The organism is Nocardioides sp., from assembly GCF_044226305.1.
GTDB lineage: Bacteria > Actinomycetota > Actinomycetes > Propionibacteriales > Nocardioidaceae > Nocardioides.
Map to the genome: position 1 here is coordinate 56352 of NZ_JBGAHF010000012.1, position 56158 is coordinate 112509.

53 protein-coding genes (2 of these 53 only partly in view) are annotated in these 56158 nt (G+C 73.4%); 34 read left to right on the top strand and 19 right to left on the bottom strand.

Going from position 1 to position 56158, the window contains the following annotated elements; translation table 11 throughout:
- On the top strand, window positions 1-930 hold the 3' portion of the coding sequence (ctlX, locus tag ACILQ5_RS13845) for a citrulline utilization hydrolase CtlX (RefSeq protein WP_395658595.1). It extends 108 nt beyond the left edge of the window; 930 of the gene's 1038 nt are visible here — the last part of the coding sequence; its start codon lies off the left edge, out of view; the stop codon is at window positions 928-930.
- A gap of 44 nt (window positions 931-974) precedes the next feature.
- Window positions 975-1508, top strand: coding sequence for a hypothetical protein (locus ACILQ5_RS13850; protein ID WP_395658596.1), 534 nt, complete (start codon window positions 975-977; stop codon window positions 1506-1508).
- Window positions 1509-1519: 11 nt separating this feature from the next.
- On the opposite strand, the gene ACILQ5_RS13855 is transcribed toward ACILQ5_RS13850, so the two are convergent.
- From ACILQ5_RS13855 to ACILQ5_RS13870, 4 genes are all read right to left on the bottom strand, one after another.
- Complete coding sequence (locus ACILQ5_RS13855; RefSeq protein WP_395658597.1) at window positions 1520-1837, bottom strand: hypothetical protein; 318 nt, start codon at window positions 1835-1837, stop codon at window positions 1520-1522.
- 45 nt (window positions 1838-1882) lie between these two features.
- Window positions 1883-2785 (bottom strand): GNAT family N-acetyltransferase, encoded by a 903-nt coding sequence (locus ACILQ5_RS13860; protein ID WP_395658598.1) that lies wholly within the window; start codon window positions 2783-2785, stop codon window positions 1883-1885.
- Window positions 2786-2867: 82 nt separating this feature from the next.
- The gene (locus ACILQ5_RS13865; protein WP_395658599.1) at window positions 2868-3446 is read right to left on the bottom strand and encodes a YceI family protein; all 579 of its coding nucleotides are present in this window, start codon (window positions 3444-3446) and stop codon (window positions 2868-2870) included.
- A gap of 146 nt (window positions 3447-3592) precedes the next feature.
- Window positions 3593-3730 carry a hypothetical protein gene (locus ACILQ5_RS13870; RefSeq protein WP_395658600.1) on the bottom strand — a complete coding sequence of 46 codons (138 nt, stop codon included), beginning with the start codon at window positions 3728-3730 and terminating at the stop codon, window positions 3593-3595.
- Between the two features lie 280 nt (window positions 3731-4010).
- Between ACILQ5_RS13870 and ACILQ5_RS13875 the strand changes: the two genes are divergently transcribed.
- The 4 genes from ACILQ5_RS13875 to ACILQ5_RS13890 all read left to right on the top strand — a co-directional run bounded on the left by ACILQ5_RS13875 (window position 4011) and on the right by ACILQ5_RS13890 (window position 9944).
- Entirely contained in the window at window positions 4011-4280 is a 270-nt protein-coding gene (locus ACILQ5_RS13875) for a hypothetical protein (RefSeq protein ID WP_395658601.1), read from the top strand.
- 107 nt (window positions 4281-4387) lie between these two features.
- Window positions 4388-6217 (top strand): glutamine--fructose-6-phosphate transaminase (isomerizing), encoded by a 1830-nt coding sequence (gene glmS / locus ACILQ5_RS13880; protein ID WP_395658602.1) that lies wholly within the window; start codon window positions 4388-4390, stop codon window positions 6215-6217.
- Window positions 6218-6292: 75 nt separating this feature from the next.
- Window positions 6293-8008 (top strand): DEAD/DEAH box helicase, encoded by a 1716-nt coding sequence (locus tag ACILQ5_RS13885; RefSeq protein WP_395658603.1) that lies wholly within the window; start codon window positions 6293-6295, stop codon window positions 8006-8008.
- 52 nt (window positions 8009-8060) lie between these two features.
- Window positions 8061-9944 (top strand): penicillin-binding transpeptidase domain-containing protein, encoded by a 1884-nt coding sequence (locus tag ACILQ5_RS13890; protein WP_395658604.1) that lies wholly within the window; start codon window positions 8061-8063, stop codon window positions 9942-9944.
- Between the two features lie 14 nt (window positions 9945-9958).
- Here ACILQ5_RS13890 and ACILQ5_RS13895 read toward each other — a convergent pair whose 3' ends face one another.
- Window positions 9959-12070, bottom strand: coding sequence for an elongation factor G-like protein EF-G2 (locus ACILQ5_RS13895; protein WP_395658605.1), 2112 nt, complete (start codon window positions 12068-12070; stop codon window positions 9959-9961).
- A gap of 278 nt (window positions 12071-12348) precedes the next feature.
- Between ACILQ5_RS13895 and ACILQ5_RS13900 the strand changes: the two genes are divergently transcribed.
- Window positions 12349-13806, top strand: coding sequence for an NAD-dependent succinate-semialdehyde dehydrogenase (locus ACILQ5_RS13900; protein WP_395658606.1), 1458 nt, complete (start codon window positions 12349-12351; stop codon window positions 13804-13806).
- 26 nt (window positions 13807-13832) lie between these two features.
- On the opposite strand, the gene ACILQ5_RS13905 is transcribed toward ACILQ5_RS13900, so the two are convergent.
- Window positions 13833-14792 carry a hypothetical protein gene (locus ACILQ5_RS13905; protein ID WP_395658607.1) on the bottom strand — a complete coding sequence of 320 codons (960 nt, stop codon included), beginning with the start codon at window positions 14790-14792 and terminating at the stop codon, window positions 13833-13835.
- Window positions 14793-14848: 56 nt separating this feature from the next.
- Between ACILQ5_RS13905 and ACILQ5_RS13910 the strand changes: the two genes are divergently transcribed.
- Window positions 14849-15826: a DUF2332 domain-containing protein gene (locus ACILQ5_RS13910; RefSeq protein WP_395658608.1), complete on the top strand. Its 978-nt coding sequence runs from the start codon at window positions 14849-14851 to the stop codon at window positions 15824-15826.
- A gap of 25 nt (window positions 15827-15851) precedes the next feature.
- Here ACILQ5_RS13910 and ACILQ5_RS13915 read toward each other — a convergent pair whose 3' ends face one another.
- From ACILQ5_RS13915 to ACILQ5_RS13935, 5 genes are all read right to left on the bottom strand, one after another.
- Window positions 15852-16856: a LuxR C-terminal-related transcriptional regulator gene (locus ACILQ5_RS13915; protein WP_395658609.1), complete on the bottom strand. Its 1005-nt coding sequence runs from the start codon at window positions 16854-16856 to the stop codon at window positions 15852-15854.
- 116 nt (window positions 16857-16972) lie between these two features.
- A complete protein-coding gene (locus tag ACILQ5_RS13920; RefSeq protein ID WP_395658610.1) occupies window positions 16973-17536 on the bottom strand; it encodes a TIGR03086 family metal-binding protein in 564 nt (187 codons plus the stop codon).
- A complete protein-coding gene (locus ACILQ5_RS13925) occupies window positions 17533-18525 on the bottom strand; it encodes a sigma-70 family RNA polymerase sigma factor (RefSeq protein WP_395658611.1) in 993 nt (330 codons plus the stop codon). Before ACILQ5_RS13925 ends, ACILQ5_RS13920 begins: the two co-directional genes overlap by 4 nt.
- A 42-nt stretch (window positions 18526-18567) precedes the next feature.
- Entirely contained in the window at window positions 18568-20163 is a 1596-nt protein-coding gene (locus ACILQ5_RS13930) for a glycerol-3-phosphate dehydrogenase/oxidase (protein ID WP_395658612.1), read from the bottom strand.
- A complete protein-coding gene (locus ACILQ5_RS13935) occupies window positions 20160-20774 on the bottom strand; it encodes a TetR/AcrR family transcriptional regulator (RefSeq protein ID WP_395658613.1) in 615 nt (204 codons plus the stop codon). The genes ACILQ5_RS13930 and ACILQ5_RS13935 overlap by 4 nt, the downstream gene beginning before the upstream one ends.
- Window positions 20775-20791: 17 nt before the next feature.
- On the opposite strand from ACILQ5_RS13935, the gene ACILQ5_RS13940 reads away from it, so the two are divergent.
- Together ACILQ5_RS13940 and ACILQ5_RS13945 are read left to right on the top strand one after the other, a co-directional pair.
- A complete protein-coding gene (locus tag ACILQ5_RS13940) occupies window positions 20792-22369 on the top strand; it encodes an FAD-binding oxidoreductase (RefSeq protein WP_395658614.1) in 1578 nt (525 codons plus the stop codon).
- Window positions 22366-23277, top strand: coding sequence for a diacylglycerol/lipid kinase family protein (locus ACILQ5_RS13945; protein WP_395658615.1), 912 nt, complete (start codon window positions 22366-22368; stop codon window positions 23275-23277). Before ACILQ5_RS13940 ends, ACILQ5_RS13945 begins: the two co-directional genes overlap by 4 nt.
- A gap of 32 nt (window positions 23278-23309) precedes the next feature.
- Here the strand turns inward: ACILQ5_RS13945 and ACILQ5_RS13950 are convergent, their stop codons facing one another.
- Entirely contained in the window at window positions 23310-23993 is a 684-nt protein-coding gene (locus tag ACILQ5_RS13950) for a pirin family protein (protein WP_395658616.1), read from the bottom strand.
- Between the two features lie 16 nt (window positions 23994-24009).
- Between ACILQ5_RS13950 and ACILQ5_RS13955 the strand changes: the two genes are divergently transcribed.
- A complete protein-coding gene (locus ACILQ5_RS13955; protein WP_395658617.1) occupies window positions 24010-25350 on the top strand; it encodes a GH1 family beta-glucosidase in 1341 nt (446 codons plus the stop codon).
- Between the two features lie 19 nt (window positions 25351-25369).
- Here ACILQ5_RS13955 and ACILQ5_RS13960 read toward each other — a convergent pair whose 3' ends face one another.
- On the bottom strand, window positions 25370-26023 hold the full coding sequence (locus ACILQ5_RS13960) for a sulfotransferase (protein ID WP_395658618.1): 654 nt from the start codon (window positions 26021-26023) through the stop codon (window positions 25370-25372).
- A 57-nt stretch (window positions 26024-26080) separates the two neighbouring features.
- Here ACILQ5_RS13960 and ACILQ5_RS13965 point away from each other — a divergent pair, with 57 nt between their 5' ends.
- From ACILQ5_RS13965 to ACILQ5_RS13990, 6 genes are read left to right on the top strand one after another with little or no spacing between them, the layout of a single operon-like run.
- Window positions 26081-27010: a class I SAM-dependent methyltransferase gene (locus ACILQ5_RS13965; protein ID WP_395658619.1), complete on the top strand. Its 930-nt coding sequence runs from the start codon at window positions 26081-26083 to the stop codon at window positions 27008-27010.
- 6 nt (window positions 27011-27016) lie between these two features.
- Complete coding sequence (locus ACILQ5_RS13970) at window positions 27017-28612, top strand: glycosyltransferase (protein WP_395658620.1); 1596 nt, start codon at window positions 27017-27019, stop codon at window positions 28610-28612.
- A complete protein-coding gene (locus tag ACILQ5_RS13975) occupies window positions 28609-30216 on the top strand; it encodes a glycosyltransferase (RefSeq protein WP_395658621.1) in 1608 nt (535 codons plus the stop codon). Before ACILQ5_RS13970 ends, ACILQ5_RS13975 begins: the two co-directional genes overlap by 4 nt.
- A gap of 10 nt (window positions 30217-30226) precedes the next feature.
- Window positions 30227-31303, top strand: a complete 1077-nt coding sequence (locus ACILQ5_RS13980; protein ID WP_395658622.1) for a sulfotransferase family protein — start codon at window positions 30227-30229, stop codon at window positions 31301-31303.
- A gap of 4 nt (window positions 31304-31307) precedes the next feature.
- Window positions 31308-32231: a hypothetical protein gene (locus tag ACILQ5_RS13985; RefSeq protein ID WP_395658623.1), complete on the top strand. Its 924-nt coding sequence runs from the start codon at window positions 31308-31310 to the stop codon at window positions 32229-32231.
- 55 nt (window positions 32232-32286) lie between these two features.
- Window positions 32287-33540 carry a hypothetical protein gene (locus ACILQ5_RS13990; protein WP_395658624.1) on the top strand — a complete coding sequence of 418 codons (1254 nt, stop codon included), beginning with the start codon at window positions 32287-32289 and terminating at the stop codon, window positions 33538-33540.
- On the opposite strand, the gene ACILQ5_RS13995 is transcribed toward ACILQ5_RS13990, so the two are convergent.
- Entirely contained in the window at window positions 33537-34847 is a 1311-nt protein-coding gene (locus ACILQ5_RS13995; protein WP_395658625.1) for a UDP-glucose dehydrogenase family protein, read from the bottom strand. The two genes, ACILQ5_RS13990 and ACILQ5_RS13995, sit on opposite strands and share 4 nt — an antisense overlap.
- Before the next feature lie 10 nt (window positions 34848-34857).
- Window positions 34858-35988, bottom strand: a complete 1131-nt coding sequence (locus ACILQ5_RS14000) for a MalY/PatB family protein (protein WP_395658626.1) — start codon at window positions 35986-35988, stop codon at window positions 34858-34860.
- A 73-nt stretch (window positions 35989-36061) separates the two neighbouring features.
- On the opposite strand from ACILQ5_RS14000, the gene ACILQ5_RS14005 reads away from it, so the two are divergent.
- Genes ACILQ5_RS14005 through ACILQ5_RS14015 form a run of 3 tightly spaced genes read left to right on the top strand, consistent with a single transcriptional unit; the run spans window position 36062 to window position 38539 of the window.
- Complete coding sequence (locus ACILQ5_RS14005) at window positions 36062-36940, top strand: ABC transporter substrate-binding protein (RefSeq protein WP_395658627.1); 879 nt, start codon at window positions 36062-36064, stop codon at window positions 36938-36940.
- A gap of 7 nt (window positions 36941-36947) precedes the next feature.
- Window positions 36948-37811, top strand: coding sequence for an amino acid ABC transporter permease (locus ACILQ5_RS14010; protein WP_395658628.1), 864 nt, complete (start codon window positions 36948-36950; stop codon window positions 37809-37811).
- Window positions 37808-38539, top strand: a complete 732-nt coding sequence (locus ACILQ5_RS14015) for an amino acid ABC transporter ATP-binding protein (RefSeq protein WP_395658629.1) — start codon at window positions 37808-37810, stop codon at window positions 38537-38539. Before ACILQ5_RS14010 ends, ACILQ5_RS14015 begins: the two co-directional genes overlap by 4 nt.
- A gap of 126 nt (window positions 38540-38665) precedes the next feature.
- On the opposite strand, the gene ACILQ5_RS14020 is transcribed toward ACILQ5_RS14015, so the two are convergent.
- Entirely contained in the window at window positions 38666-39517 is an 852-nt protein-coding gene (locus ACILQ5_RS14020) for a hypothetical protein (protein WP_395658630.1), read from the bottom strand.
- A gap of 308 nt (window positions 39518-39825) precedes the next feature.
- Between ACILQ5_RS14020 and ACILQ5_RS14025 the strand changes: the two genes are divergently transcribed.
- The 7 genes from ACILQ5_RS14025 to ACILQ5_RS14055 all read left to right on the top strand — a co-directional run bounded on the left by ACILQ5_RS14025 (window position 39826) and on the right by ACILQ5_RS14055 (window position 46164).
- Entirely contained in the window at window positions 39826-40983 is a 1158-nt protein-coding gene (locus ACILQ5_RS14025) for a CaiB/BaiF CoA transferase family protein (protein ID WP_395658631.1), read from the top strand.
- Between the two features lie 7 nt (window positions 40984-40990).
- Entirely contained in the window at window positions 40991-41725 is a 735-nt protein-coding gene (locus ACILQ5_RS14030; protein WP_395658632.1) for a glutamine amidotransferase, read from the top strand.
- Window positions 41722-42240, top strand: coding sequence for a hypothetical protein (locus ACILQ5_RS14035; protein ID WP_395658633.1), 519 nt, complete (start codon window positions 41722-41724; stop codon window positions 42238-42240). The genes ACILQ5_RS14030 and ACILQ5_RS14035 overlap by 4 nt, the downstream gene beginning before the upstream one ends.
- A 40-nt stretch (window positions 42241-42280) precedes the next feature.
- Window positions 42281-43744: a flavin-containing monooxygenase gene (locus ACILQ5_RS14040; RefSeq protein ID WP_395658634.1), complete on the top strand. Its 1464-nt coding sequence runs from the start codon at window positions 42281-42283 to the stop codon at window positions 43742-43744.
- Between the two features lie 25 nt (window positions 43745-43769).
- Window positions 43770-43964 carry a CsbD family protein gene (locus tag ACILQ5_RS14045; protein ID WP_395658635.1) on the top strand — a complete coding sequence of 65 codons (195 nt, stop codon included), beginning with the start codon at window positions 43770-43772 and terminating at the stop codon, window positions 43962-43964.
- A 147-nt stretch (window positions 43965-44111) separates the two neighbouring features.
- Window positions 44112-45476 carry a DEAD/DEAH box helicase gene (locus ACILQ5_RS14050; RefSeq protein ID WP_395658636.1) on the top strand — a complete coding sequence of 455 codons (1365 nt, stop codon included), beginning with the start codon at window positions 44112-44114 and terminating at the stop codon, window positions 45474-45476.
- Between the two features lie 4 nt (window positions 45477-45480).
- The gene (locus tag ACILQ5_RS14055) at window positions 45481-46164 is read left to right on the top strand and encodes a type II CAAX prenyl endopeptidase Rce1 family protein (protein WP_395658637.1); all 684 of its coding nucleotides are present in this window, start codon (window positions 45481-45483) and stop codon (window positions 46162-46164) included.
- A gap of 7 nt (window positions 46165-46171) precedes the next feature.
- On the opposite strand, the gene ACILQ5_RS14060 is transcribed toward ACILQ5_RS14055, so the two are convergent.
- Together ACILQ5_RS14060 and ACILQ5_RS14065 are read right to left on the bottom strand one after the other, a co-directional pair.
- Window positions 46172-47077 carry an NAD(P)H-binding protein gene (locus ACILQ5_RS14060; RefSeq protein WP_395658638.1) on the bottom strand — a complete coding sequence of 302 codons (906 nt, stop codon included), beginning with the start codon at window positions 47075-47077 and terminating at the stop codon, window positions 46172-46174.
- 144 nt (window positions 47078-47221) lie between these two features.
- Window positions 47222-47959: a MerR family transcriptional regulator gene (locus tag ACILQ5_RS14065; RefSeq protein ID WP_395658639.1), complete on the bottom strand. Its 738-nt coding sequence runs from the start codon at window positions 47957-47959 to the stop codon at window positions 47222-47224.
- A 45-nt stretch (window positions 47960-48004) separates the two neighbouring features.
- On the opposite strand from ACILQ5_RS14065, the gene ACILQ5_RS14070 reads away from it, so the two are divergent.
- Complete coding sequence (locus ACILQ5_RS14070) at window positions 48005-49216, top strand: acetyl-CoA C-acetyltransferase (protein ID WP_395658640.1); 1212 nt, start codon at window positions 48005-48007, stop codon at window positions 49214-49216.
- Between the two features lie 95 nt (window positions 49217-49311).
- Entirely contained in the window at window positions 49312-51510 is a 2199-nt protein-coding gene (locus ACILQ5_RS14075) for a 3-hydroxyacyl-CoA dehydrogenase NAD-binding domain-containing protein (protein WP_395658641.1), read from the top strand.
- Between the two features lie 9 nt (window positions 51511-51519).
- Here the strand turns inward: ACILQ5_RS14075 and ACILQ5_RS14080 are convergent, their stop codons facing one another.
- On the bottom strand, window positions 51520-52113 hold the full coding sequence (locus tag ACILQ5_RS14080) for a hypothetical protein (protein WP_395658642.1): 594 nt from the start codon (window positions 52111-52113) through the stop codon (window positions 51520-51522).
- Between the two features lie 70 nt (window positions 52114-52183).
- On the opposite strand from ACILQ5_RS14080, the gene ACILQ5_RS14085 reads away from it, so the two are divergent.
- The 5 genes in view from ACILQ5_RS14085 to ACILQ5_RS14105 are tightly spaced (at most 59 nt apart) and all read left to right on the top strand, a layout consistent with a single transcriptional unit that may run on beyond the window.
- Entirely contained in the window at window positions 52184-52852 is a 669-nt protein-coding gene (locus ACILQ5_RS14085) for a histidine phosphatase family protein (protein WP_395658643.1), read from the top strand.
- Between the two features lie 26 nt (window positions 52853-52878).
- Window positions 52879-53469 (top strand): DUF6529 family protein, encoded by a 591-nt coding sequence (locus tag ACILQ5_RS14090; protein WP_395658644.1) that lies wholly within the window; start codon window positions 52879-52881, stop codon window positions 53467-53469.
- 59 nt (window positions 53470-53528) lie between these two features.
- The gene (locus ACILQ5_RS14095; protein ID WP_395658645.1) at window positions 53529-54158 is read left to right on the top strand and encodes a TetR/AcrR family transcriptional regulator; all 630 of its coding nucleotides are present in this window, start codon (window positions 53529-53531) and stop codon (window positions 54156-54158) included.
- Window positions 54155-54967, top strand: coding sequence for a TIGR03084 family metal-binding protein (locus ACILQ5_RS14100; protein ID WP_395658646.1), 813 nt, complete (start codon window positions 54155-54157; stop codon window positions 54965-54967). The genes ACILQ5_RS14095 and ACILQ5_RS14100 overlap by 4 nt, the downstream gene beginning before the upstream one ends.
- Window positions 54960-56158: the 5' portion of an acyclic terpene utilization AtuA family protein gene (locus ACILQ5_RS14105; protein ID WP_395658647.1), read on the top strand. The gene runs 508 nt beyond the window's last position; the window shows 1199 of its 1707 coding nt (coding positions 1-1199); the start codon lies at window positions 54960-54962; its stop codon lies off the right edge, out of view. The genes ACILQ5_RS14100 and ACILQ5_RS14105 overlap by 8 nt, the downstream gene beginning before the upstream one ends.

The following is a 56158-nucleotide window of genomic DNA, read 5'->3' on the forward strand; positions in this document are numbered from 1 at the left end:
CAGACCGACGACGAGACGGCCCAGAAGGCGCTGGCCGAGATGGACGCCGTCGCCGACGCCCTGCGTGCGGCCGGCGTGCGCGTGCACGTCTTCTCCGACGAGGACCACACCCGCCCCGACAGCGTGTTCCCGAACAACTGGCTCTCGACCCACGCGGGCGGCCAGGTCGCGGTCTACCCCATGTACGCCTCCAACCGGCGCCACGAGCGTCGCGCCGACGTGCTCGAGATGCTCAAGTCGGAGTACCGGGTGCAGACGATCGTCGACTACTCCGGCCTCGAGCCGGACGGCATCTTCCTCGAGGGCACCGGTGCGATGGTCCTCGACCACGTGTCCCGGGTCGCCTACGCCGCCCGCAGCCACCGCGCCGACACCCACGTCCTCGAGCGGTTCTGCACCGACTTCGGCTACGAGCCGATGGCCTTCGACGCAGTGGACCGCAAGGGCGTGCCGGTCTACCACACGAACGTGATCGGCTGCGTGGGCACCGACGTCGCGCTGTTCGCGCTCGAGATGATCCCCGACGAGCACCGCCGCGCCCAGGTGCGGGAACGGCTCACCGTCAACGGCCGCACGGTCGTGGAGATCACCGAGGAGCAGGTCCGGCACTTCGCGGGGAACGCCGTCGAGCTCTGCGGCCGGACCCCCGACGGCCGGCGTCACTACATCATGGCCATGTCGGAGAGCGCCCGTCGCAGCCTGCGGCCCGACCAGGTCGCGGAGATCGAGAAGTCCTGCTCGATCGTCTCGGTCGACATCCCCACCATCGAGCTCGCGGGCGGCTCGGTGCGGTGCATGATCGCGGGCGTCCACCTCGACCGGCGCCGCCCCACCGAGGAGCCCGAGCTCACCGAGGCCGTCGAGGCGATCGACGAGAACCCGCTGACCGCCGACGGCCGCGACGTGGCCGAGGAGGTGCTCGCCCGCTGAGCACCTTCCGCGGAGCCATCGCCGGGGTCGGCACGACCTCCGGCGTGCGCGTTGTCGTCGGCCGCTGGGACACCTCGCCGTACGGCGCGTTCGCGGACGCGATGGTCGAGACCGCCGCCGGACACCGGGTGCTGGTGGCGCCGAGCCAGGAGGTCGCGGACTTCGTGGCGGCGACCTACTCCTTCGACGAGGTGCGCATCGAGCCGGTGACGATCGACGGCTGGCGCTTCACCTCGCCGTCGTTGGCCGTCGAGGTCGAGACCGGCGCTCGCACGGCGCTGGGCAGGGCGCTGCGGCTGGTGCCCGCCCGCGTCGCGGAGAGCCCGGCGTGGTGCACCCTGACCGACCCGGTCGCCCGCGTCGTCATGCGCGGCGTCCGGACCCGTGGCTCGGCCGGCGGCGGGCGGCGGGAGTACTACGGGGCGACGGACAACCACGCCCTCGTCGCCGCGCGCGGCTCCTTCGACGGCGTCGACCTCGGTGCGCTCGCGCCGGTGGACCCGCCCCCCCGGTTCGGGTTCTCCTCGACCCCACGTCGGCCGTCGGTGACCACGGTCGTGACCACGGTGCGCGGCTGACCGTCAGGTCGTCAGTCGTGGTGCGGCGGGTTGCGGTACGCGACCCCGAGGTGCTGGTGCTCGTCGGGCTGCGAGCAGCCCCAGACCCAGACGCGGCCGTGCACGTGCTCGTGCCGACACGTCCAGTCCGAGGGGTGGCCGTGGTGCAGGAGGAGCGCCACCGTGAGCTCCTTGGCGAAGTGGCAGCTGATCCCGTGGTGGCTGAAGGAGAGGATCTCGATGTCGCCGAGATGAGGAGGCTCGCAGGAGCGGGCGGCGGCCGGCGAGGCGGGCCCGAGGGCGGTGACGAACCCGGCGCACGCCGTGGCCAGGGCGAGAGCGGTGCGCATGATGCGGATGCTAGTGGCCGCGAGCGCCGGGCGGGTGGACTCGGCTCAGACGTCGGTGCCGCGCATCAGCCAGGTGGAGGTGACCCGCATCCCGACCTTCTCGTAGAGCCCGAGCGCGCCGGTCCGTGAGTCGGTGGACAGTCCGGACCGGGTCGCCCCGTGGGCGCGGGCCTCGGTGAACGCGTCCACGAGGAGCGCCTGGGCGATGCCCTGCCCGCGGCGGTCGGCCCGCGTCGCGACCTTGTTCACGTAGCCCTCGTCGCCGCCGAACATCACGACGTTGACCGCACCCACGAGCTCGCCGGCCGGGTCGGTGACGACCCGCAGGTGCCACGGCTCGAAGCCGGGTCGGCCGACCACGGTGGCGAGGAAGTCGGCGTAGGGCTGCCGGTCCCGGTCGGCCCACTCGAGGAAGGCGTCCTCGAAGAGGGTCCAGCAGGCCGGGTGGTCGGCCGGCGTCGCCTCGCGCAGGACGTGTCCGGGCGGCAGCGCACGCTCCGGGATCGTCGCGCCCTCCGGCAGGAACAGCTCCCACGTCTCCCACCAGACCGTGAAGCCCAGCGACGCGAGCAGCTGGTCCCCGGGCGACCCGGGCGGCGCCGGGATCCGGAACCGTGCCAGCCCCTGCTCCCGGGCGCGCTGCCGGAGCCACCCGACGAGCGCAGTGCCGATGCCCCGGCCGCGGTACGCCGGGTGGACGGCCGCGTCGGCGCGGGAGCCGCCCATCAGCTCGGCGTACGCGACGAGCCGGTCGCCGTCGAAGACCCCGTGGGTGCTGGCGGAGGCGTCGAAGGACGGCCGGGCCCAGTCGGCGACGATGTCGGCCGGCTCGATCGAGACCACGCCGAGGTCCGCCAGCTCCTGGGCGGCCATCACCTCGTAGACGGCGTGCGCGTCCGCCTGGACGAGGGGGCGGCCGGTGAGGCCTGCGGGGAGGTCCACGATCACCGGTCGATCATGGACGCACGAGGGCCCGGTCATCCAGCGGATAACCGGGCCCTCGTCGGTCGGCCGGGGCCGACGGCGGTGATCAGGCGTTGCGGATCGCCGAGACGTCGAACTCGAGCTTGATCTTGTCGGAGACCAGCACGCCGCCGGTCTCGAGCGCCGCGTTCCAGGTGACGCCCCACTCCTTGCGGCTGATGGCGGTGCCGCCCTCGAAGCCGATGCGGACGTTGCCGAAGGGGTCCTTGGCGGAGCCGGTGAGCTCGAAGGGCACCGAGACCGGCTTGGTGATGCCGTTGATGGTCAGGTCGCCGGTGATGACCCAGTCGTCGCCGTCGCGGGTGACCTGCGTGGAGACGAAGGTGATCTCCTTGTTCTCGTCGGCGTTGAAGAAGTCCGCCGAGCGCAGGTGGGCGTCACGGTCGGCCACGCCGGTGTCGATGCTCGAGGTCTGGATGGTCAGGCTCACCTGGGAGGCGGCCGGGTTCGCGGCGTCCACGTGCGCGGTGCCGGAGAACTCCGTGAACTGGCCGCGGACGGTGGTGACCATCGCGTGCCGGGTGCTGAAGCCGATCCGGGTGTGGGTCGGGTCGATGGTGTAGTCGCCGGAGATGTCCTCGACGGCGGAGGTGGGGGCGTCGAACTGCTGGTCGAAGGTGGTCATCGTGTCTCCTGGATGCGGGTGGAAGTCATTGAACCTTTGACTACCATAATCGGACCTTGGTCCGTTTCATTCCCCGATCTCGGATCGTGGTCCAGACATGCGTCGACCCGCCCACGTCGTGGGCGGGTCGGACGGGCTGGTCGGGGTCAGGCTGCGTGCACGACGTGCGCCGCCGGAGCGGAGGGGGGAGCTGCCTCGAGCCACCGGGACTCCAGGTAGGTCCGGCCGCCGTCGACGACGGGCACCCAGGTCTGCACCAGGCCGTTCGCCTTCGAGTCCTTCATGAGACACCTCCCGTTCACCTGCTGTTCACCTAGAGTACCGCACATCCACCGGGAGGGCCAGCGGGCCCCGGATCCGGGTCGGACCCTCCACCTGAGGGGGTCCGGGGCGGCGCGTCGCGACCGTCCCGCTCCACCTCGTCGGAACCGGGGTGTCGCGCGGGGGCCGACAGCACGACGGTCGGCCCGCCCCAACGGTCCGCAGCAGGTCGATTGACCCCAATCTGCCCGAATCCGGGCAGGAACTTGCCAGATCGGCGAGCACTCCCGCATCCTCGTCGTCGTGCCCACCGCGCCGGACCCCGTTCTCGTCGAGCGGATCGCCGCCACCACCGGCCTCTCGCCGGCCGAGGCGGCCCGGGTGGTCGAGGACGTCGTGGCCTTCCACGCGGAGCCGGTGGAGGAGTACGTCCGGCGGCGGCACGCCCGGCTGAAGACCTACGGGGCGAGGAACGACGAGATCTTCGCCCGGATCGCCGAGGAGCTGGACGGCCGCGTCGTGGCCGCCCCGCCCCTCACCGAGCGCCAGCTGCGCCGGATCATCTACGGGTGAGGGACGCGTGAGCGGACCTCACGTCGGTGGTCGAGCAAGCCGCGCGGCTGAGGGACGAAGTCGCGACCGGCGTGTCGAGACCCAGTGAGCAGGAAGGAAACCTGGATATGTGCGGGATCGTCGGGTACATCGGGAGCCAGCAGGCGGTGCCGATCCTCGTGGAGGGGCTCACGCGCCTCGAGCACCGTGGCTACGACTCGGCGGGGCTGGCCGTGCTCGGCACGACCGGCCTCAAGGTCGCCAAGCGGGCCGGCCGGGTGCGGGACCTCTCCGACGGGCTGCCGAAGCGGTTCGCGGGACGGGTCGGCGTCGGCCACACCCGCTGGGCCACCCACGGGCCGGCCAACGACGTCAACGCCCACCCGCACACCGACGCCAAGGGCCTGGTCGCGGTCGTGCACAACGGCATCATCGACAACGCGTCCGCCCTGCGGCGGCGCCTGGCCGACGAGGGCGTCGAGCTCGCCAGCGACACCGACACCGAGGTGCTGGCGCACCTCGTGGCCCGGTCGGAGGCCGACACCCTCGAGGGCAAGGTCAGCGACGCGCTCGGCGCGATCGAGGGGACCTACGGGCTAGCCGTGCTGCACGCGGACTTCCCCGACCGGCTGGTCGTGGCCCGCAACGGCAGCCCGCTCATCGTCGGCGTCGGCGAGCGCGAGATGTACGTCGCCTCGGACCTCGCCGCGATCGTGCGCCACACGACGACCGTCGCCCACCTCGACGACGGGGAGATCGCCACGGTGACGGCCCAGGGCTTCACCACCTACCGGCTGGACCTCACCCGCACCGCGCACGATACGACGACCCTCGACGTCGACCCCTCGGCGTACGACGCCGGCGAGCACGAGTCCTTCATGCACAAGGAGATGACCGAGCAGCCGGCCGCCGCGTTCCGCGTGCTGCGTGGCCGTCTCGACGAGCGGTTCGGCACGGCCCACCTCGGCGGGCTGGAGATGGACGCCCGCGAGACGCGGGCGGTGCGCCGCGTGAAGATCCTCGGCTGCGGCTCGGCGTACTACGTCGGGCAGATGGGTGCGGCGCTCGTGGAGGAGCTGGCGCGGATCCCCGCCGACGCCGAGGCCGCCAGCGAGTTCCGCTACCGCAACCCGATCATCGAGCCGGACACCCTGTACGTCGCGGTCTCGCAGTCCGGGGAGACCATCGACACCCTGCTGGCCGTCCAGGAGGTCCGGCGCAAGGGCGGGCGGGTCATCGGCCTGGTCAACGTGGTGGGCAGCGCGATCGCCCGCGAGTGCGACGGCGGCATCTACCTGCACGCCGGCCCGGAGGTCGCGGTCGCGTCGACCAAGGCGCTCACCAACATGTTCCTCGGCTTCGCGCTGCTCGCGCTGCAGCTGGGCCGGGTGCGCGACCTGTCGATCGCCGACGGGCGCCGCCTGATCGCGGGCCTGCAGCGGCTGCCCGGCCAGATCGAGGAGGTGCTCGCCCAGGAGGACGCGCTCGCCGCGCTCGCCGGCCGGCTGGCCACGGCCGAGAGCCTCTTCTTCGTGGGCCGGGTGCGCGGCTTCCCCGTCGCGCGCGAGGGCGCGCAGAAGTTCAAGGAGATCTCCTACCGGCACGCCGAGGCCTACCAGACCTCCGAGCTCAAGCACGGCCCGCTCGCGCTGATCTCGCCGGAGGTGCCGACGATCGCGATCGTGCCCCAGGACGAGCTCACCGACCGCAACGTCGGGGCGCTGCACGAGATCGCGGCCCGACGTGGCCCGCTCGTCGTGGTGACCCACGAGGACGTCGACCTCGGCGACCTCGAGGAGGGTGCGGTCGAGCGGATCGTGGTGCCGCGCAACGAGCGCGAGCTCGACCCGATCCTCCTCACCGTGCCGCTCCAGCTGCTGGCCTACCACGCCGCGCTCGCCCTGGGTCACGACATCGACAAGCCGCGCAACCTCGCGAAGTCGGTGACGGTGGAGTGAGCGGCCGGCGGGAGTGAGCCAGCCCACCGCGCCGCGGAAGGTGGCGTGGGTGCGCCGAGCCACTACCGTTGCCGGGTGAGCAACGAGGACCAGGCCGACCCCACCACCCCCGAGGTGACGTTCGCGGACCTCGGCCTGAGCGAGCCGGTGCTCAAGGCGCTGGCCGACGTCGGCTACGAGACGCCGTCGCCGATCCAGGCCGCGACGATCCCGCCGCTGCTCGCCGGACGCGACGTCGTCGGGCTGGCGCAGACCGGCACCGGCAAGACCGCCGCGTTCGCGCTGCCGATCCTGTCCCGGCTCGACCTGTCGCAGAAGGCGCCGCAGGCGCTCGTGCTGGCGCCGACCCGAGAGCTCGCGCTCCAGGTCTGCGAGGCCTTCGAGCGCTACGCCGCACGGATCAAGGGCGTGCACGTGCTGCCCGTGTACGGCGGCCAGGCGTACGGCGTCCAGCTGAGCGCGCTGCGCCGCGGCGTGCACGTCGTGGTCGGCACCCCGGGCCGGATCATGGACCACCTCGAGAAGGGCACGCTGGACCTCACCGAGCTGCGGTTCCTCGTCCTCGACGAGGCCGACGAGATGCTGAACATGGGCTTCGCCGACGACGTCGAGACGATCCTCGCCGACACCCCCGCGGACAAGAACGTCGCGCTCTTCTCCGCGACGATGCCCTCCCAGATCCGCCGGATCTCCAAGCAGTACCTCAACGACCCCGAAGAGATCACGGTCAAGAGGACCACCGCGACGGCGCCCAACATCACCCAGCGCTACCTGATGGTGTCCTACCCGCAGAAGGTCGACGCCCTCACCCGGATCCTCGAGGTCGAGAACTTCGAGGGCATGATCGTCTTCGTCCGCACCAAGAACGAGACCGAGACGCTCGCCGAGAAGCTCCGGGCGCGGGGGTTCTCCGCGATGGCGATCAACGGCGACGTCGCCCAGGCGCAGCGCGAGCGCACGGTCAACCAGCTGAAGTCCGGCAAGCTCGACATCCTGGTCGCCACCGACGTCGCCGCCCGCGGCCTCGACGTCGAGCGGATCAGCCACGTCGTCAACTACGACATCCCCACCGACACCGAGTCCTACGTGCACCGGATCGGGCGCACCGGCCGCGCGGGCCGCAGCGGCGACGCGATCTCGTTCGTCACCCCGCGCGAGCGCTACCTCCTCAAGCACATCGAGAAGGCGACCCGGCAGCCGCTGACCCACATGCAGCTGCCGACGGCCGAGGACGTCAACGCCACCCGCCTGTCCCGCTTCGACGACGCCATCACCGAGGCGCTGCAGCAGACCACGCGGATCGAGCGGTTCCGCGACATCGTCCAGCACTACGTGCGGGAGCACGACGTGCCGGAGGCCGACGTCGCCGCCGCGCTGGCCGTCGTGGCGCAGGGGGAGACCCCGCTGCTGCTCGACCCCGCCGACGAGGTCCGACCGGCGCGCGACGAGCGACCCGACCGCGGGCCCCGCCGCGACCGGGAGCCCCGTGAGCGCCGGCCGCGCGGCCGCAGCGACGTCCCGATGGCGACGTACCGCATCGCCGTCGGCAAGCGCCACAAGGTCGAGCCCCGCCAGATCGTCGGCGCGATCGCCAACGAGGGCGGCCTCTCGCGCCAGGACTTCGGGCACATCGACATCCGCGCGGACCACTCGCTGGTTGAGCTCCCGGCCGACCTGCCCGCCGGCGCGTGGGACAAGCTGCGCGGCACCCGCATCTCCGGCAAGCTCATCGAGCTCCAGCCGGACGCCGGCGGCCCGCCGGCGCGCAAGCCCCGCCACAAGAAGGCCTAGGGCCGGCACGCGGGATCGGGGGCGGTCCGGGCCGCCTGGTAGAACCGATGACATGCGCAGTCTCGCGGCGGTCGTCGTCCTGGTCCTCGGCACGGCGGCGCTGACCGCCTGCGACCCGGCCGAGAAGGTCAGCGGCCCGGACCCCGACGACGCCGCGACCGCGCTGGCCGCCGCGCTGACGTCCGGTGACTTCTCCGACGTCGCCGTCGCGGGCGCCACCCCCGAGGCGGTCACGAAGGACTACGCGCAGGTCGTCGACGGCATGGGCGACGTCGCACCGACCGTGACGTCCGAGGGTGCCGACGAGACGGGCGGCTCCGCGACCGCGACCCTGACCTGGAGCTGGCCGCTCGCGGGCGAGGAGTGGACCTACACGACCGAGGCCGACCTGACCGAGGGCGACGACGCCTGGGAGGCGACCTGGAGCCGCGCCGTGGTCGAGCCCTCCCTGCAGCGCGCGAGCGTGCTCGACGCGACGCCGATCGGCGCGACGCGCGGTGAGATCCTCGGGGCGGGCGGGCAGAAGCTGGTGCTGGACCGGCCGGTGCTGCGCTTCGGGATCGACAAGACGCTGGTGGCGAAGGCGCAGGCCGGCGATTCCGCCCGCCGGCTCGCGCAGCTGGTCGACATCGACCCGGCGGCGTACGTCAAGGCGGTCGAGGCCGCGGGCGACGCCGCGTTCGTCGAGGCGGTCGTGTACCGGCGCGAGGACGTGCCGCCGGCCGCTGAGTCGGGCTACCAGGCGATCAAGGGCGCGCGGGCGATCCCCGACGAGATCCCGCTCGCGCCGACCCGCGAGTTCGCCGCACCGATCCTCGGGACCGTCGGCGAGGTCACCGCCGAGATGATCGAGAAGGACCCGGACGCCTACCAGGTCGGCGACCAGGCCGGCCTCTCCGGCCTGCAGGCGCGGTACGACGAGCAGCTGCAGGGCACCGACGGCGTGGTCGTGCACGCCGTCGGTGGCAACGGGCGCGAGCACGAGCTCTTCCGGGTCGAGCCGACCACCGGGAAGCCGTTGCGCACCACGCTGGACGAGCGGCTGCAGACGATCGCCGAGACCCAGCTCGCCGGCGTCGGCCCGGCCAGCGCCCTGGTCGCGGTCCGGCCCTCGACCGGCGCGATCGTCGCCGCGGCGAACGGGCCCGGCACCGACGGCTACAACATGGCGACCTACGGCCGCTTCGCGCCGGGCTCGACGTTCAAGAGCGTGAGCAGCCTGGCGCTGCTCCGGGCCGGGCTGACCCCGTCCTCGACGGTGCCGTGCACCACCGCGATCGTCGTGGACGGCAAGCGGTTCGAGAACTACGACGACTACCCCAGCAGCGCCCTGGGGCAGGTCCCGCTGCGGACGGCGATCGCCAACTCCTGCAACACCGCGGTGATCTCCCAGCGCGGCAAGGTGCACGGCGACGCCCTCGCCGGGGCAGCCGCGACGCTGGGCCTCGGCGTCGACCACGACCTCGGGTTCCCGGCGTACTTCGGCAGCGTCGAGCCGCCGGCCTCGGAGACCGAGGCGGCCGCCGACCTGATCGGCCAGGGGACCGTGCTCGCCTCACCGATGGCGATGGCGACCGTCATCGCCTCGGTCCAGGCCGGGCACACCGTCGTCCCCCGGCTCCTCGGCTCCGTCGACGTGTCGGTGCCCGACGACGTCGACCCGCTGACGAAGCAGGAGGCCGGCCAGCTCCGCGAGCTGCTCCGGGCGGTGGTCACCTCCGGCAGCGGCGTCGGGCTGCTCGACGTCCCCGGCCCGCCGGTGATCGCGAAGACCGGCACCGCCGAGTTCGACCAGGACGGCAAGGTCCTCACCCACGCCTGGATGATCGCCGCCCAGGGCGACCTGGCCGTCGCGGTGTTCGTCGACGTCGGTGACTCCGGCTCGGGCACGGCCGGGCCGATCCTCGAGGCGTTCCTGCGGGCGGCGCGGGCCTGAACCGCCCGACCGGCTCACTCCCGCGCCGGCACGGTCCGCGCGACCTCCTCGGGCATCGGCTCGAAGTGCGCGAAGGTCCGGGTGTAGACGCCGGAGCCGTGGGTGGCCGAGCGCAGGTCGACGGAGTAGCGGACCAGCTCGGTCTGCGGCACCTCGGCGAGCACCTGCGTGCGGTCGTCGCCGACCTTGTCGGTGCCCAGCAGCCGGGCCCGGCGCGCGGACAGGTCGCTCATCACGGTGCCGACCAGGTCGTCGGGGACGACCACGCTCACGGTGTCGAACGGCTCGAGCATCGTCACGGTGGTGGCGGCGGCGGCCTCGCGCAGCGCCAGCGCGCCGGCGGTCTGGAAGGCCATGTCCGAGGAGTCCACGGCGTGCGCCTTGCCGTCGAGGAGGGTCACCCGCAGGTCGACCATCGGGTGGCCGAGCCGGCAGCCCCTCTCCATCTGCGCGCGCACGCCCTTCTCGACGCTCGGGATGAACTGGCGCGGCACGGCGCCGCCGACGACCTTGTCCACGAACTCGAAGCCCGCGCCCTCGGGCAGCGGCTCGACCTCGATCTGGCACACGGCGTACTGCCCGTGCCCGCCGGACTGCTTCACGTGCCGGCCCAGCCCACGCGCCGGACCCGCGAAGGTCTCGCGCATCGACACGACGAACGGCTCCTGGTCGACGTGGACGCCGTACCGCTCCTCGAGGCGCTCCAGCGTGATCTCCGCGTGCGACTCGCCCATCGTCCAGAGCACCAGCTGGTGGGTCTCGGCGTTGTTCTCGACCCGCAGCGACGGGTCCTCGGCGGCGATCCGGCTGAGGGCCTGCGAGAGCTTGTCGTCGTCGGCCTTGCTGCGGGCCACGATGGCCACGGGGAGCAGCGGCTCGGGCATCGACCACGGCCGCAGGACGCGGGGGTCGCCGACGCTGGAGAGCGTGTCGCCGGTCTCGGCCCGGGTCAGCCGTCCGATCGCGCACAGGTCGCCCGCCACCACGCGCTCGGCCGGGTTCTGCTGGCGGCCGAACGGGTAGGACAGGGCGCCCACCTTCTCGTCCTCGTCGTGGTCGGCGTGCCCGACGGACTCGCCGAAGAACGACGTGAAGTGGCCCGAGACGTGCACCGGCTGGTCCGCGGTGAGGGTGCCGGAGAAGACGCGCACCAGGCTGAGCCGGCCCACGTAGGGGTCGCTGGTGGTCTTGACGACCTCGGCGACCAGCAGCCCGTCGGGCTCGCACGCGATCGGGTCGGCGCTCGCGCCGGAGGGCAGGTACACCTCGGGCGAGGGGTGCTCGGCCGGGGACGGGAAGCCCCGCACCGCCAGGTCGAGCAGCTCGGCGCAGCCGACGCCGGTCACCGAGCACACCGGTACGACGGGGTGGAAGCTGCCGCGTGCGACCGCCATCTCGAGGTCGGCGACCAGCACGTCCTCGGCGATCGCCTCACCGCCGAGGTAGCGGTCCATCAGGGTCTCGTCCTCGGACTCCTCGATGACGGCCTCGATCAGGCCGCCCCGCAGCCCGGTCTCGTCGGCCTCGGGCGTGGGCGCGAGCAGCCCGGTCAGGCCGGTGACCTCGCCGCCGGAGCGGACCGGGACGTAGAGCGGCACGACCTTGCCACCCTCGCCCTCGCCGAACGCCACCTGCGCCTGGCGGAGCACCCCGTCGTAGTCGGCCCGGGCCTGGTCGAGCTTGGTGATCACCACGACGCGCGGCATGCCGACCGCGGCGCACTCGCGCCACAGCGTCCGGGTGGCGTCGTCGACACCCTCGTTGGCGGCGATGACGAACAGCGCGCAGTCGGCGGCGCGCAGCCCCGCGCGCAGCTCACCGACGAAGTCGGCGTACCCGGGGGTGTCGATGAGGTTGATCTTGGTGTCGGCGTGCACGACCGGCGCGACCGCGAGGGAGACGGTGCGGCCGTGGACGTGCTCGGACTCCTCGAAGTCGGTGACGGTCGTGCCGTCGCGCACGGAGCCGGCGCGGGGGATCGCGCCCGAAGCGGCGAGCAGGGTCTCGGCCAAGGTGGTCTTCCCGGACCCGGCGGGTCCTACCAGCACCACATTTCGGATCCGGTCCGGGCTGCTCGCCCCCAGATCTTGGCCCGCTGCTCTCCGGTTCCCACCCTTGTCCGCCATGACCGTTCCTCCTGCACGAGCCGCGCCTCTACGGCTCCCGAACCCCGAGACAACTCCTGATCCGCGAGGCGCGCAAGGGGCTGTTGGTCCCGTGTTGGTGCGGGCCGGGCCGGAGCCTCGCTGCCGGTGCCGGAAAGGGAGAACCCCTCGCTGCATGGGGTCAGCAAGGGGTTCGTGCCGACATCAAGGTGCTCCCTCCGAAGTCGACGGATCCAGGGTGTCACGGGGGTGGTAGACCTGTCAGGTGTTTGGGGCAAGGCCGGGTGCAAGATGTCCCCATGAACGGACTCGATCTCCTCTCCCCTGAGCAGCGGGGACTCTTCATCGGCGGCGCGTGGCGCGAGGCCGAGGGCGACAAGCGCCTGGACGTGCTCGACCCTGCCGACGGGTCGGTGCTGACCGACGTCGCCGACGGCTCGGTCGCCGACGCCGTCGAGGCGCTCGACGCGGCCGTCGAGGCACAGGCGTCGTGGGCCGCGACCCCGCCGCGGGAGCGGGGCGAGATCCTGCGCCGCGCCTTCGAGCTGGTCACCGAGCGCGCCGACCGGTTCGCGCACCTGATGAGCCTGGAGATGGGCAAGACCGTCGCCGAGGCCAAGGGCGAGGTCACCTACGGCGCCGAGTTCTTCCGGTGGTACGCCGAGGAGGCGGTGCGCATCCACGGGCGGTGGATGCAGGCGCCCGCCGGTGGCAGCCGGCTGCTGACCATCAAGAAGCCGGTCGGCCCCTGCCTGTTCATCACGCCGTGGAACTTCCCGCTCGCGATGGGCACCCGCAAGATCGGTCCGGCGATCGCCGCCGGCTGCACGATGGTCGTCAAGCCCGCGCAGCAGACCCCGCTGACGATGCTCGCGCTCGCCGCGACCCTCGCCGAGGCCGGGCTGCCCGGCGGCGTGCTCAACGTCGTCACCACGAGCCACACCAGCGAGCTCAGCCAGGCGCTCCAGGGCGACGACCGGTTGCGGAAGCTGAGCTTCACCGGCTCGACCGGCGTCGGCAAGATCCTGGTGCGGCAGTCGGCCGACCAGCTCCAGCGGCTCAGCATGGAGCTCGGGGGCAACGCGCCGTTCATCGTCTTCGAGGACGCCGACGTCGACGCCGCCGTCGACGGCGCGATGATCGCGAAGATGCGCAACATGGGCGAGGCCTGCACGGCGGCCAACCGGTTCCTCGTGCACCGCTCCGTCGCCGAGGAGTTCGCCGAGAAGCTCGGGCGGCGGATGGGGGCGCTCACCGTCGGGCGCGGCCAGTCCGACGGCGTCGACGTCGGCCCGCTCATCGACGAGAAGGCGGTCGAGAGCGTCAGCCAGCTGGTCACCGACGCGATCCACGGCGGCGCGCGCGTGGTCACCGGCGGCTCCGCCCCCGACGGGCCCGGCTACTTCTACACGCCGACCGTGCTCCTCGACGTGCCCGTCGACGCCGAGATCACCGTGCAGGAGATCTTCGGGCCGGTCGCCCCGATCACGACCTTCGAGACCGAGGAGGAGGCCCTGGCCCGGGCCAACGACACCGAGTACGGCCTCGCGTCGTACGTCTACACGCGCGACCTGGCCCGCACGATCCGGGTCGCCGAGGCGCTCGAGTTCGGGATGGTCGGCATCAACTCCGGACTGATCTCGAACCCGGCGGCACCCTTCGGCGGCGTCAAGCAGAGCGGCTTCGGGCGCGAGGGCGGCTTCGAGGGCATCGAGGAGTACCTGGAGACGACGTACGTCGCCCTGCCCGCCGGCTGAGGGCGGCTCCACGCCGGCGGGGCGGGTCAGCCGGACAGGTTCTCCAGCCACAGGTCCCACCCGCGGGTGAGCGGGTCCCGCCCGCGCACCGGCCGCTGGTCGGACACCCAGTAGCCGAAGACGTCGTCGGCCTGGTCGGTCGGGTTGACCAGCCGGATGGTGACGGGCAGGGAGGCGGGATCGGTGGCGGCCATGGCGGCCGTCGCGAGCGGCTCGACCTGCTCGCCGTAGCGGGCGACGGTGAGCCGTTCGGGCGGCACCGGCGCGTCCGGCAGGTCGACGACCAGGTCGAGCAGCACCTGGCGCTCGCGGCGCTCGAGGCGCCAGGACGACGCGGGCGCCGGCAGGACCTCCGAGGACACGGTCCGCTGGACGTCCTGGAAGAGCGTGACGTCGGTCGGCGTGACCCGTCCGGACACGACGAACGAGTCGTCGCCGTCCCGGAAGGTCCACTCGGTGGTGGCGAAGCCGTAGCCGAGCCGGCTGGTCTCGCCGACGTCGTGCAGGATCGCGGGCCCGGACACGACCTCGATCGACTCGACACCCGACTCGAAGCGGTAGTGCACGTCACCGAGCAGCACCGTCGTCGTCGCGAGCCAGTTGTCCAGGACCGGCTCCTCGGCGTCGCTGCCGATGAACGCCTGGTCGACGGTGAGGCGGTCGGTGTCGTCGGTCGCCGGGACCAGGTCGAGCCGGTACGGCGGGTAGTCCTCGCCCGCGGCGACCGCGTCGAGCTGCTTGAGGAGCCGGCTCAGCTCCCGCGTGCTCGGGTCGTCCTCGTAGACGACCTCGATGACGGCGCCGGTCGAGCCCGACGGGGTGCTGACCTGCGCGTCGGCGACCTCGTCGATCCGGTTCAGCTTGGTCTGGACGCTGTGCGCCTGGTCGATCGCGCCGGCGCACCCGACCAGCAGGGTGCCGGGGAGGACGACGGCGGCGAGGGCGGAGGCGCACGCCACCGCCCTTCGCCCCCCGAAGGTCCTCATGTCGAGCATGGTGACCCATCGGAGCGGGTCCGCGGGGCGGATTCGACAATGGCGCGATGGACCTCACGGCCGACACCGCTCAGCAGTACCGCGACTTCGCCCTCGACGCCCGCGGCTACTCGCCCTGCTTCGACGACTGGGCGACCCGCGTGGCCGACGACGCCGAGGTGCTCGCCTGGCTCGAGCGGCTGCCGCTCGCCAAGCGCCAGCCGAACCTCGTGCTCGCCGCCGCGCGGTGGCACGGGGTCGCCGCACCCGGGCCGTACGCCGCCCTCCGCGACGCCCTGCTGGGCGACGACGGCACCATCGAGGCGACGATCCTCGCGCGGTCGACGCAGACCAACGAGGTCGGCCGGCTCGCGACCCTGGTCCCGGCGTTCGCGCTGGTCGCCGGCGACGAGCCGCTGGCCCTGGTCGAGGCGGGGGCGAGCGCCGGCCTGGTCCTCTACCCCGACCGGTGGTCCTACGCGTGGGAGACGCCCGCCGGCGTACGACGGGCCGGTGCCGGCCCCGACCTGGGCGCCACGGTCACCGGCGCCGCGCCGCTGCCCGCCAGCGTGCCGGAGGTCGCCTGGCGGGGCGGGATCGACCTGGCGCCGATCGACGTCACCGACGACGACCGGGTGCGCTGGCTGTCGTTCCTCGTATGGCCGGAGCACGAGGAGCGCCGGGCCCGGCTCGCCCGCGCCGTCGAGGTCGCCCGCGCCGACCCGCCGGAGCTGGTGCGGGGGGACCTGCTCGAGGGGCTGCCGGCGCTCGTGGAGGAGGCGGGGCGGCACGGCAGGGTGGTGGTCTTCCACAGTGCGGTGGCGGCCTACCTGTCGCCGGAGGACCGCACCCGCCTGCACGAGTTGATGACCGGCCTGGTCGCCGCCGGCCGCTGCCACTGGATCAGCAACGAGGCGCCGCAGGTGCTGCCCGAGGTCACCGCCGCGGCCCCGGTGCCCGCCGACGCCCGGGGCTTCGTGCTCGGGGTCGACGGCCGCCCCGTCGCCCTCGCGCACGGCCACGGGCAGTGGCTGCGCTGGCTGTGACCGACCCGCGCCGGCCGGGGAGCCCTCAGGCGAGGCCGAGGCTGCCGGCGAGCCCGGAGCGGGACCGGATGCCGAGCTTGCGGTAGACGCGGGAGAGGTGCCACTCGACGGCCTTGACGGTCACCACGAGCTGCATCGCGATCTCGCGGTTGGTCAGCCCACCCGCGGCGAGGGTCGCCACCCGGGCCTCGGACGCGGTCAGCGCCGCCAGCGCCTCGGCGAGCATCGGGCGGGCCGGCTCGCCGAGCCGCTCGAGCAACCGCCGGATCCGGCTCTGCAGCGGGTAGAGCTGCTCGCGGCCCGCGTACTCCTCGGCCCCGCGCAGCAGCGCCAGCGCCTCGACCGATCCCTCGGTCCCGCGCGCCAGCAGCAGCACGCCGGCGAGGTCGGTGTCGAGCTGGGCGGCGAGCCGCGCGGCCGGGGTGGTGACCAGGACGGTGCGCGCGTCGCGCAGGGTCCGGTCCTGGTCGGTGTGCATGTCCACGGTGGCCAGGGTGCGCAGGCCGAGCGCGGTGGAGTACGCCGACCCGGCGGCCCGGGCGAGCACGAGGTGCTCGCGGGCCAGCTCCAGCGCCTGGGTGCGCCGCCCGAGCCGGACCGCCGACAGCGCGGCCGCGGCCCGCCAGGGCAGCAGGTGCGGGTCGTCGGCGCCGGCCAGCAGCCGACCGCTGCGCAGGTGGTGGTCGGCGGCGAGCTCGGCGTCCCCGAGCGCCGCCGCGAGCTCGCCGCGTGCGTAGTGGGCGCAGGCGCCGGCCAGGTTGGCCCGGTCCAGCAGCGGCTCGAGCGCCTCGCCGTCGTCCATCGCCGGGCCCAGCTCGCCGCGGGCCAGCCGGCAGTCGATGGCGGTGGCCAGCAGCGCGGAGCGGTGCAGGTCGTCGAGGGCGCCCCAGTCCCCGCGGGCCGCGTCGAGGTCGACCAGGGCCAGGGTCACCTCGCCGGCGCGGGCGCGCGAGCCGGCCCGGGCCACGAGGGCGCGGGGGGCGCGGAGGTCGTCCCAGAGCGGGGCGAGTTCCGCGGGCGACGACGGCATGGCCGCAGCCTAGGAAGGCCGGGAGGTCCGGCGGCCCGGAACGCCGGTATCGGGGGCAGCGGTCCAGAGCGGTCCAGAGCGGTCCGGACCGCCCCGACGGCGGGGGACGACCCGGGTCAGCCGCGACCGAGGAACGCCAGCAGCCGGACGTCGTCGGGCGTGTCCGCGGCGACCGCACGGGCGGCGGCGAACCGGGTGCCCCGGTCGCCCGGACCCACGACGGTCCGCGCCACCGGCAGCAGGTCGCGGGCCAGGGCGACGGGCACCGGCGCCGGGTCCCCGGTCGCCCGGCCGACGTCCCAGCCGTGGACGGTGATCTCGAGCGACGCGGTGGCGACCAGGAGGCTGGTGACCAGGTCCGACCGGCCGAGCCGGGTGGTGAGGACGACGTCGCCGGGCGCCGGGGCGCCCCACGCGCCGAGCAGTCCGCACGCCTTGACCTGGAGCGCCTCGACCCGGCCGGCGGAGCGGGTCCCGCCGCGGACCTCGACGGTGCCGCCGGCGGCCTCGGTGAAGGCGTCGAGCGCGTCCTCCATGTGGGCGAGCAGGTCCGCGAGCGTCCACCCCTCGCACGGGGTACGACGGTCCAGCAGGTCGTCGCGGACGCCGGCGAGCCGGGCGCGGGTGTAGGCGAGCGCCCGCTCCAGGAGCTCGACGGACCCGCCGAGCGCGGTGGTCACCGAGCGGCCGGCGCCGGGGTGTGGTCGGCAGGCAGCCGCGGCGGGAGCCCGAAGGTCTCGAAGAGCCGCGGGTCGAAGAACGCCGTGACGTGCCGCACCCGGTCGCCCTCGAGCTCGAGGACCTGCAGCTGGAACGGGACGAATTCGCCGCCCGGGGTGCGCATGTAGAGCCCGTACGCCGGCTGGCCGTTCGCCTGGGTGGCCAGCATCGGCATGTCGTGGGGCCCGCCAGGGCACTCGTTGCCGATCAGCCAGCCGATGTTCTCGCGGCCCTTGAACCAGCTCGTGAACGGCGGCATGTCCCAGGTCGCCTCGGCGGTCAGCAGGCCGACGATCGAGTCGACGTCCTTGCGCCAGAACGCGTCGACGTACCGCTCCAGGAGGCGCTGCTGCTCGGGGGTCAGGTCGGGCTCGACGGTGTCCTCGGTGAGCCCGCGGTCGGCGAGCTGGGCGTGCGCCCGCTGGAGCGCGGAGTTGACGGCGGCCGTGGTGGTGTCGAGCGCCGTCGCGACCTCCGCGGCCGACCAGCGCAACACGTCGCGCAGGATCAGCACCGCGCGCTGGCGGGCCGGCAGGTGCTGGAGCGCCGCCACGAACGCCAGCCGGATCGAGTCGCGCTCGGCGACCACGACGGACGCGTCGGGGACCGGCTCCAGCCAGGCGATCTCGTGGTTCTCCTCGAGCGCGTCGCCGGCCATCGCGTCCGGCGTGCCGAGCCCCGCGGGGAGCGGCCGCCGGGGCCGGCCCTCGAGGTTGGTGAGGCACACGTTGGTCGCGATCCGGTAGAGCCAGGTGCGCACCGAGGACCGGCCCTCGAAGTCGGCGGAGGCCTTCCAGGCGCGCAGGAAGGTCTCCTGCACGAGGTCCTCGGCCTCGTGGACCGAGCCGGACATCCGGTAGCAGTGCGCGAGCAGCTCGCGCTGGTAGCGCTGGGTCAGGGTCGGGAAGTCGTCGAGCTCGCTCCCGAGCGCAGGGTTCGTCGTCGTCATGGGTCCTCCAGTCTGCCTCTCCTACCGACCGGAGTCGACGGGCTAACTCATCGCTGTCGCGAGGGCTCGTTCCGCAGCGGGGACGGCGAGCGCCCGGTCGGCCGGCACCAGCCCGACCCGGGTGCGCCGGTCGAGGAGGTCGTCGACGTCGGCAGCGCCCTCGTGGGTCACGCCGAAGATCAGCTCGGCGAGCGTCGCCGGGACGCCGTCGGCGATCGGCGCCAGCAGCTCCTCCTCGGACAGTCCGCTGGCGGCGCGGGCGGACTCGAGGACGAGGGCGGCCTCGGTGCCGTAGCGGCGCACCAGCCGCGGGGGCAGCTCGAGCCCGGCCAGCTCCGCGCGGCTCGCGGCGCCGAGCAGGGGCAGGGTGCGGGTGCGGCACGGCCCGGCGTCCAGGTGGGCGTGCTCGACGACGGCGTCGACGGCGTCCTCGGCCATCTGGCGGTACGTCGTCAGCTTCCCGCCCACGACCGTGACGACACCGTCGGGGCTGGTGAGCACCGCGTGCCGGCGCGACAGGTCCGCCGTCGAGCCGTCGGCGGTGTCGAGCAGCGGGCGCAGGCCGGCGAACGCGCCGACGACGTCGCTGCGGTGCAGCTGGTGGGAGAAGGCGGCGGAGACCACGTCGAGGAGGAAGCCGATCTCGGGCTCGGACGGCTCCGGGACGTCGGGCACCTCGCCCTCGACGGGCTCGTCGGTGAGGCCGGCGTAGACCGTGCCGTCGGGTTGGGGCAGCACCATGACGAACCGGTTGGTCTCGCCCGGGACCGGGCAGAACACCGACATCGTCAGCCCGGGCAGCGACTCCTGGCGCAGCACGAGGTGCGTGCCGCGGCTGGGCCGCAGGGTGATCCCGTCGACCAGGCCGGCGGCCCAGACCCCGGTCGCGTTGACGACGGTGCGGGCGGTGACCCGCCGGGTCGCGCCGGTGAGCTCGTCGCGCAGCTCCACCGCCGTCCCGGTCGCCTCGAGCACCCGGGCGTGGGTCCGGACGTGCGCGCCCAGCGACGCGGCGGTGCGGGCGACCGTGACGACCAGGCGGGCGTCGTCCTCGAGCTGGCCGTCCCAGGCCAGCATCGCGCCCCGCAGGCCGGCGGACCGCAGCGCCGGGACCAGCTGGACGGTCTCGGTCACCGTGAGGTGGCGGGGCTTGGGCAGCGTCTCGGCATCCGTGCGGGCGCCGCGGCGCAGGAGGTCCCCGGCCCACAGCCCGCCCCGGGTGACGGCGGTCTGGAGCCGGCTCACGCTCGAGGTCAGCGGCACCAGCATCGGCATCGGGTGCACCAGGTGGGGCGCGGTGACCTCCATCAGGATGCCGCGCTCGACGGCGCTCTCGTGGGCGACCCCGACCTGGCCCTTCGCGAGGTAGCGCAGGCCGCCGTGCACCATCTTCGAGGACCACCGGGAGGTGCCGAAGGCGAGGTCGTGCGCGTCGACGGCGAGGACCGACAGGCCGCGGGAGACGGCGTCGAGCGCGACGCCGGCCCCGGTGATGCCGAGCCCGATGACGACGACGTCGACCTCTTCCGGGGCGTCGGCCAGGCCGGCGCGGATCCGGGTCGCCGGCCGCGCGGTGGTCCAGGCGGCGGTGGGGTCGGTGGTGCCGTTCTTCGTGGTGCCGTTCGGTGAGGCGGTCATGGCTGGAGGCTCCTGGTGAGCATGAGGGTGAGCTCGGCGTCGAGGGCGTCCTCGGTGACGACGTCGTCGACCATGGTGTGCGCGGAGAGCACGTAGCCGTGGGCCGCGAGGAGCAGCCCGCGGGCGATGGTGACCGGGTCGCCGGCGCGCACGGTGCCCTCGGCCTGGCCGACGGCGACGGCGCGCGCCGTCAGGTCGAGGATCGCGTCTTGGGACCGGCCGCGGCGGGAGAGCAGGTAGGGGAGCAGCAGCTCGGGGTCGAGCTCGACGATCCGGAGGAACAGCTCGTTCTCGCGCAGCCGCTGCACGGTGCCGACGACGTCGCCCACGAGCCGGTCGACGGTGGTCGCCTGCGGGTCCTCGGCGGCGAGGCTGTCGGCGACGACGCCGCCCCACTCGCGGGTCATCAGGTCGGCGAGGAGCTGGGGCATGTCCGCCCAGGTCCGGTAGATCGTCATCCGCGAGACCCCGGCCCGCCGGGCGACCTCGGTGAGCGTCGTACGGCGCCAGCCGACGTCGAGGATGCAGTCCCGGGCGACGTCGAGGTAGGCGTCCCGCGGGGAGTCCGCGGCGGCGGGTCCGTCGGAACCGTTGTGACGAAGTGACGTCATGTGTCACAGTGTAACGCATGAGGCACGAACAGATCGAGATGCACCCGACCCGCTGGGGCGACCCGGCCCGCGCCCAGGCCCTGCCCGCCGAGGCCCGCGGCCTCGTCGAGATGGTCTTCGGCGTGGACGACCGGCCGGCCGTCGCCGAGCAGCCGCTCACGCCCCCCGTGATCGAGGCGGCGGCGCTGGCCGCCCTCGAGGGGGCGGTCGGCGCGGGGCACGTGCTCACCGACGACGCGACCCGCCGGCTCCGCACCCGCGGCAAGTCGACCCCCGACCTGCTCCGCGCCCGGGCCGGCGACCTGACCGACGCGCCCGACGCCGTCGTCCGCCCGGCGACCCACGAGGAGGTCGCGGCCGTGCTGGCGGTCGCGGTCGAGCACCGGCTGGCGGTGGTGCCGTTCGGCGGCGGCACGGCGGTGACCGGTGGGCTCGTCGCGCAGCGTGAGGGCTTCGCCGGCGTGGTCAGCCTCGACCTGGTCCGGATGAAGCGGCTGCTGGCGGTCGACCACGTCTCGATGACCGCCACCCTCGAGCCCGGCCTGCGCGGTCCCGAGGCCGAGGAGCTGCTCGCGGCCGAGGGCCTGACCATCGGGCACTTCCCGCAGTCGTGGGAGTACGCCTCGATCGGCGGGTTCGCCGCCACCCGGTCGAGCGGGCAGTCGAGCGCCGGCTACGGCCGGTTCGACGCGCTGGTGGTCGGCCTCACCGTCGCCACCCCGATCGGCCGCATCGACCTCGGCACCGCGCCCGCGAACGCCGCCGGCCCCGACCTGCGGCAGCTGTTCCTGGGCTCCGAGGGCACGCTGGGGGTCCTCACCGCCGTCACCGTCCGGGTGCGCCGGCTCCCCGAGGTCAAGGTCTACGAGGGCTGGCGCTGGCCGTCCTTCGCCGCCGGCGCCTCCGCGATCCGGACCCTCGCCCAGGCAGGGCTGCTGCCGACGGTGGTGCGCCTCTCCGACGAGGCGGAGACCGCGATCAACCTGGCCGACCCGGGCGCGATCGGCGGCGCCGCCGACGCCGGCTGCCTGATGATCGCCGGCTACGAGGGCGAGCCCGCTGCGGTCGCGGCCAAGCAGGCGGCGGTCACCGCGGTGCTGACCGGCCTCGGCGGCACGCCCGCCGGCACCGCGCCGGGGGAGAAGTGGTCCGCGGGACGCTTCGACGCGCCGTACCTGCGCGACTCGCTGCTCGACGCCGGCATCCTGGTGGAGACCCTGGAGACCGCGACCTTCTGGTCCAACGTCGACCGGCTCTACACCGACGTGAAGGCCGCGCTCACCGCGCACCTCGGGGAGCCGGCCCTCGTGCTCTGCCACATCTCGCACGTCTACGAGACCGGCTGCTCGCTCTACTTCACGGTGGCCGCGAAGGAGGGCGCCGACCCGTTGGCCGAGTGGCAGGCCGCCAAGGCGGCCGCGTGCGACGCCATGATCCACGCCGGTGCCACCATCACCCACCACCACGCGGTCGGCCGCGACCACAAGCCGTGGTTCGCCGAGGAGATCGGCCCGGTCGGCGTGTTTTTGCTGCGTGCGGTCAAGGCGGACCTCGACCCCTCCGGGGTCCTCAACCCGGGGGTGCTGATCCCGTGACCGCCCGCTCCTTCTCGTTCCTCGTCAACCCGTCCTCCGGCGGCGGAGCGGCGCCCGGCGCGGTGGTGCCGGTCGCGCGGCTGCTGCGCGAGGCGGGGGCGACCGTCGACGTCACCTACTCCCCGGGACCGCACGCGATGGTCGGGCTCGTCGACCAGGCGGTCGCGCGCGGTGACGTGGTCGTGTCCGTCGGGGGTGACGGGATGCTCTCGTCACTGGCCGGCCCGGTCGCCGACCGGGACGGCACGCTCGGCATGGTGCCGGCCGGACGCGGCAACGACTTCGCCCGGATGCTCGGCCTGCCCGAGGAGCCCGAGGCCCTCGCGCAGGTCCTGCTGGAGGGGACGGTCCGGTCCATCGACCTGCTGGCGGTCACCGGGGTCGCGCCGGGGCGCCGGCTGGTGGCCGGCTCGGTGTACGCCGGCGTCGACGCCCGGGCCGCCGAGATCGTCGACCGCGCCACCTGGCTGCCCCGCTCGCTGCAGTACCCGTACGCCGCGCTGCGGTCGCTCGCGACCTACCATCCCGGGCACTACCGGGTCTCCGTCGACGGCGTCGAGCACGAGTACGCCGCCGCCACGGTCGTGGTCGCGAACTCGGCCTACTACGGCAGCGGGATGAAGATCGCCCCGGCCGCCTCGGTCGAGGACGGCACCCTCGACGTGGTCGTGATCGAGGCGGCGTCGCGGATCGCGCTGATGCGCTCGCTGCCGAAGGTGTACGACGGTGCGCACGTCCAGCTGCCCGAGGTCACGGTCCTCACCGGCACCCGGGTCGAGGTCCGCGGCACCTCCCGCACCCCGATCCCCACCGGCGCCGACGGCGAGCCGCTGGGCCCGCTGCCCGGCCTGGACGCGGCACCCGCGGTCGTGGAGGTCCTCCCCGGGGCGCTGCCGATCCTCTGCTGACGGTCGAGTCGAGGGTGGTCACCACCCTCGACTCAACGGTCGAAGGACCAGACCATCAGCTCGGTGGGGACGGCCGCGGTGACCGAGAGGGTCGGGCCCGGGTCGTCCGCGGGGCGGGTGATCCGGAAGGCGTCGCCGTCGGCGAGCGGCTCGGCCAGCGACGAGCGCTGGAGCGCGCCGCCGGCGACGAAGACGTGCTGGAGCGGCGCGTCGGGCAGCGTGACGGTGTCGCCGCTCGCGAGTCGCGCGACCGCCAGCCGGGCGTGCCCGCCGACCTGCACCACCGGCGTGAGCCGGCCGGGCGCGAGGTCGACCGCCGTGACCGAGTACGACGGCGGCGTCCCCGTCTCGTCGGGCGTCAGCCAGGCCTGGACGAACCGCACCTGGCCCTCCGGCCCGGCGACCTCGGAGTGCTGCACGCCGGTGCCGGCGGACAGCACCTGCACCTCGCCCGGACGGACCGTGGCCGCGTGCCCCTCCGAGTCCGTGTGCAGCAGCGAGCCCGAGAGCACCCAGGTGACGATCTCGACGTCGCGGTGCGGGTGCTCCTCGAAGCCGCGGCCGGCCTTGAGCCGGTGGTCGTCGTGGCAGACCAGCGGGCCGAAGGAGACGTTCTCGGGGTCGTAGTGCTCCCCGAAGGACAACGAGTGGCGGGTGAAGAAGCCATCCCCTCGGGTGAGGTAACGGTCAGTTCCCCGGCGGATCTCGACGCTCACCTGCAAGATTGTGCCCGTGCCACTCCCGCAGCTCCCGCCCGGCTTCCGCTTCGGCACCAGCACGGCGGCGTACCAGATCGAGGGTGCGGCCACCGAGGACGGCAAGGGTCCGAGCATCTGGGACACCTTCACCGCCCAGGACGGCCGCATCGTCGACGGCTCCACGGGTGCCGTCGCGTGCGACCACTACCACCGGTACGCCGAGGACGTCGCGCTGATGAAGCGCCTCGGCGCCGGCGGCTACCGGTTCTCCGTGTCCTGGCCGCGCGTCCAGCCGACCGGCTCCGGCCCGGTCAACGCGGCCGGTCTCGCCTTCTACGACCGGCTCGTCGACGAGCTGCTCGCGAACGGCGTCCAGCCGATGGCCACCCTCTACCACTGGGACCTGCCCCAGGCGCTCGAGGACGACGGCGGGTGGCTCAACCGTGACACCACCGAGCGGTTCGCCGAGTACGCCGCCGTGGTCGGCGAGCGGCTCGCCGACCGGGTCGAGCACTGGGTGCCGGTCAACGAGCCCAACGTCGTCACGATGATGGGCTACGCGACCGGTGTGCACGCGCCCGGCAAGACGCTGATGTTCGACGCGATGCCGGTCGCGCACCACCTGCTGCTGGCCCACGGTCGGGCGGCGGTCGCGCTGCGCGCGGCCGGCGCGACGTCGGTCGGCTGCGCGAACAACCACGCGCCGATCTGGCCGTCGTCGGACGACGTCGCCGACGTCGGCGCGTCCAAGCTCTTCGACGCCCTGTGGAACGGCATGTTCAGCGAGCCGATGCTCCTCGGCCGCTACCCGGCCGACATCGAGCCGCTCTTCGAGGGCGTGGCACGCGACGGCGACCTCGCCACCATCCGGCAGCCGCTCGACTTCTACGGCATGAACTACTACAACCCGCTGAAGATCGGGGCCGCGGACGAGGGCGCGGAGATGCCCTTCGAGTTCCGCGAGCTGGTCGGCTACCCCACGACCGACTTCGGCTGGCCGGTCGTCCCGGACGCCCTGCGTGAGCTGCTGATCCTGCTGCGCGCCCGCTACCGCGCGGCGCTGCCGCCGATCTACATCACCGAGGGCGGCTGCTCCTACGGCATGGGACCCGACGAGCACGGCGTCGTCGACGACCAGCCGCGCATCGACTACCTCGACGCCCACCTGCGCGCGGTCGCGACCGCGGTGCAGCGCGGCGTCGACGTCCGCGGCTACTACACCTGGTCGCTCATGGACAACTTCGAGTGGGCCGAGGGCTACACGCAGCGCTTCGGCCTCGTGCACGTCGACTACGACACCCAGGTGCGGACGCCCAAGCGGTCCTTCCAGTGGTACGCCGACGTGATCGCCGCCCAGACGAGGTCGATCGGCTGACGCCGGCTCGGCGGAGGTCTCAGATCGAGTGCCGCACGGCCATCGTGGCCCGCACGCTCTCCTCGTCGAACTCCTCGCCGAGCCACTCGAACAGGCCCCGCAGCACGGTCGGGTCGGCGACGTACTCGTCGTAGTGGACCCGGTACGCCGCGTCGCCCAGCGAGTCCGCGAGGGAGAGGATCCGCTGCTCGATGCTCGCGAGGTGCTCGGACTTGTCCTCGCCCTCGGCCCACCACTTGCTCTTGAGCACGCCCGCGTGGTCGCGGGTGTTGACGAGGAACCGGGCGCCGGGGAAGACCTCGCGCAGCCACGCGACGTACTCCTCGAGGTCCTGGTGGTACCAGCGGATCTCCTTGAACCCCGTCACCCGGGTCTCCTCGCGCGGGCGCAGCACGGTGTCGACCGCGAGCCGGCGCAGCTGGCGCACCGCCTTCTCCTGCGGGTAGCCGGCGATCCCGAAGAACGGGTGGGTCGGCTGCCGCAGCTTGCGCTTCGGCCCGCGGGCGCTCTCGGTCCGCATGGTCTTGTCGAAGAGAAACAGGTGGTGCAGCGCGTCGCGGTTCTCGCCGCGGACGAGGTAGCCGGGCAGGGTGTTGAGCACGCCCATCAGCAGCGTGGAGCCCGAGCGGCCGTAGGTGACGACGAACAGGTACTCCAGGTCGTCCCGCGGCATGCTGCGGAGTCTATGGGGGCGCGTGCCGCCCGGGAGCCACCGCCTAGAGTGACCGCCATGTCCGCCCGACTCCGGCTCGCTGCCGCCGTCCTGGCCGTCGTCGTCGTGGCGGTGCCGATCGTCTTCGGCCTCGCGGGAGGGACGACGGGCACGCTGGTCGGCCTCGCGTTCTCCGGCCTGGCGGTCCTGGTGACGGGGTCGGCGTACGCCGTCCTCAGGCTCGTCACCCGCCACCTCGACCAGGTCGAGTGCCGGCTCCGCAAGGAGATCCGGCTGCGGCCGAAGGCGCAGCCCGCGAAGCCGCCGAAGGTCGAGCTGCCCAAGGGCCTGGTGACCGTCGCGCACCTGCGCAAGGAGCGTGACCAGGTCGCGAAGCGGGTGCAGGATCTCGTCAACCTGTTCGCGATGGTGCCGATCCGGTCGGGCATCCCGCCGCTCGGGCTGTGGACCGCGTCCGCCGACCTGCTCGTCGAGCTGGTCGACCGGTTCGTCACCGAGCGCCCGGCGACCGTCGTCGAGGGCGGCAGCGGGGTGTCCACGGTCGTCCTCGCGCTCGCCGCCCGCGAGCACGGGATCCCGAGCCGGATCGTCGCGCTCGAGCACCAGCCGGAGTGGGCCGAGCACACCCGCCGGATGCTGGAGCGCCACGGCGTCGCCGACTTCGCCGAGGTCCGTCTCGCACCGCTCGCGCCGACGTCCCTCGAGGGCCACGAGACCCCCTGGTACGACCAGGCCGCGCTCGCCGACCTCACCGACGTCGGCCTGGTGCTCGTCGACGGCCCGCCCGAGGGCACCGGCCCGCGGGCGCGCTTCCCGATGGTCCCGCTGCTGCGCGACCGCTTCGCGCAGCGCTGCACGATCCTCGTCGACGACACCGGCCGCCCGGGTGACGCCGACGTCGTCGAGCGCTGGCGCAGCGTCGTCCCCGACTTCGCGGTCGGCAAGCTCCACCTCGACAAGGGCGCTGCGGTCCTCACCCGCACCTAGGCTCCCGTGCTCAGCGACCTCGCCGCACCCGCGCTGGTGCTCGTCGGACCGGGGGTGGACGTCGGCCCGGTGCCCGAGGGCGTCACGTGCGCCGGGCTGGGCGACCCGCCGGCCGGTGGGGAGGGCTCCTGGACGAGCGTGCTGCTCGCCGTCGCCGACGAGACCGCCCTGCGGGAGGCCGTGTCGGTGCTGCCGCCGCTCGGCCGGGCCCGGCACGTCTCCTGCGCGCTCACCGTCGCGGCCGGGCCGGTGACCACCGTGCTGCGGCCGGAGTGGCCGCCGCTCGCGAACCTGGTCGCCGAGACCCCGGACGGCGGGGCCCTCACCCGGCTGACCTTCCGGCGCCCGGCGCCGGTCGCCCCGGTCCTCGTCGAGCTCGCCCGGCACACCGGCTCGCCGGTCGGCACCGGCAACCACGGGCTGGTCGTCGCCGGCGACGTCCGGCTGCCGCTCGACCCGACCGTGGTCACCGACGAGGTCCCGGCCGCGGTCGTCGTGGGCTCCGGCGGCCCGCTGCCCGACAGCGAGGTGCTCGGCCGGCCCCCGGTGTCCGTCGATCCCGGCCTCGGGCCGCTCGACGAGGCGTTGCTCAACCCCGTCGGGTTCCGCCGCGACTGGGACCGGGGGCCGGTGCCGCTCCCGACCGGCGAGCCGACGCCGGCGATGGTCGCCGCGGTCCGCGACGCCCAGGCGGTCGTCGTGCCGGCCGGTGCCGACCCGCGCACCGTCGCCGGGCTCGCGATGGCCGGCGTGCCCCTGGTCGGCGCGGGCTTCGGCGAGCCGGACGTCGCCGACCCCCTGCGTCGCGAGGAGCACTCGGTCCGTCTCCGCCGCGCCGCCCTGCGCGAGCACTCCTCCCTCGGCTGGCGGCAGCGCACCGGCGCCGCGGCGGGGGTGCGGGTGGCGTCGTACCCCTCGGTGAGCGTGCTGCTCGCGACCCGCCGACCCGAGCAGCTGGGGTTCGCGCTGGACCAGGTCGCCCGGCAGCGCGGCGTCGAGCACCTGGAGCTGGTGCTGGCCACGCACGGCTTCGAGGCCGACGCCGGCGAGGTCCGCGAGCGGCTCGGCGACCGGCCGGTGACCGTCCTCCCGACGGCGCCCGACGCCGTGTTCGGCGACGTGCTGCGCGCGGCGACCGACGCTGCCGCCGGCGACGTCGTGGTCAAGATGGACGACGACGACTGGTACGGGCCCGACGTCGTGGCCGACCTGCTGCTGGCCCGGCACTACACCGGGGCCGAGCTCGTCGGCATGCCCGCCGAGCTGGTCTACCTCGAGCCGATCCGCACGACGGTGCGCCGGCGCGGTCCGAGCGAGAACTTCGGCGCGGTCGTCGCCGGCGGCACGATGTGTCTCGACCGCGGGCTGCTGCGCGCGGTCGGAGGCTTCCGCCCCGTCCCTCGGCACGTCGACGCCCGGCTGCTCGAGGACGTCCGGGCCGCCGGTGGCCGGGTCTACCGCACCCACGGGCTCGGCTACGTGCTGCGCCGCACCAGCGGCGGGCACACCTGGGACACCGGTCTCGGCTACTTCCTCACCCGCCAGAGCCTCGCCGCCCAGTGGCGCGGCTTCCGCCCGAGCGAGCTCCTGGAGGACGGATGAACCAGCCACGGGTCCGCCGCAACGACTGGGGCAGCCTCGACGTCCCGGCGGTCGGCGGCTGGGAGCCCACGCTCTCGGTGTCGGTCGTCGTGCCGGCGTACGGCGCGCAGCGGCTGCTGCCGTACGTGCTCGCCGGCCTGGCCGCCCAGACCTACCCCGCTCACCTGCTCGAGGTGGTGGTGGCCGACGACGACCCGCGGGAGCCGCTGGAGCTGCCCGAGGTGCGGCCCGAGCGCACCCGCATCGTGCGCGTCGAGCGCGGGTGGGGCCGGGCGAACGCGTGCCACACCGGGGCGTCGGCCTCCGACGGCGACGTCGTGCACTGGCTCGACAGCGACATGCTGGTCGAGCCGGACGAGGTCGAGGCACAGCTGCGCTGGCACCACCTGCTCGACCACGCCGTCGTGCTCGGCCACAAGTGGTTCGTCGACCCCGAGCCGCTGGCCGCCCGGGCCCCGACCGCCGACGGCCGGATGCACGAGGCCTTCGCCGACGTGGAGAAGGAGCGGCACTGGGTCGAGGACGTCTGGGACCGCACCGACGACCTGCGCGCCTCCGGGCCGCGTGCCCTGCGCACCCACGTCGGCGCGACCGCGTCGCTGCGCCGCGCGCTCTACGACGAGGCCGGCGGCATGGACACCTCCCTCCGGCTGGGCGAGGACATCGACCTCGGCTACCGGCTCGCCGAGTGCGGCGCGGTGTTCGTCGCCGACCGCGCGGCCCGCAGCTGGCACCTCGGTCGCACCCACCAGCAGCGGCGCCAGGACGAGGTCAACGACTACAACGCGCCGTTCCTCGCCGACCGGGTCCCCGACCTCCAGCCGCAGCGGCGGCGCGGGCGGCTCTACTCCGTGCCCTACCTCGAGGTCGTGCTCGACACCCGCGGCGAGGACCACGGCGACGTCCAGGCCGTGGTCGACTCGGTCCTCGCCTCGAGCCTGGCCGACCTGTCCGTGACCCTGCTCGGGGACTGGTCGGCGATCACCGAGGACCGCACCCCGCCGCTCGACGACCCCCAGAAGTCGCCGCGGCTGGTGCGGGCGGCGTACTCCGGGGAGCCGCGGGTGCGGTTGGTCGAGGAGCTGCCCGCGGGCCGGCCGCCGGCGCAGTTCCGGATGACGTTCGCGAACGCCGCCTGGGCACCCACCCCCGAGACCCTGGCGTCCCTGGTCATGCACCTCGAGCGCACCCACCACGGGCTGCGGCAGGTGATGATGCCCGACGGGACCGCCGCCCGGGTCGAGCGGACCGCAGCCGTCGAGCGGGCGCGCCGCGTCGCCCGACCCGACGAGGACCTCGACGACGTCGTCGACGAGCTGTTCGGCAGCTGGTGGGTCGAGGGCGGTGACGCCGGCTTCGAGGCGAGCGCGACCATCAAGCGACCGCGGCTGCGCGGCACCGCCGGCGAGGCGCAGGACCCGGCCGCGTCCTGGCGCGAGCTGGGCGGCGTGGGCGGGCAGTCCGACCGGCCGACCGGCCCGAAGGCGGGTGCGAAGGCGGGTGCGAAGGCGGGGGCGACGGCGGGCGCTGAGCCGGACCCCGGGGCCGCACCCGAGCCGGAGCGTCGTGGGATCGGGTCGCTGCTGCGTCGCCGACACCAATAGGCTGCCGGTCATGGCGACCCCGACCCCCCTGTCCGAGACCATCCCGGTCAAGCGCCGGGTCGTCTTCGTGGTCGGGTCCGGGCGGAGCGGCACCAGCACCATGTCCGGCGCGCTGCAGACGCTCGGCATGCACGTGCCGCAGCCCGAGGTGGTCGCCGACGAGACGAACCCGAAGGGCTTCGGCGAGCCGCAGTGGGTCGTCGACTTCCACGAGGAGCTGCTCAAGCGCTGCAACGTCCAGGTCTCCGACGCGCGGCCGGCTGCGTGGTTCGAGGCCGGCAAGCTGTCGGCCTTCGAGCCGCTCCGCGGCCGCCTGCACGACTGGCTCGAGCAGCAGTTCGTCGAGGGCGGGCCCGAGCTGGTGGTCAAGGACCCGCGGCTGGCCTGGTTCCTCGGGCTGTGGCGGTCGGCCGCGCTGCGGTGCGACGCGGCGCCGGCGTACGTCACGATGCTGCGCCCGGTGACCGAGGTCGTCGGCAGCAAGCAGAAGTACTACAACGCGCGGGCCGGCGAGGTGCAGCGCACCGCGGCCTGGGTGAACATGATGCTGCACACCGAGCGCTCCACCCGCGGCTCGGCGCGCCGGTTCGTCCGCTACCACGACATGCTCGAGGACTGGACGGTCCCGGTGTTCGGCCTCGGCCAGGCCTTCGACGTGGACGCGGTGAAGTCGGCCACCGCGAACGACGTGCGCCGGGTGCACCAGTTCATCGACCCGACGCTGCGCCGGGTGCAGCTCACGTGGGACGACCTCGAGGTGCCCACCCGGCTGCGCGAGGTGGCCGAGGCGACCTGGCAGCAGCTCGACCGGCTCGCCGACGAGGACGGCGACACCCCGGAGGTCCACGACCGGCTCGACGAGCTGCGGGCGGCGTACGCCGACCTCTACGAGGAGGCCGAGGCGATCGCCCAGTCGACCGCGCTCGCCGCTCGGCGCGAGGGGCTCGCCCAGCAGCCGGGGTCGGCGGTGCCCGCCCAGCGGCAGGGCGAGCGGCACGGCGTCGACCGGGTGCCGCACGGGCTGCGGAAGATGGTGCCGGGGTCGGTGCGGCGCGGGCTGCGCAAGGCCGTGGGCCGGGAGCGCTGACCCCGTGCCCGCAGCGCCCGACATCGCCAACCGCGAGGGCGAGCACGAGTACGACGTCACCTGGCCCTGGCGGGACGGGCCGCTGCCGTCCGGTCTGACCTGCGTGTTCCGGGTCAAGAACGAGGCGCGCAACCTGCCCTGGGTGCTGCCACCCATGTTCGAGGCCGTGCAGCACGTCGTGCTCGTCGACAACGGCTCCGACGACGGGACGCCCGAGGTCGCCCGGAAGGTCGCCGACGAGTGCGGCGCCGGCGCGCGGTTCACTTTGCTCTCCTACCCGTTCCGGGTCAGCCGCGCGGGGCAGGAGCACCTGCACACGCCGCCGGACTCGGTGCACTCGCTCACGCACTTCTACAACTGGTCGTTCTCGCAGGTGCGCACGTCGTACTCGATGAAGTGGGACGGCGACATGGTGCTGACCCGCGAGGGCGTCGCCGCGCTGGCCGACCTGTCGTGGCAGCTCGAGGGCTCCGACGCCGTCGTGCTGGTGCCGCGGCACCCGGTCTCGATCGAGAGCGAGTCGGTGGCGTGGATCGACCTCGGCTTCCGGTTCCTGGAGCCCTGGATCTACCCGATGGGCCCGGACTACACCTTCGTGAAGGCCTTCGAGTGGGAGGTGCGGGAGTTCCCGAGCACGGCCGAGCGGCTGATCATGCCCGAGGGCCTGTGCGTGGAGCTGAAGTGGCTGGACGCCGACGAGTTCGCGCACTGGAGCCACACCGCCTTCGAGGACTCCACCCGCGCACCCCGCAAGCGCCGCGAGTGGGAGGTCTACAGCGCCCTGGTCGAGGGCCGGGGCGAGGAGGTCGAGGGGTTGCACCGGATCGAGGCGCCGCCGGGGGTCCACGTCGTCGACCACATCACCCGCACCTGGCTGCCGCACGCGCCGCGACCGCTGGTGCGCCGCCGCGGCCGGCTCGATGTCTGAGCCGTCGTCTGAGCCGTCGCCGGCGCCGTCACCGGCGAAGGCGGGTCGGTTCGAGGTGCGGTGCCCCGACCTGGTGGCGCTGCGGTCCTACGACGGGGCGGGCGACGCCCGCGCGTCGGTCGTGGCCGTGCACCTCGAGGCCGCGCGCGGCGCGCTGTCGCTGGTGCCCCGGCCGGAGTGGCCGCGGCTGACCTCGCTCCGCTCGCGCCGCGACGGCGACGGGTTCGTGCTGGTCGCCCGCTTCGCCCGGCCGGCACCGGTCGCCGACGTGGTCGCCGAGGTCGGGCGGCAGGCGGTGTGGCCGGCGGTCGTCGCCGCGCGCCCCGGCCTCGACGTGCGGGTGCTCAACCCGATCGGCTTCCGGACCGACTGGGAGCGGGGCGTGGTCGACCTGCCACCCGGCCCGCCGACCGCGGCGCTGGTCACCGGGCTCCGGGACGCCCAGGGGGTGCGCGTCGGCGCCGACGCCGACCCGGACGCGGTCGCCGGGCTGGCGATGGCGGGGGTGCCGCTGGTCGGCGCGGGGTTCGGCGAGGTCGACCTCGACGACCCGCTCACCCGCGAGGAGCACAGCCTGGAGCTGCGCCGGGCCGCGCTCGACGAGCACGGATCGGTCGACTGGCAGCGGCCGGTGTCGGTGCTGCTCGCCACCCGCCGACCCGAGCAGCTGGACTTCGCGCTGGCGCAGGTCGCCCGGCAGCGGGGCGTCGCGTCCCTCCAGCTGGTCCTCGCGCCGCACGGCTTCGACGTCGACCCCGCCCGGGTCCGCGACGCCGTGGGCGTCGACGTGCACGTCGTACCGGCCCCGGCCGAGACGCTCTTCGGCGACGTCCTCCAGGCGGCCGCCGCGGCCGCGGACGGCGACGTGCTGCTCAAGATGGACGACGACGACTGGTACGCCCCCGACGTCGTGGCGGACCTCCTGCGCGCGCGGGCCTACAGCGGCGCGCAGCTCACCGGCATGCCGGCCGAGTTCCACTACCTCGCGCCCCGCGACCTCACCGTCAAGCGCGGCCACCGCACCGAGGTCTACGCGAGCTTCGTCGCCGGCGGCACCCTGCTCGTCGACCGCTCGGTGCTGCGCGAGGTCGGCGGCTTCCGCTCGGTGCGCAAGTACGTCGACGCGCAGCTGCTCGCGGCCGTCACCGCCGCCGGCGGCGCGATCTACCGCACCCACGGGCTGGGCTACGTCCTGCGCCGCAACGAGTCCGGCCACACCTGGGAGGTCGACATGGACTACCTGCTCGACCCCTCCCGGGTGCAGCGCACCTGGCCCGGGCTCACGCCGTCGCGGCTGATGGAGATCTAGGGCCGGCCGAGGCCGCGGACCGTCCAGCCCGCGTCCCGCCAGGCCTGGGCGTCGAGCTTGTTGCGGCCGTCGATGACCAGCTTGTTGCGCACCGTCTCGCCGAGGACGCCGAGGTCGACCAGGCGGAACTCCGGCCACTCCGTCAGGTGCAGCAGCAGGTCGGCGTCGCGCGCGGCCAGCAGCGCCGACTCGGCGTAGTCGAGGGTCGGGAACATCGCCCGGGCCGTGTCGTTGGCCTTGGGGTCGTAGACCGAGACGAGGGCGCCGCGGAGGTGCAGCTGGCCGGCGATCGAGAGGGCGGGGGAGTCGCGCACGTCGTCGCTCTCCGGCTTGAAGGCCGCACCCCACACCGCGATCCGCGAGCGCGCGACGCTGCCCCCGAGCATCGTGGTCGCGATCTGCACGACCCGGCTGCGCTGGCGCAGGTTGATGTCGTCGACCTGGCGCAGGAACGACATGGTGTCCTCGACGCCGAGCTCACCGGCCCGGCTGAGGAACGCCCGGATGTCCTTGGGCAGGCAGCCGCCGCCGAACCCGATCCCGGCGTTGAGGAACTTGCGCCCGATCCGGTCGTCGTGGCCGATCGCGTCGGCGAGGTCGACGACGTCGCCGCCGGCGGCCTCGCAGACCTCGGCGACCGCGTTGATGAAGGAGATCTTGGTGGCCAGGAAGGCGTTCGCGGAGACCTTCACCAGCTCGGCGGTCGCGAAGTCGGTGACCACGACGGGCGTCTCGGTGGCCAGGATCGGCGCGTAGAAGTCCCGGAGCACCTTCTCGGAGCGGTCGGACGCGACCCCGAAGACCAGCCGGTCGGGGCGCAGCGTGTCCTCGACCGCGAAGCCCTCGCGGAGGAACTCGGGGTTCCAGGCCAGCTCGGCGTCGACCCCGGGCGCGAGCTCCGCGATGCGAGCCGCCAGCCGCTCGGCGGTGCCCACCGGGACGGTCGACTTGCCGACGACCAGCGCGCCCTCACCGAGGTGGGGAGCGAGCGACTCGACCGCGGCGTCGACGTACCGGACGTCGGCACCCAGCCCGTCGTGGCGCTGCGGGGTGCCCACGCAGACGAAGTGGATCTCGCCGAACGCGCCGGCCTCCTCGAAGGAGTCGGTGAACCGGAGCTTGCCGGAGGCGACGTGGGTGGCCAGCAGGTCCTCGAGCCCGGGCTCGTAGAAGGGGACCTTGCCGGACGCGAGCGACTCGCGCTTGCCGGAGTCGATCTCGACGCCCAGGACGTCGTAGCCGAGCTCGGCCATGCTGGCGGCGTGGGTGGCGCCGAGGTACCCACATCCGATGACGGTGACCTTCACGGGCGCCACTCTAGGAGGCGGACCTCCTCAGCCCGGTAACGAGACGTTGAAGGATTTCCCTCAAACGAGCCGGGCTCGTGGCCAGGTTCACACGCACGTGGCCCGGCAGGCCGGGCTGGTAGTCGCCTCCCGGGCTGACCCGCAGCCCGTGGAGCAGCGCGGTCGCGGCGGGGTCGTCGTCGTAGGCCCGCAGGTCGACCCAGGCGAGGTACGTCGCCTCGAGGGGCCGCATCCGCGCCGCCGGGAGCTCGGCGGCGAGGGTGTCCGCGAGCAGCCGGCGGTTGTCGTCGAGCCGCTCGACCAGCGCGGCGAGCCAGGCGTCCCCGTCGCGCCACGCGGCCACACCGGCGGCGATCCCCAGCGCCGACCAGGCGTTCTGCGCCGGCACCGGCAGGGCCCGGGCCCGCTCCCGCTCGGCCTCGTCCAGCAGGACCAGCTGTGCCCCGTGCACGGCCGGCATGTTGAACGACTTCGACGCGCTGGTGACGACGGCCGCGGTCTCGTCGACGGTGAGGTACGGCGTGAACGTGGCCCCCGGCAGCGTCAGCGGGGCATGGATCTCGTCGGCGACCACGCGGACGTCGTACCGCCGCGCGAGCGCGGCGAGCGCCTCGAGCTCGGCGCCGGTCCAGACCCGGCCGAGCGGGTTGTGCGGGTTGCAGAGCAGGTAGGTGCGAGCGCCGGCGGCGAACGCCCGCTCGACGCCCTCCAGGTCGAGGGTCGCGACGTCGGCGTCCGGGTCGAGGTCGACCGTGACGAGCTCGCGCCCGACGACCGCCACGACGTCGCGGAACGGGGGGTAGCACGGCTGCGGCACCACGACGGGTCCCGGCGGGCAGAGCGCCTCCAGCGCGAGCCGGATGCCGCCCATCACCGAGCCGGTCGGGACGCAGGCGTCGTCGGGCAGTCGCCAGCCCCAGTGCCGGTCGGCGAAGCCGGCGAAGGCCGCGCCCAGGCCGCCGTCCCCGTGGGCCGGGTAGCCGGCGCCGAGCCGGACCGCCCGCACCAACGCCTCCTCGACCGGCTCGGCCAGCCGCAGGTCCATCTCGGCCACCCAGGCAGGCAGCACCCCCGGTTCGACGTCGCCCCACTTGAGGGGGAGCGCGGTGCGGGCCTGGTCGTCGGTGAGGTCGCGGAGCACCCGCCCATTCAACCGTGCGTCCAGAAAACGACGGAACGCGTCGTGGAAGCGCCCGAAGCCCTACGATTTCCTCATGCGTCTGCGTGGATCCCTGGCTGTTGCCGTTGCGCCCCTGCTTCTCGCCGCCGTGGCCTGCGCGCCCGCGTCGGACGACTCGTCCGCGACCGACTCCGGGTCGTCCGCGAGCCCGAGCGCGGGGCAGTGCGACACCGACTCGCTGCCGGTGAAGACCGCCGGCCAGCTGACCGTCGGCACCGACTCCCCGGCGTACGACCCGTGGTTCTCGAACGACGACCCGACCAACGGCAAGGGCTACGAGTCCGCCGTCGCGTACGCCGTCGCCGACCAGCTCGGGTTCAGCCAGGACCAGGTGAAGTGGACGGTCGTGCCGTTCAACAAGTCCTACGCACCGGGCCCCAAGGACTTCGACTTCGACATCAACCAGATCTCGATCACGCCCGACCGGGCCCAGAAGGTCGACTTCTCCGACGGCTACTACACCGCGTCGCAGGCCGTGATCGCCCTCAAGGACAGCCCGGTCGCCGGTGCGACGAGCGTCGACGACCTGAAGGACTACAAGCTGGGGGCCCAGACCGGGACGACCTCGCTGACCGCGATCCGCGAGGACATCCAGCCCTCGGAGGACCCGCTGGTCTTCCAGAGCACGAACGCCGCCAAGCAGGCGCTGCTCAACGGCCAGGTCGACGGGATCGTCGCGGACCTGCCGACGGCGTTCTACATCACCGCCGTCGAGATCCCCCAGGCGACGATCGTGGGCCAGTTCCAGCAGCAGAGCGGGTCCCCGGAGGAGTTCGGGATGCTCTTCGAGAAGGGCAACCCGCTGGTCGCCTGCGTGAACGAGGCGCTCGCGACCATGAAGTCCGACGGCACCCTCGACGAGATCGAGCAGAAGTGGCTCAGCCAGACCGTGAACGTCCCCGTCCTCCAGTGACGCCTCGGTGAGCGAGTCGAGCGGAGGCTGGCAGCCGAGCGCCCGGGAGCGGGAGCGGCAGGACGTCCGCCGCCGCCTGGGTCGGCGTGCGCTCCTCGTCTCGACGGTCGCCACCGTCGTGTTCTTCGGGGTGCTCGGGGTCGTGGTCGTCACGTCTCCGGGGTGGGCGACGGTCAAGGAGTACTTCTTCAACGTCAGCGACGCCCGCGCGGTCTTCCCCGACGTCTGGCACGCCTTCTGGACCTACAACGTCAAGATGTTCCTGATCGCCGAGGTCTTCATCCTGGCGCTGGCGTTGGCGATCGCGCTGGTCCGGCAGACGCGCACGCCGCTGTTGCTGCCGCTCCGGATCGTCGCGGTCGTCTACACCGACCTGTTCCGTGGGATCCCCACGATCCTGCTGGTCTTCATGCTGGGCTTCGGCATGCCGGCGCTCGGGCTCCAAGGCGTGCCGACGTCCCTGTTCTTCTGGGGGCTCGTCGCCCTCGTCCTCTCCTACGGTGCCTACGTCGCCGAGGTGATGCGGGCCGGCATCGAGTCCATCCACCCCTCGCAGATCGCCAGCGCCGACGCCCTCGGCCTCAGTCGGCTCCAGACGATGCGGCACGTGGTGGTGCCGCAGGGGATCCGCCGCGTCGTCCCGCCCCTGCTCAACGACTTCGTGAGCCTGCAGAAGGACACCGCGCTCGTCGGCGTCATCGGAGTCTTCGACGCGATGTTCGCCGCGCAGGACTACAGCAACTACCACTTCAACTTCACGGCCTACACCGTCGTCGCCGGCTTCTTCATCGTCCTGACCGTCCCGCTCGCCCGGTTCACCGACCACTTGCAGCACCGGGCGATGGAGCGCGAGAGGCAAGGAGCCCGATGAGCGCCCTGGTCGAGGTCTCCGGGCTGCGCAAGTCCTACGGCGACAAGGTCGTGCTCGACGACGTCTCGCTGACCGTCCAGCCCCACGACGTGGTCTGCCTGATCGGGTCGTCCGGGTCCGGCAAGTCCACGCTGCTGCGCTGCCTCAACCTGCTCGAGGGCATCGACGACGGGGTCATCACCTTCGAGGGCCGGGAGATCTCCGACCCTCGGGTCGACCCGCGCGAGGTGAGGTCGCGGATCGGGATGGTCTTCCAGGCCTACAACCTCTTCCCCCACCTCACGGTGCTGGAGAACTGCACGCTGGCGCCACGACTGGTGCACGGCGTACGGCGTCCCGACGCGGAGGCCCGGGCGCGCGAGCTGCTCGAGCGCTTCGGACTGCTCGACCAGGCCCTCAAGAACCCCGACCGGCTGTCGGGTGGCCAGCAGCAGCGGGCCGCGCTCGTCCGCGCGCTCTGCACCTCGCCGACGCTGCTGCTCCTCGACGAGATCACCGCGGCGCTCGACCCCGAGCTCGTCGGCGACGTGCTCTCGATCGTGCGCGCCGAGGCCGAGGCCGGCACGACGATGATCCTCGCGACCCACGAGATGGACTTCGCCCGCGACGTGGCGACGACCGTCTGCTTCCTCGACCAGGGCTGCATCCTCGAGCAGGGTCCGCCCTCGCAGATCTTCACCGAGCCGCGCGAGGAGCGGACCCGGCAGTTCCTGCGGCGGGTGCTCTGACGCCGTCCGGCGGTGGGTGGTCCACGTTCTGGTGGGTGGTTTCGGTGGATGGTGCACCGCCGGCTTGGGCTGCTGCTGTCCGGCGGTGGGTGGTCCACGTTCTGGTGGGTGGTTTCGGTGGATGGTTCACCGCTGGGCGGGAGGCCGGTCCCGGCGCGGACCCACGGCCACGGTGACGGACAGGAAGAGCTGCCGCCACTGCTCGCCGAAGGCCGGCGGCGGCCCTGAGTACCCCAGCGCCAGAAGAGCTCGGTAGACCTCACCCACCAAGGTCTTCGGCCGCGCGAGCTTCTCCTTCGTCACCTGCACGTAGGGCACGTTCGCACCGCGAAGGAGGGCGTAGCGGTCGAGGTCCTGGGAGTACTGGTCGCGGTCCTCCTGGTGGTGGGATCCCTCGTACTCGACGACCAACCCGTGATCCCGGTAGACGAGGTCGCCGATGACCTCGAGGTCCTCGCGTACGTCGACTGCGACGTTGGTCTCGGCCCTCGGAAGGCCGGCGAACCCGAGTACGGCGCGCACCTCGCTCTCCTTGAGTGACCGCGACCGCCCGTCGAGGTGGTCGAGTATCCACACGGCCTCGGGCGCGCCGTCACGCCACAGCGCCGACAGAGCGAGGCCTCGGACGTCGTCGCAGTTCATGTGGCCGTGGTGCAGCAGCCAGTCGCCGACCTTGATGGCGTCGACCACCCGGGCCCGTGCGCAGTAGGCGATGAACGCCGCTGGCACCGTGACGCCGACGGCGTCGGTGGGGGCGAGCCGCTTCGTCCGGTGCAGGAAGATCCCGTCCAGAGCCAGGTGGAGATCGGACTCCACGACGAACCGGATGGGGCGGCGCGGGCCGTAGCCGAGGCCGAGCTGCTGGATCCTGGTGATGCCCGTCAGGTGGGCGCTGGGTGGAACGGCAAGACGGGCAGCGGCGACCCAGTCGTCGTCCGACATCTCGTGCTCCGCCGACCGGTAGACCCGAGGGAACACGCGGACGAACCGACGTCCGTCGAGCTGACGGTCAGTCAGTCCGACGGCTCGTGCCTGGGCGCGACTGAACGGCCGTCGAGCCAGGTCGTCGGGGATCGGTCGCACGCCGTCGAGTCCACGACACGCCTCGACGGCGCGCCACCTGCTCGCGCCCGGCTGTGGATGACCGCCTGACCGGCGGTGCGTGATCCACCGGCTTGCGCCCCAGGAAGGTGGACCAGCCACCGCCGCCCGGCCCCTACCGCGCCAACCCACCGCCCACCAGGACACCCCGCGACCGTGACAGCGGCTCTGTCATGATGCCGGGCATGAGCATCGAACTCGGCCAGGGGACCGGGCCGCTGCGGGGCGTGAAGGTCGTCGAGATCGCGGGCATCGGCCCGGGTCCGCACGCGTGCATGATCCTGGCCGACCTGGGGGCCGACGTGATCCGGGTCGAGCGGCCCGGCGGGCAGGCGCTGGCGGGCGGTGGGTCGCACATGCTGCTCAACCGGGGCCGACCGAGCGTCGCGCTCGACCTCAAGCACCCGCGCGCGGTCGAGACCGTGCTCGAGCTCGTCGAGGGCGCCGACGTCCTGGTCGAGGGGATGCGGCCGGGCGTGACCGAGCGGCTCGGCCTCGGCCCGGACGACTGCCTCGCGCGCAACCCGCGCCTGGTCTACGGCCGGATGACCGGCTGGGGACAGGACGGACCGTTCGCCCAGTCGGCCGGCCACGACATGAACTACATCGCGATCACCGGCACCCTCTTCGGGCTCGGCCAGGACAAGAGCCGACCGCACTTCCCGGCCAACCTCGTCGGCGACTTCGGCGGCGGGTCGACGTACCTCGTCATCGGGATCCTCGCCGCCCTGCTCGAGGCCCGGCTCAGCGGCCGGGGCCAGGTCGTCGACGCCGCGATCGTCGACGGCACCGCCCACCTCAACACGATGACCGCGGCGTTCCTCGCCTCCGGCGGCTACCACGAGGAGCGCGCCGCCAACCTGCTCGACGGCGGGGTGCCCTACTACGACATCTACGAGACCTCCGACGGCCGGCACATGTCGGTCGGCGCGCTGGAGCCGCAGTTCTACGACGAGTTCCTGCGCCTGCTCGGCATTGCCGACACCGCGCCGGACCGGTACGACGCCGCGCAGGCCGAGGCCCTGCGCGCGCTCATCACCACGACGTTCGCGCAGCGCACGCAGGCCGAGTGGGTCGCCGTCTTCGAGGGCACCGACGCCTGCGTGGCCGGCATCATCCCGCTCAGCGAGGCGGCCGAGCACCCGCACCTGAAGGCCCGCGGCACCCTCGTCCAGCACGACGGCCACCTCCAGCCGGCGCCCGCCCCCCGCTTCTCGCGCACCGGGGCGACCATCGGCCGGGCCGCCGAGAGCGCCGGCGACAGCACCCGCGAGGCGCTCACCGCCTGGGGGATCGCCGACGTGGACGAGCTGATCGGGTCCGGCGCCGCCGTCCAGGCGTGAGCCCACAATGAAGCCGTTCCTCTTCCTCGGCACCCGTGCCGAGGACGCGGCGGCCGACAACGAGTACGACGCGGTGCTGGCCTGCTCGGGCCTCGACGAGCGCGACGTGCGCCGGCACCGGCTTGAGGCGGCCGGGCTCGGCCCGGTCGACCTCGGCGACTGGTCCGGCATCGTCCTCGGCGGCGGGCCGTTCAACTTCAGCGACCCCGAGGACACCAAGTCCGCCGTCCAGCGCCGGGTCGAGGTCGAGCTCCGCGACCTCGCCGAGCGGGTCCTCGCGGCGGACTTCCCGTTCCTCGGCGCCTGCTACGGCGTCGGCGTCCTCGGCGGGCTGCGCGGCGGCCTCGTCGACCGCACCTACGGCGAACCCATCTCGGCGACCCGCATCACCCTCAACGACGCCGGCGCCGCCGACCCGCTCCTCGGCGTCCTGCCGCGGGAGTTCGACGCGTTCCTCGGCCACAAGGAGGCGGTCACGCGGCTGCCGGCCGGTGCGGTCGTGCTCGCGAGCAGCGCCGCCTGCCCGGTCCAGGCCTTCCGGATGGGCGCGAACGTCTACGCCACGCAGTTCCACCCCGAGCTCGACGTCGAGGGCATCTGCCTGCGCATCGACACCTACCGCGACCACGGCTACTTCGAGCCCGGCGAGGCGGACGGGCTCCAGGCGATGGCCCGCCGCAGCGTCGTCGACGAGCCGCCGCGGCTGCTCGCGGCGTTCGCCGAGCGCTACCGTCGTCCATGATCTCGGTACGCCGCCGGCCCGCCCTCCTGGTCCTCGTCCTCGCCCTGGTGCTCGGCGTCGCGGCCACCGCGGCCGGAGCGGTCGCGCTCCGGGCCCGCGCACCGCAGGAGCCGCAGCCGGTGCAGAGCGCCCACCGGGCCTGGGCGGCCGGCCCCTCGGCGACCTACGAGGGCGACAGCGGCGGGATCGGCGTCGTCCGCCCCCTGCGCGTCGCCGTGCCCGACGGCACCTACGACGCCGTGGTCACCGTCTCCTTCGACTACCGCACCCGCGGTCCCGGGCCCTACGAGACCGGGCTGGACCTCGACCGGGCCGACGCGGTCCCGGACAGCCACGCGCTCCCCGGCGCCGCCTCCAGCACGCCGACGACGGTGCGCTACCTCCTCGCCGACCTCGAGGGCGGTCGCACCTACGCGGTGGCGCCCGCGGTCAACTCGACCAGCCCCGCGCACGGGACGAACCGCATCGCCACCCGGCACGTCCTGGTCACCGTGGACCTCACGCCGAGCGACTGAGTATTGAATATCTGTCAACAAGAGAAGTAGGCTGCCCGCCATGAGCGAGCCGACCCCCTCACCGACCCCGGAGCACGTCGACGTCCTCGTCCTCGGCGCGGGCCTCTCCGGCATCGGCGCCGCCTGCCGCCTGCGCACCGAGCACCCCGAGCGCAGCGTCGCCGTGCTCGAGGCCCGCGAGGCCAGCGGCGGCACCTGGGACCTGTTCCGCTACCCGGGCATCCGGTCGGACTCGGACATGTTCACCTTCGGGTTCAAGTGGCGGCACTGGGACGGCGACGTCGCGCTCGCCGACGGCTCCTCGATCCTGGCGTACCTCCGCACTGTCGCCGAGGAGTACGGCGTCGACCGGCTGATCCGCTACCGGCACCGGGTCCGCCGCGCGAGCTGGGACTCCGAGGCCGGAGTGTGGACGGTCGAGGTCGAGCACGACGGCGAGCTGCTGACCCTCACGACCGACCTGCTGTGGGCGTGCGGCGGCTACTACGACTACGACCAGGGCTTCGCGCCGCAGTTCGCCGGCCAGGAGGACTTCCGCGGCGAGGTCGTGCACCCGCAGCACTGGCCCGAGGACCTCGACTACACGGGGAAGAAGGTCGTGATCATCGGCTCCGGTGCCACGGCCATCACGCTGGTGCCGGCGATGGCCGACGCCGGGGCAGGGCACGTCACGATGCTGCAGCGCTCGCCGACGTACGTCCTCTCCCTGCCCGGCACCGACCCGGTGTCGAAGCGGCTGCACTGGCTGCCGGCGAAGGTGCGCTACCCGATCGTGCGCTGGAAGGCGATCTTGTCCTCGATCGCGTTCTTCCAGCTCTCACGCCGCCGCCCCGAGATGGTCAAGAGCCTGATCCGCAAGGCGGCGCTCAAGCAGCTGCCGCCCGACGTCGACGTCGACCGGCACTTCAAGCCGGCGTACAACCCCTGGGACCAGCGGGTCTGCTTCGTGCCGGACGGCGACCTGTTCAAGGCGATGCGTCGCGGGGCCGCCTCGGTCGTCACCGACCAGATCGAGCGGTTCACCGAGCGCGGCATCCTGCTGCGCTCGGGCCAGGAGCTCGAGGCCGACGTGATCGTGACGGCGACCGGCCTGACGCTCAAGGCGATGGGTGGCCTGGAGCTCACCGTCGACGGCGCCGAGATCAAGATGCACGACACGATGACCTACAAGGCGCTGATGCTCAGCGACGTGCCGAACTTCGTCTTCACGATCGGCTACACCAACGCCTCGTGGACCCTCAAGGCCGACCTGGTCGCGGACTTCGTCTGCCGGCTGCTCACCTACATGGACGAGAACGGCGTACGCCGGGTGGTGGCGCCCCGCGACCCCTCGGTCGGCGAGGAGCGGCTGATCGACTTCAGCTCCGGCTACATCCTGCGGGCCCTCGACGAGCTGCCCCGCCAGGGCGACCGCGAGCCGTGGAAGCTGCGGCAGAACTACCTCACCGACCTGCGGTCGATCAACCACGACCCGATCGACGACGGGGTCCTGACGTTTCGCTGAGCCCGTTCCGGGTCACTGAGGGTGCATGGGACTCAAGGACAAGGCAGAGAACAAGGCCGAGGAGCTCAAGGGCCGCGGCAAGGAGACGGCCGGTGCCGCGAGCGGCAACCGCGACCTCGAGGCCGAGGGTCGGAGCGACCAGGCCAAGGGCAAGGTCAAGAACGCCGGTGAGGACGTCAAGGACGCCGCCAAGGACGTCAAGGACGGCCTCACCCCGTAGACCGCGATTGGGGCGGACGGGCCGGCGCCACGTAGGGTGGTGACCAGCCCGTTCCGTCTTGCCTCGGGCTCATGCGCTCCGGATCCGTCGCAGCGCCCCCTCTCGGGATCCACCTGGCGAGACACGCCAACAGTGAGTGATTCCTCCGTGTCTTCTGCAGTCATCCCTGCGACCTTCGCCGACCTCGGCGTCCCCGCAGATCTCGTCGCCGTCCTCGCGGACCGCGGCATCGTCACCCCCACCCCCATCCAGGCCGCCACGCTGCCCGACTCGCTCGCCGGCCGCGACGTCCTGGGCCGGGGCCGCACCGGCTCCGGCAAGACCTACGCCTTCCTGCTCCCGCTCGTCGCCCGGCTCGTCGCCGACGGCCGGCGCGCGCAGCCCAAGCGCCCCCGTGCCCTGATCCTCGCCCCGACCCGGGAGCTGGTCGGGCAGATCGAGGAGGCGCTGCGGCCGCTGGCCGCTGCCGCCGGCCTCACCACCCAGACCGTCTTCGGCGGTGTGGGCCAGAACCCGCAGGTCCAGGGCCTGCGCCGCGGCGCCGACGTGGTGCTCGCCTGCCCCGGCCGCCTCGAGGACCTGATCGGCCAGGGTCACTGCGACCTCGGCGCCGTCCAGGTCACCGTGCTGGACGAGGCCGACCACATGGCCGACCTCGGCTTCCTGCCCTCGGTCCGCCGGCTGCTCGACCGCACCCCGCGCGAGAGCCAGCGGCTGCTGTTCTCCGCCACGCTGGACAAGGCGATCGACGTGATCGTGAAGCGGTTCCTCCGCGACCCGGTCACCCACCAGGCCGACTCGGCGCAGTCGCCGGTCGAGACGATGGACCACCACGTCCTGCACGTGACCCGGGAGCACCGGGTCGGCGTCCTCGTCGACCTCACCAGCGCGCCCGGCCGCACCGTCGTCTTCACGCGCACCAAGCACGGTGCCAAGGCCCTGACCCGTCAGCTCAACAGCCGGGGTGTCCCGACCGTCGAGCTGCACGGCAACCTCAGCCAGGGCGCCCGCACGCGCAACATGGAGGCGTTCCACAGCGGTCGCGCGACGACCCTGGTGGCCACCGACATCGCGGCCCGCGGGATCCACGTCGACGACGTGGCGCTGGTCGTCCACGCCGACCCGCCGGTCGAGCACAAGGCCTACCTGCACCGCTCCGGGCGTACGGCGCGCGCCGGCGCCAAGGGCACGGTCATCACGCTGATGACCGACGAGCAGGTGCGCGACGTGCGCCAGCTGACCCGCGCCGCGGGCATCAAGCCGACGACCACCCGCGTCTCGGGCCCCGACCACCCGGTGCTCGTGCAGCTCGCCCCCGGCGAGCGGGTGCTCGTCGCCGGCGGCCTCGTGCTCGACGTACCGGCCTCGGGCGGTCGCCCGAAGTCCGGCGCCGGCCGCTCGCAGTCCGGCGCCGCGCGCCAGCCCGGCCCCGGCGGTGGGCGGTCCCGCCCGCGCCGCCGCCGAGGTGTGAGCAACCGGCGAACTGGAGACACCTCGACCCGAAGGGGGTGAGTCCGTGGTGACCTGGCTGCGCCGGGCGTTGTGGGACGTCGTCCCGCGCGACCACCGCCAGAGCACCGCAGACCTGCGCCGTCGCCAGATCGTCACGGCGGTGTTCGTGGCGATCGGCGGCGTGGTGCTCGGGCTGTCGCTGCGGATCGAGCCGGGCAGTGCCTGGTTCTACCCGGCGACGCTCGTCCTCGCGGGCGTCTGGGTGATCGGCGCCTTCGCCTCCGGGCCGCTCCACCTGGGCCGCATCCACGCCGGCGACGACCTGCGCCGCCCGGTCTTGCTGCCGATCGCGATCGGCCTCGGCCTGGCCGGGGTCTTCGTGGTCGGCGCGCTGCTGGTGCGGCAGGTCGACTTCCTCCAGGCCCAGGTGCAGGACGTCCTCGACCATGCCGACAGCGGCTCCTGGCCGCTGCTCGTGCTCATCACCGCGGTCAACGGGATCGCTGAGGAGCTCTTCTTCCGGGGTGCTGCCTACGCCGCGATCCCGGTGCACCCGGTCGCCTGGACGACGTTGGCCTACACCATCGCCACGCTGGCCACCGGCAACGTGATGCTCGTCTTCGCCGCCGTCGTCCTCGGGGCCGTGGTCGGCCTCGAGCGACGCGCCTCCGGTGGCGTGCTGGCACCGATCCTCACGCACTGCACGTGGTCGCTGACGATGCTGTTCGCGCTCCCCGCGCTCTTCTAGGCGGTGTCTAGGCCTTCGAGTCGACGGCGACCGCGCGGCGGACCGCCTCGGTGTAGGTGAGGGGCTCACCGGGCACGACGTCGCGGATCGCGTGGTCCGTGACGATCACCTCGGTGCCCATCGAGTCGATCAGGTTGCGCCCGGTCGTGGTGTCGACGTCGGTCACGAACGAGATCCAGTACGACGACAGCTTGGGCGTGAGCACCGGCACGGTCACGATCGGCACCCGGCGCCCGTTCATCACCTCGGCGGCCTGCTGCAGCATCTCGACGTAGCTGAGCACCTCGGGACCGCCGATCTCGAAGGTCCGGCCGAGCGCCTCGTCGTTGCCCACCACCCCGGCGAGGTAGCGGACCACGTCGGCGAGCGCGATCGGCTGGGTGCGGGTGGCCGCCCACTTGGGCACCACCATCGCCGGCAGGTTCTTGACCAGCTGGCGGGTCATCTCCCAGGAGATGCCGCCCGCGCCGACGACGATCGCCGCGCGGAGCACGGTGACGGGCACACCCGACTCGGCGAGCAGCCGCTCGACCTCCCGGCGCGAGCGCAGGTGCGCGGACAGGTGGTCGCCGTCCTTGCCGAGGCCGCCGAGGTAGACGATCTGCCGGGTGCCGCTCGCCGCGGCCGCGAGCCCGAAGGTCCGCGCGGCCTCGGCGTCCTTGCGCTCGAAGTCGTCGTCGTCGAGGGAGTGCACGAGGTAGACCGCGACGTCGACGCCGTCTAGGGGCTCCGCCAGGGTGCCGGGGTCCGAGACGTCGCCGGCGACCGGCTCACCCGGGCCGTCGTAGGTGTCGGGGTGCCGGGTCATCGCCCTGACGCGGAACCCGCGGTCGACGAGCTCGGGCACGAGCTTGCTGCCGACGAAGCCGGTCGCGCCGGTGACGAGGACGGTCTGCTCGGAGGGTTCGCTCACCACGGACCACTACCCAGCACGGCGCGGCGTGACGCCGAGGTGGGCCGGGACGGGTCACCGGACCGGTCCGGCCAGGAGGACGGGCAGCAGGTCACACCGGCCACTATGCCGGTGTCGTCAACCGGCGGCGCCGCCGCGGACCGGTCAGCGGGTGCGTCGCTCGATGTTCTCGCGCCGGGTCTCGTCCATCGCCGCCTCGTAGGCCGCCACCAGGCTGGCGATCGAGAGCGGCTTGAGCCGCTCGACGACCTCGCGCAGCTGCTCGGGCGGAGCCCCGGACTCCTTGTACGCCGGCCAGACCATGGTGCGGAAGAGCTCGTTGAGCTCCTTGGCGATCTGGCGCCCGTGCTGGGCGTACACGTCGGCGGCCGCGAGCGCCGCCTCGGTCGGGAAACCGAGGTCGAGCAGGCCGAGGCCGACCGAGAGCTGGGAGACGGCCACCTCGTAGCGGCCCCGCGGGGTGCGCGCCACGATGCGGAGGGCCGCGAGCGTGGCCAGGTCGTCGTCGCCCAGCGTGCGGCCGGCCCGCTTGTCCAGGTCGCTGCGCGACATCTCCACGGGGGAGTCGGCCTGCCACGGCGCCAGCATCGTGCGGTGCAGCGCGATGTCCTCCGGGCTCGCGTCCGCGGGGATGCCGGCGACGTAGCGCTCGATGGCCGAGAGCGTGAAGCCGTGGGCCTGCAGCTCCTGGACCAGCTCGAGCCGCGCGACGTGGTCCGCGCTGTAGTAGCCGGAGCGGCCCCGCCGGATCGGCGGCGGCACCAGGCCCTTGGTGGTGTAGAAGCGCACGTTGCGCACGCTCATCCCGACCCGCGTCGTCAGCTCGTCGAGGGTCAGCAGCTCGACGTTCTCGCCCATCGTCCTCCTCGTGACCTGCGCCACAGTCGGTCTCCTTGACGCTGACAGTAATAGTGTCACAATCGGTCCATGGCAGAGGCATTCGTGTACGACCACATCCGTACCCCGCGCGGCAAGGGCAAGAAGGTCGGCGCCCTCCACGAGGTGAAGCCCGTGGACCTCATCGTCGGTCTCCTCGACGAGGTGAAGGTCCGCAACCCCGGGCTCGACCCGCACCGCGTGGACGACGTCGTGCTCGGTGTCGTGTCGCCGATCGGGGAGCAGGGTGGCGACATCGCGAAGACGGCCGCCCTCAAGGCCGGCTACCCCGAGACCGTGGCCGGCGTGCAGCTCAACCGCTTCTGTGCCTCCGGCCTCGAGGCGGTCAACCAGGCCGCGTCCCGCGTCCGTGGCGGCTTCGAGGACCTGATCCTCGCCGGCGGCGTCGAGTCGATGAGCCGCGTCCCCATGGGTTCCGACGGCGGCGCCTGGGCGTCCGACCCGGCGACCGCGCTCCAGACCGGCTTCGTCCCGCAGGGCATCGGCGCGGACCTGATCGCGACCATCGAGGGCTGGAGCCGGCAGGACGTCGACGCGTTCGCCGCCGAGTCCCACCATCGCGCCGCGAAGGCGTGGGCCAACGGCTACTTCGCCCGCTCGGTCGTGCCGGTCACCGACCTCAACGGCCTGACCGTGCTCGACCACGACGAGCTGATCCGCCCCGACACGACTGTCGAGGGCCTCGCCGGCCTCAAGCCCAGCTTCGCCGACATCGGCGCGCAGGCGGGCTTCGACGACGTCGCGCTCGAGAAGTACCACTGGGTGGAGCGGATCGAGCACGTCCACCACGCCGGCAACTCCTCCGGCATCGTCGACGGCGCCGCGCTGATGGCGATCGGCAGCGAGGCGGTCGGCACCGAGCTCGGCCTCACGCCCCGGGCCCGGATCCTGGCGACCGCTGTGTCGGGGGCCGACCCGACGATCATGCTCACCGGTCCCGCCCCGGCCGCCCGCAAGGCGCTCGCCAAGGCCGGCCTCGAGGTCGACGACATCGACCTGTTCGAGATCAACGAGGCGTTCGCCGCGGTCGCGATGCGGTTCATGCGCGACCTGGGGATCAGCCACGAGATCACCAACGTCAACGGCGGTGCGATCGCGATGGGCCACCCCCTCGGCGCCACCGGCGCGATGATCCTCGGCACGCTCGTCGACGAGCTCCAGCGCCGCGACCTGCGCCGCGGCCTCGCCACGCTCTGCGTCGGCGGCGGCATGGGCATCGCGACCATCGTCGAGATCGTCTGAGCCTCGCCCGACCCCTCGCCTCTGGTGGTCCCGAGCGACGGTGCGCCGCCGCGCCTCGCACCTCGACCACCGTCGTACCCGAGACAGGAACCCTGATGAGCACCAGCACCACCGAGCAGACCGCCGTCCACTACGAGAAGGACGCCGACGGGATCGTCACCCTGACCCTCGACGACCCCACCGCCAGCGCCAACACCATGAACGAGCTGTACCAGCAGTCGATGGCGGCCTGCGTGCAGCGGCTGTACGACGAGGTGGACAGCGTCACGGGCGTCGTGATCGCCAGCGCGAAGAAGACCTTCTTCGCCGGCGGAAACCTCAAGAACATGATGCAGGCGACGAAGGACGACGCCGCGACCGTGTTCGCCAGCGGCGAGATCATCAAGGCCGGGCTGCGCAAGCTCGAGCTCTACCCGCGACCGGTCGTCGCCGCGATCAACGGTGCCGCCCTGGGCGGCGGGTACGAGATCACCCTGGCGTGCAACCACCGGATCGCGGTCGACGACGACTCGGTGAAGATCGGCCTCCCCGAGTCGACCCTCGGACTGCTGCCCGGCGGGGGCGGCGTGACCCGCGTCGTCCGCCTCCTCGGCCTGCAGAGCGGCCTCATGGACGTGCTGCTGCCGGGCACCCAGTTCAAGCCGAGCGCCGCCCAGGAGAAGGGCCTGGTCGACGAGCTCGTCGCGACGCGCGAGGAGCTGGTGCCGGCGGCCAAGGCGTGGATCAAGGCCAACCCCGACGCGACCCAGAACCCGTGGGACCGGCCCGGCTACAAGATGCCCGGCGGCTCGCCGAGCTCGCCGGCGCTGGCCGGCTTCCTCCCGGCGTTCCCCGCCCTGTTGCGCAAGCAGACCAAGGGCGCGGTCTACAAGGCGCCGCGCGCGATCCTCGCTGCGGCCGTCGAGGGCGCGCAGGTCGACTTCGACACCGCGTCGCGCATCGAGTCGCGCTACCTCACCGACCTGATCGTCAACCAGTCCTCGAAGAACATGATCCAGGCGTTCTTCTTCGACCTCCAGGCGATCAACGCCGGCAAGCTGCGCCCGCAGGGCATCGAGCCCTTCAAGGCGACCAAGGTCGGCGTGCTCGGTGCCGGGATGATGGGAGCCGGCATCGCCTACTCCTGCGCCCGGGCCGGCATGCAGGTCGTCCTCAAGGACGTGTCCGCCGAGGGCGCCGCCAAGGGCAAGGCCTACTCGGAGAAGCTCAACGCCAAGGCGATCTCGCGCGGCCGGCTCACCGAGGAGAAGTCGCAGGCGCTGCTCGACCTCATCACGCCGACGGCCGACCCCACCGACCTCGCCGGCTGCGACCTGGTGATCGAGGCGGTCTTCGAGGACCCGTCGCTGAAGAAGCAGGTCTTCGCCGAGGTCGCGCCCTACGTGAACGCCGACGCGCTGCTGTGCTCCAACACCTCGACGCTGCCGATCACCGAGCTCGCGACCGGCGTCGACCGGCCGGCGGACTTCATCGGGCTGCACTTCTTCTCGCCCGTCGACAAGATGCCGCTCGTCGAGATCATCAAGGGCGAGCAGACCTCCGACGTCGCGCTGGCCAAGGCGTACGACGTGGTCCAGCAGATCCGCAAGACGCCGATCGTCGTCAACGACAGCCGCGGCTTCTACACCTCGCGGGTCATCGGCACGATGGTCAACGAGGGCCTGGCGATGCTCGCCGAGGGCGTCCACCCGGTGAGCATCGAGCGCGCCGCGACCCAGGACGGCTACCCGGTCGGCCCGCTCCAGCTCAGCGACGAGCTGAACATGGAGCTGATGGCCAAGATCGGCAAGGCCACCAAGGACGCCGCCGAGCGCGACGGGGTGGCCTACGAGCCGCACCCGGGCACCGCGGTGGTCGAGCGGATGCTCGAGCTCGGGCGGCCCTCGCGGCTCAAGGGCGCCGGCTTCTACGAGTACGACGAGTCGGGTGCTCGCGTCGGCATCTGGAAGGGCCTTGCCGAGGAGTTCCCGGTCGCGGCCGAGCCGATCCCGTTCGAGGACGTCAAGGACCGCCTGCTGTTCGTCGAGGCGCTCGAGACCGCGAAGTGCTTCGAGGAGGGCGTCATCGAGTCCGCGGCCGCCGCGAACATCGGCTCGATCATGGGCATCGGCTTCCCGGCCATGACCGGCGGTGCCGCCCAGTTCATGACGGGCTACGAGAACGCGCGCGGCGAGGTCGGCCTCGCCGCCTTCGTCGCCCGCGCCGACGAGCTGACCGAGCACTACGGCGACCGGTTCCGCGCGACGTCGTACCTGCGGGACCTGGCCGCCTCCGGCGGGTCGTTCCCGGCCTGAGGTCGCCCCTCAGGGCGAGCTGAACCAGGGGTTCCGGAGGTCGTGGAACACCGCGCCCTGCATGGCGTACTCGAAGTCGGCACGGACGTCGGCGGGGGGCTCCTGCCCCTCGCCGCCGCGGGCGCTGGCCTCGTCGGTGAACGCGACGGTCTCGGTGAAGGTGCCGTCCGGCTCCATCGCCAGCGTCGCGCCGATGATCTCCGGGCGCATCCGACGCAGCTCGGCCGGGTCCGAGGCGATCAGCCGGCGCAGCCGCTCGGGGTCGTCGACCTTGCCGCGGATGACCTGCACGAACCCGGCGTCGTCGGAGCCGCCGTCGAAGAGCAGCGTCACGTCGTCGGAGTCGTGGAACTCGACCGGGCCGTCGAAGGCCGCCATCATCTGCTCGGCCCAGGCGCCCTGCTCGGGTCGCTCGGAGTTCCGCATCGCGGACGCGCGGTCCTCGAAGCGGACCACGGCGATGAAGAGGTCGTCGTCGGTGAAGCCGTAGGTGCCGCCGAGCCAGCCGTCCGCTCCTGGAGCGAGCTCCTCGGGCCAGCGGTCCAGCACCGCGCGGAGCTCGTCGTGCCGGGTGCACCGGCCCTCGATCGTCTGGATGAACATCCCCCGACGCTAGGTGCGACGGCGGGGGCGGGGAATGGCCCGAACGGGCTCGCCCGCTAGCGTCGCGGCCATGGGTGTGGTGGTCCTGGTCCGGCACGGGCAGGCGTCGTTCGGCGCGGACGACTACGACGTGCTGTCCGAGACCGGGTGGGAGCAGGGCCGCCGGCTGGGTGCCTGGCTGACCGGCCAGGGCGTCGACCCGGGGGTGGTCGTCCAGGGCGGGATGCGCCGCCACCGCGAGACCGCCGAGGCGGCCCGGGAGCGTGCGCCGGGGTGGCCGGACGCGGACGTCGACCCCGGCTGGGACGAGTTCGACCACCTGGGGGTGATCGCCGCCCATCCCGACCTGCCCACCGGCGACCTCGACCGCCGCGCGTTCCAGCGGGTCTTCGAGCAGGCGACCGCGCGGTGGACCGGCGGCGCCGCCGACGCGGAGTACGCCGAGCCGTGGCCGGCGTTCCGCGCCCGGGTCACGGCAGCGCTCGACCGGGCGCAGCAGCAGGCCGGCCCCGGCGGGACGATCGTGGTCGTCAGCTCGGGCGGCCCGATCGCGGCCGCGGCCGCGGCCCTGCTCGACCCCGAGGCCGACGACGCGACGTTCGCCCGGCTGTGGGGCCGCCTCAACACGGTGATGGTCAACGCGTCGTACTCGCGCGTGGTCGTCGGCTCCACCGGCCCGCGCCTGCTCACCTTCAACGAGCACCCGCACCTCGCCGGCGAGCTGGTCACCTACCGCTGACGCCCCGTCGGGAGCATGCTGTGCCCATGGCAGAGGCGGCCCCCGCGCCGACCCGGAGCATGGCGGTCCCGCTGACGGCGTTCGCGGCGGGTGCCGTCGTCGCGCTGCTGCTCGGCGTGTTCGGCACCGTCCACGACCCGACCCTGGGTGGCACCACGACGCTCGGCTTCCGCACCGTCCTCGCCATGAAGGTCGCGGTCTCCTGCGTGATCGGCGTCCTCGCCGTCCTCCAGCTCCTCGGCGCGCTCTGGCTCTACGGGAAGCTGGGCCGCCCCGCACCGTCGTGGCTCGGGACGGCGCACCGGGTGACCGGCGCGACCGCGCTGCTCCTGACCGTGTTCGTGGCCTACCACTGCCTGTGGGCGCTCGGCCTCGAGACCGGGCACCTGCCCGACGGCGAGAAGGTGCCGCTGCGCACCGTCGTGCACGGGGTCCTCGGCTGCGCGGTCTTCGGGGCCGTGGTCGTCAAGGTGGTCGCGGTGCGGTCGCGGCGCGCGCCCGGCTGGTTCCTCCCGCTCGCCGGCGGCCTGCTGTTCGCCCTGCTCGTCCTCGTCGTGCTCACCTCGGCGGTCTGGTACCTGAACGCCCATGGCTGGCCCTCGAACACCTACGCCTGAGCGCGACCCAACTTAAAGACAGGCTTGACTGTTTGTTGATGGCCCACCATGCTGGCCCGGTGACGACGGGGACAGCGGGGGCGGCGGGGACCGTCCGCGTGCCCCAGGAGGAGCGCAGCCGGGTGATGCGGGCCCGGCTGCTCGAGGCCACCGTCGAGTGCCTCGTCGAGCGCGGCTTCGCCGGTACGTCGACGACGCTGGTCTCCGAGCGGGCCGGCGTGAGCCGGGGGGCGCAGCTGCACCACTTCCCGACCAAGAACGACCTGGTCGTCGCCGCGGTCGAGCACCTCACCGAGAAGCGCGGCGCGGAGCTGTCCGCCGCGGCGGCCCGGCTCCCCAGCGGGCGCCGCCGCACCCGGGCCGTGCTCGAGATGCTCGCCGACCACTTCACCAGCGACGTGTTCGCCGCCGCCCTCGAGCTGTGGGTCGCGGCGCGCACCGACGAGACGCTGCTGGCCGCGGTCTCACCGCTGGAGCAGCGCGTCGGCCGCGAGACCCACCGGATGACCGTCGAGCTGCTCGGCGCCGACGAGTCGGTGCCCGGCACCCGCGAGCTGGTGCAGGCGACGCTGGACCTGGTGCGCGGCCTCGGACTGGCGAACACCATCACCGACGACGCCCGCCGCCGGGGCCGCATCCTCGACCGCTGGGCCGACGTGCTGGACGAGACCCTGGGAGCCACCCGATGACCCGTTCGACGACCCTGCTCGACGATCTCCTCGCCGACCTCAAGGCCGAGAGCGACCGGCTCTGGACCGCGGTCTCCGGGCTGGACGAGGCCGGCTGGGCGACGCCGACCCCCGCGCCCGGCTGGACGGTCGCCACCCAGGTCGCCCACCTGCTGTGGACCGACGAGGTGGCCGTCGTCGCCGCCGCGGCCGACACCCCGGACGGCAAGCAGGCCTGGGACGAGCTGGTGCTGGCCGCGATCGCGGACCCGCTCGGGTACGTCGACCAGCAGGCCTTCGAGGTCGCCCGGCTCAGCCCCCAGGCGCTGCTCGCCCGCTGGGGCCGGGCGCGCGACGCGCTGCCGGCCGCCCTGCGCGCGATCCCCCCGGGCGGGAAGATGCCCTGGTTCGGGCCGCCGATGTCCCCGGCGTCGATGGCGACCGCCCGGTTCATGGAGACCTGGGCGCACGCGCTGGACGTGTACGACGCCCTCGGCATCGAGCCCGAGCGCACCGACCGGATCCGGCACGTCGCGCACCTCGGCGTCCGCACCCGCGACTTCGCGTTCTCGGTGCACGAGCTGCCCCCGCCCGAGGACGAGTTCCGGATCGACCTGGTCTCGCCGTCGGGTGACCAGTGGAGCTGGGGCCCCGAGGAGGCCGCCCAGACCGTGACCGGCTCGGCCTGGGACTTCTGCCTGCTCGTCACCCAGCGGGTGCACCGCGACGACACCGACCTGGTCGCGTCCGGCGCCGACGCCGAGCAGTGGCTCACGATCGCGCAGGCCTTCGCCGGCCCCGCCGGCGGAGGGAGGGAGTCCCGTGGCTGAGGCGATGCGGATCGGCAACTGCTCCGGCTTCTACGGCGACCGGATGTCCGCGATGCGGGAGATGCTCGAGGGCGGTCGCCTGGACGTCCTCACCGGTGACTACCTCGCCGAGCTCACCATGCTCATCCTCGGCCGCGACACCATGAAGGACGCCTCGCTGGGCTACGCGAAGACGTTCGTCCGCCAGCTCGAGGACTGCCTCGGCCTGGCGCTGGAGCGGGGCGTGCGCATCGTCAGCAACGCCGGTGGCCTCAACCCGGCCGGCCTCGCCGACCGGGTGCGGGAGATCGCGGCCGGCCTCGGCCTCGACGCGGCCGTCGCCCACGTCGAGGGCGACGACCTGCGGCCGCTGGGCCTCTACGAGGGCGCCCTCACCGCCAACGCCTACCTCGGCGGGTTCGGCATCGCCGCCGCCCTCCGCGCCGGCGCCGACGTCGTCGTCACCGGCCGGGTCACCGACGCCAGCCTCGTGGTCGGACCGGCGGCCGCGCACCACGGCTGGACGCCGACGTCGTACGACGAGCTGGCCGGTGCCGTCGTCGCGGGTCACGTCCTCGAGTGCGGGACCCAGGCGACCGGCGGCAACTTCTCCGGGTTCCGGAGCCTCCCGGACCACCGCACCCCGCTCGGCTTCCCGCTCGCCGAGATCGCAGCGGACGGCAGCAGCGTGATCACCAAGCACGACGGCACGGGAGGCGCGGTCACCGTCGACACGGTCACCGCCCAGCTGCTCTACGAGATCCAGACGACCCGCTACCTCAACCCCGACGTCATCACCCACCTCGACTCGATCGCGCTGCGCGAGGTCGGGCCGGACCGGGTCGAGGTCAGCGGCGTCCACGGCCAGGCGCCGCCGGAGCGCCTCAAGGTCTGCGTCAACGAGCTCGGCGGCTTCCGCAACACCGCGGAGTTCGTGCTCATAGGCCTCGACATCGAGGCCAAGGCCGACTGGGTGCGCGAGCAGCTCGCCCCGTCGCTGACCGCGGCCGAGGTCTCCTGGACGCTCACCGCGCTGCCCGTGCCCGACGCGGACACGGAGGAGGGGGCGTCCTGCCTGCTCCGCTGCACCGTCAAGGACGACCGGCCCGACCCGGTCGGCCGCGCGTTCACCGGCCCGGCCGTCGAGCTCGCGCTCGCGTCGTACCCCGGCTTCACGATGACCGCACCGCCGGCCGCGCCCTCGCCGTACGG

Excerpts from the sequence above, each read along its gene's own strand:
- ACILQ5_RS13855 (WP_395658597.1), bottom strand. The coding sequence starts at position 1,837 with ATGCGCACCGCTCTCGCCCTGGCCACGGCGTGCGCCGGGTTCGTCACC.
- ACILQ5_RS13865 (WP_395658599.1), bottom strand. The coding sequence starts at position 3,446 with ATGACCACCTTCGACCAGCAGTTCGACGCCCCCACCTCCGCCGTCGAG.
- ACILQ5_RS13870 (WP_395658600.1), bottom strand. The coding sequence starts at position 3,730 with ATGAAGGACTCGAAGGCGAACGGCCTGGTGCAGACCTGGGTGCCCGTC.
- glmS (WP_395658602.1), top strand. The coding sequence starts at position 4,388 with ATGTGCGGGATCGTCGGGTACATCGGGAGCCAGCAGGCGGTGCCGATC.
- ACILQ5_RS13890 (WP_395658604.1), top strand. The coding sequence starts at position 8,061 with ATGCGCAGTCTCGCGGCGGTCGTCGTCCTGGTCCTCGGCACGGCGGCG.
- ACILQ5_RS13895 (WP_395658605.1), bottom strand. The coding sequence starts at position 12,070 with ATGGCGGACAAGGGTGGGAACCGGAGAGCAGCGGGCCAAGATCTGGGG.
- ACILQ5_RS13900 (WP_395658606.1), top strand. The coding sequence starts at position 12,349 with ATGAACGGACTCGATCTCCTCTCCCCTGAGCAGCGGGGACTCTTCATC.
- ACILQ5_RS13905 (WP_395658607.1), bottom strand. The coding sequence starts at position 14,792 with ATGAGGACCTTCGGGGGGCGAAGGGCGGTGGCGTGCGCCTCCGCCCTC.
- ACILQ5_RS13910 (WP_395658608.1), top strand. The coding sequence starts at position 14,849 with ATGGACCTCACGGCCGACACCGCTCAGCAGTACCGCGACTTCGCCCTC.
- ACILQ5_RS13915 (WP_395658609.1), bottom strand. The coding sequence starts at position 16,856 with ATGCCGTCGTCGCCCGCGGAACTCGCCCCGCTCTGGGACGACCTCCGC.
- ACILQ5_RS13925 (WP_395658611.1), bottom strand. The coding sequence starts at position 18,525 with ATGACGACGACGAACCCTGCGCTCGGGAGCGAGCTCGACGACTTCCCG.
- ACILQ5_RS13930 (WP_395658612.1), bottom strand. The coding sequence starts at position 20,163 with ATGACCGCCTCACCGAACGGCACCACGAAGAACGGCACCACCGACCCC.
- ACILQ5_RS13935 (WP_395658613.1), bottom strand. The coding sequence starts at position 20,774 with ATGACGTCACTTCGTCACAACGGTTCCGACGGACCCGCCGCCGCGGAC.
- ACILQ5_RS13940 (WP_395658614.1), top strand. The coding sequence starts at position 20,792 with ATGAGGCACGAACAGATCGAGATGCACCCGACCCGCTGGGGCGACCCG.
- ACILQ5_RS13960 (WP_395658618.1), bottom strand. The coding sequence starts at position 26,023 with ATGCCGCGGGACGACCTGGAGTACCTGTTCGTCGTCACCTACGGCCGC.
- ACILQ5_RS13965 (WP_395658619.1), top strand. The coding sequence starts at position 26,081 with ATGTCCGCCCGACTCCGGCTCGCTGCCGCCGTCCTGGCCGTCGTCGTC.
- ACILQ5_RS13975 (WP_395658621.1), top strand. The coding sequence starts at position 28,609 with ATGAACCAGCCACGGGTCCGCCGCAACGACTGGGGCAGCCTCGACGTC.
- ACILQ5_RS13980 (WP_395658622.1), top strand. The coding sequence starts at position 30,227 with ATGGCGACCCCGACCCCCCTGTCCGAGACCATCCCGGTCAAGCGCCGG.
- ACILQ5_RS14005 (WP_395658627.1), top strand. The coding sequence starts at position 36,062 with ATGCGTCTGCGTGGATCCCTGGCTGTTGCCGTTGCGCCCCTGCTTCTC.
- ACILQ5_RS14015 (WP_395658629.1), top strand. The coding sequence starts at position 37,808 with ATGAGCGCCCTGGTCGAGGTCTCCGGGCTGCGCAAGTCCTACGGCGAC.
- ACILQ5_RS14025 (WP_395658631.1), top strand. The coding sequence starts at position 39,826 with ATGAGCATCGAACTCGGCCAGGGGACCGGGCCGCTGCGGGGCGTGAAG.
- ACILQ5_RS14030 (WP_395658632.1), top strand. The coding sequence starts at position 40,991 with ATGAAGCCGTTCCTCTTCCTCGGCACCCGTGCCGAGGACGCGGCGGCC.
- ACILQ5_RS14035 (WP_395658633.1), top strand. The coding sequence starts at position 41,722 with ATGATCTCGGTACGCCGCCGGCCCGCCCTCCTGGTCCTCGTCCTCGCC.
- ACILQ5_RS14040 (WP_395658634.1), top strand. The coding sequence starts at position 42,281 with ATGAGCGAGCCGACCCCCTCACCGACCCCGGAGCACGTCGACGTCCTC.
- ACILQ5_RS14045 (WP_395658635.1), top strand. The coding sequence starts at position 43,770 with ATGGGACTCAAGGACAAGGCAGAGAACAAGGCCGAGGAGCTCAAGGGC.
- ACILQ5_RS14070 (WP_395658640.1), top strand. The coding sequence starts at position 48,005 with ATGGCAGAGGCATTCGTGTACGACCACATCCGTACCCCGCGCGGCAAG.
- ACILQ5_RS14075 (WP_395658641.1), top strand. The coding sequence starts at position 49,312 with ATGAGCACCAGCACCACCGAGCAGACCGCCGTCCACTACGAGAAGGAC.
- ACILQ5_RS14080 (WP_395658642.1), bottom strand. The coding sequence starts at position 52,113 with ATGTTCATCCAGACGATCGAGGGCCGGTGCACCCGGCACGACGAGCTC.
- ACILQ5_RS14085 (WP_395658643.1), top strand. The coding sequence starts at position 52,184 with ATGGGTGTGGTGGTCCTGGTCCGGCACGGGCAGGCGTCGTTCGGCGCG.
- ACILQ5_RS14090 (WP_395658644.1), top strand. The coding sequence starts at position 52,879 with ATGGCAGAGGCGGCCCCCGCGCCGACCCGGAGCATGGCGGTCCCGCTG.
- ACILQ5_RS14100 (WP_395658646.1), top strand. The coding sequence starts at position 54,155 with ATGACCCGTTCGACGACCCTGCTCGACGATCTCCTCGCCGACCTCAAG.